We start from the raw sequence: 56,905 nt of genomic DNA, 5'->3' as shown, positions 1-56,905 counted from the left end.
CCGGGTGCCCCATGACCGGATCACACAAGTACAAAGCCTTTGGGTTCACCGCCCTGATCCGCTCGACGCCCGCCAGGATCGCCCGCCCCTGCTCGGCACTGCCCAGGTAGCCGGAAAGCACCGCGTCGCAGTGGCCCAGCTCGCCAATGTTGGAAATACCTTCTACCAACGCGGGAATTTGCGCCGGAGCAAGCACTTCACCCGCCCACTGGCCATACTGTGTGTGATTGGAAAACTGCACGGTATTGAGCGGCCAGACATTGACCCCGATACGCTGCATGGGAAACACCGCGGCGCTGTTGCCGGCGTGGCCGAACACCACGTGGGACTGGATGGCGAGCAGGTGCGGGGTACGTTTCATGCGGGTGATTTCCAAAGCTGTTTCAAAGGATTGTGCGCAGCGCAGTATGAACTCGATTGCCACCTGTACGACAGGCCAGGGACGCAGTTAAGCTGGATCTACCTGTTTGGAGCATATGCAAATGTTGACCCTGGAGAACGTCTTCGTCCTGATGCTGGTAGCCACGGCAGGCGGCTGGTTGTGGCACAACCATGGGTTGCGCGAAAAAGCCCTGGAAAGGGTCAAACAGCACTGCGCCAAGCTCGACCTCGAGCTGCTCGACGATGCCGTCGCACTCAAGCGCATCGGCTTTGTCCGTGATGCCAATGGCCGCAAGCGCCTGGCACGCATCTATGCCTTCGAGTTCACCGTCACTGGCGACCAGCGCCACCCCGGTACCGTGACCCAGTTCGGCGCGCACAGCGTACAGATCGAACTGGCGCCCTACCCGTTCGAAATCAAGACCCCGCCACACACCGACAATGTCATCGAGATGCAGCAGTGGCGCCAGGAGCACAATCGCTGGCGCAACTGATCAACTGACGCGGCAGTCGCTCAACCCCGCTTGCAGCGCGGGTTGCGATTGCGGCTGATCAAAAATCAGCTCGATACGGCTATCCCTTCGCCAGTCACTGGGCTGCCACATGGGCATGTCACCATTGAGCCCATTGAATGATTGCCAGCCCTCCAGGCTGTGGATAACCCCTTTCGCCCGCCGCCAACGCCAACTGCGCAAGAACGCCTGTAGCCGCTGTGGATAAAACTGCTGTGCGGGGTGCCAGCGCCAACCAATGCTCCAACCTCCCTCCCCCTCTTGGGCAAGACAGATCGGCTGGCTGGGGTCTGTCCACAATATTGTGGGGGGCACTCCAAGATTGTCGACAATCCTGTTTTCCTCAAATGGGCTGTCGACAATCTGTGAAGGTGAGCCAACAAGGCTTGATAAAGGCACCTGACCTTGTACGGACCAGAGCATATTCTTGTTGGTAAATTTATTAGTTATCAACACTTTAGATATTTCATCCACAGCCTCTGACTTGTTGAAAATCACGCTTTCACACGCGTCGAAAGCCTGTTGCTGGGCCTCTGGAAGCGGCTCGTTTCGCGCCATGGATTGAGCATCCACAACCATGACCAATGGCTGGATTGTCAGCACTCCAGCCCACGGGGCCTGCTGTAGTTGAGCAATCAGCTGCAATGGGTGACCCAGACCGGAGGGCTCGATGAACAGCCGGTCAGGCCGGGATTTGCGCAGCAACCGGCCCAGTCCCACCTGGAACGGCATACCGTTGACACAACACAGGCAGCCGCCTGCAACCTCGCCAATGGCGATGCCGTCATCGTCACGGCTGAGCAAGGCCGCATCCAGGCCAACCAGGCCGAATTCATTGATCAATACCGCCCAGCGTTCGTTGCCCGGGCGCTGGGCCAGCAGATGGCGGATCAGGGTGGTCTTGCCGGCCCCCAGTGGGCCAGCAATCACATGGGTGGGAATGTTCTGCAGCATGAGATGGCTTCAAGCGGGGGTGATGGCTCACTATGCGCCGTCAGGCTAACCAGTCAAGGCTGAGCAGCAGGCGCCCTTGCTGTCCCGAGGGCGAGCGGTGCACCAGGCCTGCACCTTCGTTGCCCTGCCACTTCTCGCCCTTTAGTACGGCCACTTCACCGACCTGCAGCTTCTGAATGTTATCCACAGGAACTTGCGCTGTGTGTAACTCTCGACGCGGGCTATCCCGCTCTCGCAACCACTCGCTACCCGGCCCTACATAGGTAGTCAGGAGCCGCACCGGCACGTTATCCACATGGAAGCGCGGGCACATGGGCCCGGTCAGTACCTGCAGACGCAAGCCAACCCGCCGCGCGCCAACCAGGCAGGTATAGGCCGCCACCAGCCAAGCCACATCGGCCACGAATGCTGCGTAACCGTGCAAGTCCGCCGCTTCTCGTAGTAATTCAGGCAAGACCGGCACCTGCTGCTCGTCCACATCGATCACGCGCTGGTCAGCCAAGTATTGCCCAAGGCTGACTACCAGCTCGGCAAAATCCTCTAGCTGTGGCGGCAAGCGCCGGCGCCACACCGCCAGGTTCACACCGTCCTGCAGTATGTCGGTCAATACCAGCGGGGTTTCGCCAGACACCTGGAAGATATCCACAGGGTTGCGCGCAGGCATCATGCTGCTGCCTCCTGCTGCCAAGGGCCAAATGGATCGGCCAGGCGCAACCATCCCATGTGCCCCAAAGCCATTTCTTCATCCGTCAACAGGCAAGCATCAAGCGCTGTGGATAACGCTTTGAAGTCGATATTCTGCCCGATGAACACCAGTTCCTGCCGGCAGTCACCGGTCTCGGCGGCCCAGTGTTTCAAGATCTCGGCGGTGTTATCCACATCCTGCGGCCACTGCTCGCGCGGCACGAAACGCCACCAACGGCCCGCCAGGCCGTGGCGCATCATGCCACCTGCCTGGGACCAGCTACCGGCTTCCTGATACTTGCTGGCCAACCAGAAAAAACCCTTCGAACGCAGCAGCCGACCATTACTCCAGGGCATGTGGATAAAGTCGAAAAAGCGTTGTGGATGAAGCGGCCGCCTGGCCTGCCAAGTCGTGGCCGCGATGCCATATTCTTCAGTCTCCGGCACATGCTCGCCGCGCAATTCTTGCAACCAGCCAGGCGCTTGGGCAGCTTGGTCGAAGTCGAACAGCCCAGTATCCAGAATGCGCGCCAGTGGCACTTGGCCCATGACCATGGGCACGATCTGCGCCCGGGCGTTGAGGCTGCGCAAAATAGCCATGAGCTCTTCACGCTCGTGCTGGCTGATCAGGTCGATCTTGCTCAGCAACAGCACATCGGCGAACTCCACCTGCTCGATCAGCAGATCACTGATCGATCGCTCGTCCTCTTCGCCCAAGGTTTCGCCATGGCTGGCCAGGCTGTCTGCCGCCTGGTAATCACGCAAAAAATTCAGCCCATCGACGACAGTGACCATGGTGTCCAGCCGCGCCATGTCGGAAAGGCTGCGGCCCTGCTCGTCGCGAAAGGTGAACGTTTCGGCCACCGGAAGTGGCTCCGAGATACCTGTGGACTCGATGAGCAAGTAATCGAAGCGCCCCTCTTCGGCCAGCCGCGCCACTTCTTCGAGCAGATCTTCACGCAGCGTGCAGCAAATGCAGCCGTTGCTCATCTCGACCAGTTTCTCTTCAGCGCGGTTGAGGCTGACGTTGCGTTGTACCTCGCTGGCGTCGATGTTGATTTCACTCATGTCGTTGACGATGACCGCGACCCGCAGGTTGTCGCGGTTACGCAGCGCATGGTTGAGCAAAGTGCTCTTGCCGGCGCCAAGGAAGCCAGACAGAACGGTGACGGGGAGACGGGTGGACATGGCAAAACCTCTTCAGGCGAGCGCATTCGAAACGATGCATTGCACAATGTTATAAAGTAACAATACAATTTCGCCAAGCCGTTCTCGACGGACGAGTACTCACCGGGGATGAAAAATGAATCTGCCACGCGCCATGCTGCTGTTATTGCTCATCATGCCCACTTCGCTGTTTGCCATGCCAAATAGCAGCAGCTTGGCGGTGTGTACACGCAGCGCGACATTGCTTGCCTGCCAGGATGGCAAGGGCAGTTACTACAGCGTGCGCAGCCAAGGCAGCACTTTCTACCTGCGCGGTTACGACTTCAGCAGCCGGCGCCTGTGGGCACAAACCAACAGCCGCTATGGCACATTCACGTTTTTCACCGGCCTGGCCAGCGATGGCGAAGCCTGGGTGGGTTACAGCCGTCGCGTTGGCTGGACCACCTTGAACCGCGTATCCAGCTCTAGCGGGCAGCGCTTCAACCTGCATTGCAGCTTGATCGGCGGTTGCCACTGATGCCCCTTTTTGTTTGGAAATCCAGATGACCCAGCTAAAACTCCCCGACATCGCTGCACAAACCTTGGCGTACACCTTGCCTCTGGACTGGGTGGGCATGCGCGGAATTGCCTTGCCTGTGCAATTCGAAGGGCGAACCGCAGCTGCCAAAGTGGATGCAGGGGTAAACCTGGTGGATGGCAATTCCCGCGGCATCCACATGTCGCGGCTTTACCTTGCCTTGGAGTCACTGGAGCACCAGCCCCTCACTCCGCTGGCAATCAGGCAGGTACTGGCTGATTTTCTGAGCAGCCATGAAGGGCTTTCTTCAGCAGCCTACCTGCGCCTGCGCTTCGAGCATTTGCTAAAAAGGCCGGCCTTGATCAGCCCATTGGCAGGCTGGAAAAGCTATGCCGTAACGGTCAATGCACGGATAGAAAATGAAATGTTCCACGTGGAACTATCTGTTTCCGTACCCTATTCCTCTACCTGTCCATGCTCGGCTGCGCTTGCACGGCAGCTGATTCAGCAGCAATTCATGGACGACTTCAGCAAAGAGCAGGTTGAAAAATCGGCAATACTGGAGTGGCTTGGTAGCGCCGAAGGTATTGTGGCGACGCCCCACAGCCAACGAAGTACCGCGCAAACCCAGGTACGGCTGCGCAGCAATGAGCAAGTTTTACCCATCACCGAATTGATCGATTGCATTGAGGCAAGCTTGGGGACGGCTGTGCAGACCGCAGTGAAACGGGCGGACGAGCAAGCGTTCGCCTTGGCCAACGGGCAGAACCTGATGTTCTGTGAAGACGCCGCACGACGCCTGCACAAGGCGTTACGGCAATTGGAATGGAGCACGGCTTTCAAGCTGCGCGTGGAACATGCAGAGAGCCTGCATGCCCACGACGCCGTTGCCACCAGCCAATGGCATTGGGACGTCAGCTGCGCGGTTTGACCGTGCCACAGTCATTGCCCAGCCACACCGCACGGGTGTTCATGCTGCCTTGTTGCTGCACACCCGAAGCGTTGAATGTACCACTGACCTGCGTGGTGAATTCCCGGTCACTGAGGAAGGTGGCCTGGCCGGTGCCCTGTGCCTTGGGGCAGCTGAACTGGAACTTCCACACATTACCGGTACGGTCGGTAATCTTCTGGGTGCAGCCTGACTTCGGATCCTGCAGTGGGATGTCGTTGGTTGCCACCTGCTCTGGCGTCAGGCACGAACGCACGCCGTTGCCACCTACCGTCACCCCTTGTTTGGCCAACACCCCTTCCATCATCGCGCGCTGCTCTGGCGGCAGGTTTTTCAACTGACCGAGCATGAACTGCATGTCGGGTAACGGCTTGCCATCGACCTGCATGTTGCTGGTGGTCAGCTCCCACAAACCTGGTTGGAGCACCTGGGCATGCACCAGCGGGCTGCTCACAGCTAGGGCCAACGCCAACAGTGGCAGACGAATCTTCATGGACGATCGCTCCTGGAAAAACCGGCCAAGCGGGCCGGGCTGAACCTTGGACGCCAAATCCACCTTCAGGTTGCAAGGTGGACCGGGAACGTGTTCTGTTAGCTCAAGTGTACTCGGCAAGCAGGATGCATATGGATTACCACAGCCCCTACTTTTTTGGTTACCTACTCGGACTGATTCACCTACTGGGTATCGTCGCCGCACTGCACGCGGTCTTCACGGTGCGTACCGCCCAAGGCGCGATTGCCTGGGCCATGCCGTTGTTCTTCATCCCCTACCTTACCTTGATCCCCTACCTTATTTTTGGCGCGCGCTCGTTCTATGCCTACATCAAGGCCAGGCGCCAGGCCAACCAGGAAATGCACGTGGCCATGGCCAACCTCAACTGGCGGCCTTGGGTGGAGGAAGCCCTGACCGCCCGTGAATCAGAAAGCTACGCAGCCCTGCGGGCCATGCCCAAGCTGGGCCGCATGCCCTGCCTGGCGAACAACCAGGTAAAGTTGCTGATCAACGGAAAAGCCACGTTCGATGCCATTTTCGCCGCCATCGAAAAAGCCCGCGACGTGGTGCTGGTGCAGTTCTTTATTATTCATGACGACACCCTCGGCAAGGCATTGCAGCAGCTGCTGCTGCGCAAGGCTGGCGAAGGTGTGCAGGTATTCGTGCTGTATGACCGCGTCGGCAGCCATGCCTTGCCAGCCAGCTACAGCCAGCGGCTGCGCGAAGGTGGTGTGCAGATCCATGCCTTCGCCACGCGGCGCGGTTGGTTCAACCGCTTCCAGGTGAACTTCCGCAACCATCGCAAGATCGTGGTCGTGGATGGCCTGCTGGGGTTCGTCGGTGGGCACAACGTGGGTGACGAATACCTTGGTGAGCATCCTCAACTTTCCCCCTGGCGCGACACCCATGTGCAGATCAGCGGGCCGGTGCTGGCCTGCCTGCAGGAGTCATTTGCTGAGGACTGGTACTGGGCGACGCGCCAGCTACCGCCACTGATCCTGCCCGACACCTACCCGGAGAACGGCGTGCTGTGCCAGGCCTTGGCCAGCGGCCCTGCTGACCCGCAGGAAACCTGCTCGTTGTTCTTCATCGAAGCGATCCATTCAGCCACCCGGCGGGTGTGGATCACCAGCCCCTATTTCATCCCGGACGAAGCCGTGTTCGCCGCCCTGCGCCTGGCCGTGCTGCGTGGGGTGGATGTTCGCGTGCTGATCCCGTCACGGCCAGACCACCGTATCGTCTATGCCGCTTCCAGCCTGTTCGCCTTTGAAGCGGTTCGCGCAGGTGTGCGCATGTTCCGTTACCAGCCGGGCTTCCTGCATCAGAAGGTGGTGCTGGTGGATGATGACGTCAGTGCGATCGGCAGTGCCAACCTGGACAACCGCTCGTTCCGTCTGAATTTCGAGATCACCCTGCTGACTGTCGACCGCAGTTTCGCCGACCAGGTCGAGCACATGCTGCTCGATGACTTTGAACAGTCGCGAGAAATTACGGCGGAGGACAGCCTTGATACTCATCGACTGCAGCAATTGGGGATGCGAATTGCACGGCTGATTTCGCCGATTCTGTGATGCTCTAGTACTATGAATTTAATTCACCGGTACAGGTCTTCGCGTGTCCAAGGCAGGTCATGATGCCCATCGGCGTATGGCTTCACGGCCAGGATCTGGTGCAAATTGATCCTGCCCTTCTCAAAGGCATAGGCGCACCCGGCCAGGTACAAACGCCAGATGCGCAAGGTCTTCTCGGGCACCAGCGTTGCAGCCTTGTGCAACTGGTTTTCCAGGTTCTCGCTCCAGTGGTGCAAGGTCTTGGCGTAGTGCAGCCGCAGGCTCTCCACATCCACCACCTCCAGCCCTGCTTCACAAATGCTGGCGGTGATCATCGACAAGTGTGGCAGCTCCCCGTTAGGGAATACGTAGCGATCAATGAATTCACCCGCACCTCGGCCCACCGGCCGGCCATCCAGGTGCTTGGCGGTGATGCCATGGTTCATCACCACACCGCCTTCGCGCACGGCACCAAACAAAGTCCGGGCGTACAGCGGCAGGTTGGCATGACCCACATGCTCGAACATACCGACACTCACTACCTTATCGAAACGGCCATCCTGTGGCAGGTCGCGGTAGTCGAGGATCTGCAGATCAACCCTGTCGGCAAGCCCTTCATCCGTTACGCGCTGCCTGGCAAGGCTAAGTTGCTCTTTGCTCAGGGTGATACCGAAAACCTTGGCACCGTATTCACGCGCAGCGAAGCGTGATAACCCGCCCCAACCGCAGCCTACATCCAGCAGGTGCTCGCCAGCTTGCAGGCGCAGCTTGCGGCACAGGTGATCGAACTTGTCTTGCTGAGCTTGCGCCAGGGTGTTGTCGGGTTCGCGAAAGTAACCGCAGGAGTACGCCATATCAGCATCCAGCCATAGCTGATAAAACGCGTTCGACAGGTCGTAGTGGTAGGAAATGGCGTTGGCGTCTGTGTCCTTGTCATGGGCAGTGCGCATAGGCGAGACGTCATCTTCGCCACCGAGTAACGCTTCACTGAGTTCATCACACACGCGGATGACTTCACCGATATCGCCTTCCAACTCCAACTTACCGTCGATAAATGCTTCGCCAAGTTCATCCAGGCTCGGGCGGGTGAAGTGGCTGATGAGTTGTGGGTCCTTGATCACGATCGTGACCTGCGGGCTTGGCCCAAGATCGAACTGGTTGCCATCCCACAGCTTGAGACGCAATGGCAAGTGCAGGCTTTGCAACGCAGGTGGAAGTTGCGCAAGCATCGATGACCCTCCCGTTGGTAGGCTGGCGACCCGCCATATCTTTCGGACGCCCCCCGATCAGGGTAGTTCATTGCCACAGGTTTTCCGCTAAACAAGACCGAGGTCTAGAACCTACGGACATGAAAATAGCGCGAATTGTATACAATCTTCAGGGCGCAGATTACCCTTGTGCCCCTCTCGCGCTTCTACATCCTGGAGTTGAACCCATGAAATCCTATGACGTGGTGATCATCGGCGGTGGCCCTGGCGGCTACAACGCAGCCATCCGCGCTGGCCAGCTGGGCCTGAGCGTTGCCTGCGTGGAAGGCCGCTCGACCTTGGGCGGCACTTGCCTGAACGTGGGCTGCATGCCCTCCAAGGCACTGCTGCATGCGTCCGAGCTGTACGAGGCCGCCAGCGGTGAAGAGTTCGCCCACCTCGGTATCGAAGTTAAACCCACCCTCAACCTCGCCCAGATGATGAAACAGAAGGACGAGAGCGTGACCGGCCTGACCAAGGGCATCGAATACCTGTTCCGTAAGAACAAGGTCGACTGGATCAAGGGTTGGGGCCGCCTGGACGGCGTTGGCAAGGTTGTGGTCAAGGCTGAAGATGGCAGCGAAACAGCGCTGCAAGCCAAGGACGTGGTCATCGCCACCGGCTCCGAGCCCACTCCTCTGCCGGGCGTGACCATCGACAATCAGCGCATCATCGACTCGACCGGCGCGTTGTCCTTGCCCCAAGTACCGAAGCATCTGGTCGTCATCGGTGCCGGCGTGATCGGCCTTGAGCTGGGTTCGGTATGGCGCCGCCTGGGTAGCCAGGTTACCGTCATCGAATACCTCGACCGCATCTGCCCCGGCACGGATGAAGAAACCGCCAGGACGCTGCAGAAAGCGTTGGCCAAGCAAGGGATGGTGTTCAAGCTGGGCAGCAAGGTGACCCAGGCGACTGCCAGCGCCGACGGTGTGAGCCTGACCCTGGAGCCGGCCGCAGGCGGCACCGCAGAAACACTGCAGGCTGACTACGTACTGGTTGCCATCGGCCGCCGCCCGTATACCCAAGGGCTGAACCTTGAAAGCGTGGGCCTGGAAACCGACAAGCGCGGTATGCTCGGCAACGAACACCACCGCACTTCAGTACCAGGCATCTGGGTGATTGGTGACGTCACCTCCGGCCCGATGCTGGCGCACAAGGCCGAAGACGAAGCAGTCGCCTGCATCGAGCGCATTGCCGGCAAGCCACACGAGGTCAACTACAACCTCATCCCTGGCGTGATCTACACCCGCCCGGAGTTGGCCACCGTGGGCAAGACCGAAGAGCAGCTCAAAGCCGAAGGGCGTGCCTACAAAGTCGGCAAGTTCCCCTTCACCGCCAACAGCCGCGCCAAGATCAACCACGAGACCGAAGGCTTCGCCAAAGTCCTCGCCGATGCCGTAACCGATGAGGTACTGGGCGTACACCTGGTGGGCCCAAGTGTCAGCGAGATGATCGGTGAGTTCTGCGTGGCCATGGAGTTTTCGGCCTCGGCGGAAGATATCGCCCTGACCTGCCACCCCCACCCTACCCGCTCCGAAGCCTTGCGCCAGGCAGCAATGAATGTGGACGGCATGGCGATGCAGATCTGACGGTAACCGGTCGCAGCTAAAGGTTATTTGCAAGAAAGAAAAAAGCCCTCCATGTGGAGGGCTTTCAACTGGTCAGTGACGGCCTCTTACTCGACTGTCACCGACTTGGCCAGGTTACGCGGCTGGTCTACGTCGGTGCCCTTGAGCACAGCCACGTAGTACGACAGCAACTGCAGCGGAATGGTGTACAGGATCGGCGCCAGTGCATCGACGATGTGCGGCACCTTGATCACATGGGTGCCTTCACCATTGGTCATGCCAGCGTGCTCGTCAGCGAAAACCACCAACTCGCCACCACGGGCACGCACTTCCTGCAGGTTGGATTTCAGCTTTTCCAGTAGCTCGTTGTTCGGAGCAACGGTCACTACCGGCATGTCGTTGTCCACCAGTGCCAGCGGGCCATGCTTCAGCTCGCCTGCCGGGTAGGCTTCGGCGTGGATGTAGGAAATTTCCTTGAGCTTGAGCGCACCTTCCATCGCCACGGGGTACTGTGCGCCACGACCGAGGAACAGGGTGTGGTGCTTGTCGGCGAACAGCTCGGCGATTTTCTCAACCGTGGCGTCCATGGCCAGGGCTTCGCCCAGGCGGGTCGGCAGGCGACGCAGCTCTTCAACCAGCTCGGCTTCGACACCGGCTTCCAGGGTTCCACGCACCTGGCCCAGGGCCAAGGTCAGCAGCATCAGCGACACCAGCTGGGTGGTGAAAGCTTTGGTCGAGGCTACGCCGATTTCCGGACCGGCCAGGGTCAGCAGGGTCAAGTCCGACTCACGCACCAGCGAGCTGATGCCCACGTTGCAGATTGCCAGGCTACCGAGGAAGCCCAACTCCTTGGCGTTGCGCAGCGCAGCCAGGGTGTCGGCGGTTTCGCCGGACTGCGAGATGGAGACGAACAGGGTATCCGGTTGCACCACGACTTTGCGGTAACGGAATTCGCTGGCCACTTCCACCTGGCACGGAATGCCAGCCAGGCTTTCCAGCCAGTAACGGGCGACCATACCCGCGTGGTAGCTGGTACCACAGGCAACGATCTGCACATTGCGCACCTTGGCGAACAGATCGGCAGCCTGCGGGCCGAAGGCCTGAACCAATACATGGTCATTGCCCAGGCGGCCTTCCAGGGTACGCTGCACCACGCTTGGCTGCTCGTGGATTTCCTTGAGCATGAAGTGGCGATAAGTGCCCTTGTCGGCAGCTTCGGCGCCTTCATGGTACTGCACGGTTTCGCGCTGGACCTTGTTGCCTTGCTGGTCCCAGATGGTGACCTGATCACGGCGAATTTCAGCGATGTCGCCTTCTTCCAGGTACATGAAGCGGTCGGTGACCTGACGCAGCGCCAGTTGGTCGGAGGCCAGGAAGTTTTCGCCCAGGCCCAGGCCGATAACCAGCGGGCTGCCGCTGCGTGCAGCCACCAGGCGGTCAGGCTGCTTGGCGCTGATCAGTGCCAGGCCATAGGCGCCATGCAGGCGCTTCACAGCGGCTTTCAGGGCATCGGCCAGGTCCGGAATGCTCTTCAGGGTGTGGTGAATCAGGTGGACGATAACTTCGGTATCGGTCTGCGAGGAGAACACGTAGCCCAGGCCTTTCAGCTCTTCGCGCAGTTCTTCGTGGTTCTCGATGATGCCGTTGTGTACCACAGCCACTTCATTGCCCGAAAAGTGCGGGTGAGCGTTGCCTTCGGTCGGTGCACCGTGGGTAGCCCAACGGGTGTGGGCGATACCCAGCTGGCCAGCCAGTGGCTCAGCGGCTACAGCAGCTTGCAGCTCGCTGACCTTGCCGATGCGCCGGCGACGCTGCAGTTCACCGCTTTGGGTAAGAACAGCCAGGCCGGCGCTGTCGTAGCCGCGGTACTCAAGACGCTTGAGGCCTTCGATCAGGATGGCTGTGATATTGCGCTCGGCAATGGCACCAACGATTCCACACATGTTTATTGCTCCTGGCTGATCGCGGCGCAGATCAGGTTGATGCCGCGGGCTTGAATGTGTTCGCGTGCCGCTGCGGGCAGGCGCTCATCTGTAATAAGGGTGTGCACGCTGCCCCAAGGCAGCTCTAGGTTGGGGATCTTGCGCCCCACTTTGTCCGACTCGACCATCACGATCACTTCGCGGGTGACCTCGGCCATGACCCGGCTCAACCCAAGCAGCTCGTTGAAGGTGGTGGTGCCCCGGCCAAGGTCGATGCCGTCGGCACCGATGAACAGCTGGTCAAAATCGTAGGAGCGCAGTACCTGCTCCGCCACCTGGCCCTGGAACGATTCGGAATGCGGGTCCCAGGTGCCACCGGTCATCAGCAGCACAGGCTCGTGTTCGAGGTCGCAGATGGCGCGGGCCACGTTCAGCGAATTGGTCATCACCACCAGGCCGGGCTGACGCCCCAGCTCGGGGATCATCGCGGCGGTGGTGCTGCCGCTGTCGATGATGATGCGCGCGTGTTCACGGATCAGCCCTACAGCAGCACGGGCAATGGCTTTCTTGTAGGAAGAAACCGGCTGGGCCGGCTCACCGAGCAGCTCCTGGGGCACAGGCACCGCGCCACCGTAGCGGCGTAACAAAAGGCCGTTGGTTTCCAAGGCGGCGAGGTCTTTGCGAATGGTGACTTCCGAGGTTGAGAAACGCTTGGCCAGTGCGTCCACACTCACCTCCCCCTGCTCTGCGAGAAGAGCCAGGATGTTGTGGCGGCGCTGTGGGGTGTTTCGTTTCGACATGATCGGTTAAGTTTCGATTCGAAAGATAATGATGGCAATCAAAACCTAAGACAGATCATTCGTCAAGTTCTTGCTGACCTGTGGATAGTTTTATCTGTGTTGGAGCGCTCTTGAAGGGGCCGGGAAACTCCCAATAAAAAAGCCGACCTATTCACATAGGTCGGCTTTCGATCAAACAGCTGTGAATAGCTCAGCTCTTCTTGATCTTCTCCGGGCGCTTCCAGCCCGCGATGTTGCGCTGGCGCGCACGGGCCACTGCCAGGTCCCCGGCTTCAACAGCCTGGGTGATGGTCGAACCGGCGGCGGTGGTCGCGCCGGCCTTGATTTCCACAGGCGCCACGAGTGAGTTGTTCGAACCGATGAACACGTCTTCGCCCATCACCGTCTTGAACTTGTTCGCGCCATCGTAATTGCAGGTAATGGTGCCAGCGCCGATGTTGGTGCGCGCACCAATCTCGGCATCGCCCAGGTAGGTCAGGTGACCGGCCTTGGCGCCTTCACCCAGGTGGGCGTTTTTCAGTTCGACAAAGTTACCCACATGGGCCTTGGCGTCCAGCACGCTGCCTGGGCGCAAGCGAGCGAACGGGCCGGCATCGCTGCCCTCGCCCATCACGGCGCCTTCAAGGTGGCTGTTGGCCTTGACCACCGCGCCTTTGCGCAAGGTGGTGTTCTTGATGACGCAGTTAGGGCCGATCTGCACATCGTCCTCGATCACCACCTTGCCTTCGAGAATCACGTTGATGTCGATCAGCACGTCACGACCAACGGTCACCTCACCCCGTACATCAAAGCGTGCCGGGTCACGCAAGGTCACACCCTGGGCCATGAGGCGGCGGCCTTCACGCAGTTGGTAGTGACGCTCCAGCTCGGACAGCTGGCGACGATCGTTGGCGCCCTGCACTTCCATCGGGTCGTGTGGCTGTTCGGTGGCCACGACCAGGCCATCAGCCACCGCCATGGCGATGACGTCGGTCAGGTAATACTCGCCTTGGGCGTTGTTGTTCGACAGGCGGCCCATCCAGTCGGCCAGGCGCGCGGCTGGCAGGGCCAGGATACCGGTGTTGCCTTCCTTTATCGCTTTCTGCGCGTCGTTGGCGTCCTTGTGCTCAACGATGGCGGTCACCTTGCCCTGCTCGTCACGCACGATGCGGCCATAGCCGGTCGGGTCGTCGAGGGTGACAGTGAGCAGGCCCAGCTGCTGGTCATTGGCCTTGGCCAACAGACGCTGCAGGGTCTCCACTTCGATCAACGGTACATCGCCGTACAGCACCAGCACGGTGTCGGCTGTCACGGCCGGCAGCGCCTGGGCTACCGCATGCCCGGTACCCAACTGTTTTTCCTGCATGACGAAGTTCAGGTCGTCAGCGGCCAGGCGCTCACGCACCAGCTCGGCACCGTGGCCAATGACCACGTGAATGCCTTGCGGCTGCAGTTGGCGCGCGCTGTGGATAACATGGCCGAGCATGGAGTTGCCGGCTACCGGGTGCAGCACCTTGGGCAGCGCCGAGCGCATGCGGGTACCTTGGCCGGCGGCGAGAATAACGATATCGAGTGACATTACTGGCTACCAATCCTGGGCGGTCAGTGAAAGACCGGGGGAGAAAATCAGAAAAAGAAAAAGGGTAGCCGAGGCTACCCTTTTACTCAATCGCAACAGAAGTTATCAGCCGTGGCCGATTACTTGCCTTTGCGCATTTGCTGGACGGTACGCAGCTGAGCTGCGGCCTCGGCCAGACGTGCAGCGGCGGCACTGTAGTCGAAGTCCGCGCCTTTGGAAATCAGGGCGTTCTCAGCAGCCTTGAGGGCTTCCTGAGCTTGCGCTTCATCCAGGTCTGCAGCACGTTGCACGGTATCGGCAAGCACCTTGACCATGTTCGGCTGGACCTCGAGGAAACCACCAGAGATGTAGAACACCTCTTGGGCGCCACCCTGCTTGGTCAGCGTGATCGGACCTGGCTTCAGATTGGTGATCAGCGGCGCGTGGCCTGGAGCGATACCAAGATCACCCAGGTTACCGTGCGCAACCACCATCTCGACCAGACCGGAGAAAATTTCTCCTTCCGCGCTGACGATATCGCAATGGACTGTCATAGCCATCTGCTTGCCTCAACCTGATAGCGCCCCTTGCGGGGCGCAGGAATTACAGTTTCTTGGCTTTCTCGATCGCTTCGTCGATGCTGCCGACCATGTAGAACGCTTGTTCTGGCAGGTGGTCGTAGTCACCTTTGAGGATGCCGCTGAAGCCAGCGATGGTGTCTTTCAGGGAAACGTACTTGCCTGGCGAACCGGTGAAGACTTCGGCCACGAAGAACGGCTGCGACAGGAAGCGCTGGATCTTACGAGCGCGGGCTACCAGTTGCTTGTCGGTCTCGGACAGTTCGTCCATACCCAGGATCGCAATGATGTCCTTCAGCTCTTTATAGCGCTGCAGAACATACTGAACGCCACGAGCGGTGTCGTAGTGCTCATTGCCGATCACGTTCGGGTCCAGCTGGCGCGAAGTCGAGTCCAGTGGGTCGACCGCTGGGTAGATACCCAGGGAGGCGATGTCACGGGACAGAACGACGGTGGCGTCCAAGTGGGCGAAGGTGGTCGCTGGCGACGGGTCGGTCAAGTCGTCCGCAGGTACGTATACGGCCTGAACGGAGGTGATCGAACCTTCCTTGGTGGAGGTGATGCGCTCTTGCAGAACGCCCATCTCTTCAGCCAGGGTCGGCTGGTAACCTACTGCCGAAGGCATACGGCCCAGCAGTGCGGATACTTCGGTACCGGCCAGGGTGTAACGATAGATGTTGTCGACGAACAGCAGAACGTCGTTACCTTCGTCACGGAACTTCTCAGCCATGGTCAGGCCGGTCAGCGCTACGCGCAGACGGTTTCCTGGTGGCTCGTTCATCTGACCGTAGACCAGCGCTACTTTGTCGAGAACGTTGGAGTCCTTCATCTCGTGGTAGAAGTCGTTACCCTCACGAGTACGCTCACCCACACCAGCGAACACGGAGTAACCGCTGTGTTCCATGGCGATGTTACGGATCAGTTCCATCATGTTTACGGTCTTGCCGACACCGGCACCACCGAACAGACCAACCTTACCACCCTTGGCGAACGGGCAAACCAGGTCGATAACCTTGATGCCGGTTTCCAGCAGGTCGTTGCCGCCTGCCTGGTCAGCGAACGAAGGCGCTGGCTGGTGGATACCGCGACGCTCTTCTTCACCGATCGGGCCGGCTTCGTCGATCGGGTTGCCCAGTACGTCCATGATGCGGCCCAGGGTGGCCTTACCAACAGGAACGGAAATGGCAGCACCGGTGTCGACGACATCCAGACCGCGCTTCAGGCCTTCGGTCGAGCCCATCGCAATGGTACGAACCACGCCGTCGCCCAGCTGCTGCTGAACTTCCAGAGTGGTTTCCGCGCCTTGTACTTTCAGCGCGTTGTATACACTCGGCACGCCGTCACGTGGGAATTCCACGTCGATGACGGCGCCGATGATTTGAACGATACGTCCGCTACTCATAGCTGGATCCTCTGAATTTTTGAACCGTTAAACCGCGGCAGCGCCGCCGACGATTTCCGAGATCTCCTGGGTGATCGCAGCCTGACGCGCCTTGTTGTAGATCAATTGCAGCTCTTTGATCAAATCACCGGCGTTGTCTGTGGCGTTTTTCATGGCGATCATCCGGGCCGCTTGTTCAGCAGCGTTGTTCTCGACCACCGCCTGGTACACCTGCGACTCCACATAACGCACCATCAAGCCGTCCAGCAGCTCTTTTGCGTCGGGTTCGTACAGGTAATCCCAGTGATGCTTGAGTTCTTGATCCGGGGTTGCCACCAACGGTACCAATTGCTCTACCGTCGGTTGTTGGGTCATGGTGTTGATGAACTTGTTCGAAACCACCGAAAGGCGATCGATACGGCCGTCCAGGTAGGCGTCCAGCATCACTTTGACGGAGCCGATCAAGTCGTTGATCGATGGCTCTTCGCCCAAGTGGCTGATCGCGGCTACAACGTTGCCGCCAAAGATGCGGAAGAAAGTCGCACCCTTGCTGCCGATCACGCACAGGTCGATTTCCACGCCCTGTTCGCGGTTTGCGCTCATGTCCTTGACCAGGGCCTTGAACAGGTTGGTATTCAAGCCACCGCACAGACCACGGTCACTGCTCACCACGATATAACCGGCGCGCTTTACAGGGCGCTCGATCATGAACGGGTGGCGGTATTCCGGGTTGGCGTTGGCCAGATGACCGATCACCTGGCGGATACGCTCCGCGTAAGGACGGCTAGCAGCCATGCGCATTTGTGCCCTGCGCATTTTGCTGACCGCCACTTTCTCCATGGCGCTGGTAATTTTTTGCGTGCTTTTGATGCTCGCAATCTTACTGCGAATCTCTTTTGCGCCTGCCATGTATCACCTATCAGGTTAGCAAGCGGGGGCCAGGGCCCCCGCTGCGGCTTACCAGGTCTGGGTGGCCTTGAACTTCTCGATACCGGCTTTCAGGCCAGCGTCGATTTCGTCGTTGAAGTCACCCTTCACGTTGATCTTCGCCAGCAATTCGGCGTGATCACGGTTGAAGTAGGCGATCAGCGATTGCTCGAAGCTGCCGACCTTGGAGACTTCTACGTCAGTCAGGAAGCCACGCTCAGCGGCGTACAGCGACAGGGCCATGTCCGCGATGGACATCGGCGCGTACTGCTTCTGCTTCATCAGCTCGGTAACGCGCTGACCATGCTCCAGCTGCTTGCGGGTCGCTTCGTCCAGATCGGACGCGAACTGGGCGAATGCAGCCAGTTCACGGTACTGAGCCAGAGCGGTACGAATACCACCGGACAGCTTCTTGATGATCTTGGTCTGAGCGGCACCACCTACGCGGGATACCGAAACACCGGCGTTCACTGCAGGGCGGATGCCCGAGTTGAACATGGCCGATTCCAGGAAGATCTGACCGTCGGTGATGGAAATCACGTTGGTCGGAACGAACGCGGAAACGTCGCCAGCCTGGGTTTCGATGATTGGCAGAGCGGTCAGGGAACCGGTTTTGCCAGTGACAGCACCGTTGGTGAACTTCTCGACGTACTCTTCCGAAACGCGCGATGCACGCTCCAGCAGACGGGAGTGGAGATAGAACACGTCGCCTGGGTACGCTTCACGTCCTGGTGGACGGCGCAGCAGCAGGGAGATCTGACGGTAGGCAACGGCCTGCTTGGACAGGTCATCGTAAACGATCAGTGCGTCTTCACCGCGGTCACGGAAGAACTCGCCCATGGTGCAACCGGCGTATGGCGCCAGGAATTGCAGTGCGGCGGATTCCGAAGCACTGGCAACCACCACGATGGTGTTGGCCAGGGCGCCGTTTTCTTCCAGCTTGCGAACGATGTTGGCAACGGTGGAACGCTTCTGGCCGACAGCAACATAAACGCAGAAAATACCGGAGTCTTTCTGGTTGATGATGGCGTCGATGGCCATGGCGGTCTTGCCGATCTGACGGTCGCCAATGATCAGCTCACGCTGGCCACGGCCGACAGGGATCATGGCGTCGACGGATTTGTAGCCAGTCTGTACAGGCTGGTCTACCGACTTACGCCAGATCACGCCTGGAGCAACTTTCTCGACCGCGTCGGTCTCGGTGTTGCCCAGAGGACCTTTGCCGTCGATCGGGTTGCCCAGTGCGTCAACGACGCGACCCAGCAGTTCCTTACCAACCGGAACTTCCAGGATGCGGCCGGTGCACTTGGCGCTCATGCCTTCGGCGAGGGTGTCATAGGCACCCAGGATCACTGCACCTACGGAGTCTTGCTCCAGGTTCAGGGCCATGCCGTAGACGCCGCCAGGGAACTCGATCATTTCGCCGTACATGACGTCGGCCAGACCGTGGATCCGCACGATACCGTCGGATACCGAAACAACGGTACCTTCGTTACGGGCTTGGGAGCTCACATCGAGGTTGTCGATGCGGCCCTTGATGATTTCACTAATTTCGGAAGGATTGAGTTGCTGCATTGCTCTGCTGCCCCTTCAAACTCAAGATTTCAATGCTTCGGCCAGTTTCGCGATTTTGCCGCGAACAGAGCCATCGATTACCAGGTCACCAGCGCGGATGACGACGCCGCCAATCAGGCTGGCATCCTCCGACGCGTGCAGGCGCACTTCCTGGCCTAACCGTGCACTGAGAACCTTGGCGAGTTTGTCTTGCTGTTCTTGGTTCAACGCGAAGGCACTGGTGACTTCCACGTCCACGGATTTCTCTTGCTCGGCCTTGTACAGGTCGAACAGATTGGCAATCTCCGGCAAAAGCAGGAGACGGTCGTTTTCCGCGGCAACATGAATGAAATTCTGTGCCTGTGCATTGAACTTGTCACCGCACACGTCAATGAACGTGGCGGCCTTTTCTGCGCTCGTCAGTCGCGGGGCCTTGAGCAGGCGCTGCATGGTGTCATCTTGCGACACCGCAGCAGCCAGGCCGAGCATGGCTGACCAATTGGCCAGTTGCTGATGGGCCTGGGCATGCTCAAAGGCAGCCTTAGCGTAAGGTCGGGCCAACGTGGTCAGTTCTGCCATGATCGCCCTCGCTTAAATTTCAGCGGCCAGTTTGTTAACCAGCTCCGCATGCGCGTTTTGATCGATTGTGGCGCCAAGGATCTTTTCAGCACCGCCAACGGCCAGAGCACCCACTTGGGCACGCAGGGCGTCTTTAGCGCTGTTCAGTTCCTGTTCGATCTCGGCCAGAGCCTGAGCCTTCACACGGTCAGCTTCGACGCGGGCCTGTTCACGGGCTTCCTCGACAAGCTGAGCAGCGCGTTTCTTGCTTTGCTCAATGATTTCGGCTGCCTGTGCTTTAGCTTCACGCAGTTGCTGACCCGCTTTCTCTTGGGCCAGCTCCAGGTCGCGAGCTGCGCGGTTGGCAGCGTCCAAGCCGTCGGCAATCTTCTTTTGGCGCTCTTGCAGGGCAGTGATGACCGGAGGCCATACATACTTCATGCAGAAGAGTACAAAAATCAGGAAGGCAACGGATTGGCCAATCAGGGTTGCATTAATATTCACGCCAACACCTCGCTCGGTCTTTGGTTCATCACAGCTATCAACTCGTGGTTAACGAGTGATCAGCCGGCGATTTGACCAACGAACGGATTCGCGAAGGTGAAGAACAGAGCGATACCAACACCGATCATGGTTACGGCGTCGAGCAGACCGGCAACGATGAACATTTTAACCTGCAGCATTGGAACCATTTCTGGCTGGCGAGCAGCGCCTTCCAGGAATTTGCCGCCCAGCAGGCCGAAACCAATGGCGGTACCCAGAGCACCCAGGCCGATCAGCAGAGCAACAGCGATAGCGGTCAGACCAACTACAGTTTCCATCTTTCCTCCCGACTTTTACGTCGTATTGGTTAGGTTTTTAAGTTGAAGCGGTAAAACAAATCGTTTGGTACAGCATGCCCTTGCGGACTTTTTAAGCCCTCCCCCCAAACCGGCGGGAAAGGCTATCAGACACGCCAGGCGGTCTTAATGGTTATCTTCGTGTGCCATCGACAGGTAGACGATGGTCAGCATCATGAAGATGAAAGCTTGCAGGGTGATGATCAGGATGTGGAACACAGCCCACGCCCATTGCAGCACCACACCCAGGCCGCTCAGCCAGAGCAGGCCGGAGCCGAACATTACAGCGATCAGGATGAACACCAGTTCGCCGGCATACATGTTGCCGAACAGACGCAGTGCCAGCGAGATCGGCTTGGCGATCAGGGTGACGAATTCCAGCAGGAAGTTGACCGGAATCAGCAGGATCTGCAGGAAGATGTTCTTGCTGCCGAACGGGTGCAGGGTCAGCTCACCGAGGAAGCCGCCCAGGCCCTTGACCTTGATGCTGTAGAAAATGATCAGGGCGAACACACTGAAGGCCATGGCCAGGGTCGCGTTCGGGTCGGTGGTCGACACGGCGCGGAACGGAATGTGCGGATCACCGGAAATCAGGATGGCCAGCTGAGGAATCCAGTCGACCGGTACCAGGTCGACGGCGTTCATCAGGAATACCCAGACGAAGATGGTCAGCGCCAGTGGTGCAATCACCGGGCTACGGCCGTGGAAGGAGTCCTTCACGCTGCCATGGACGAAGTCGACCATCACTTCCACGAAGTTCTGCAAACCGCCAGGTTGACCGGAAGTTGCCTTCTTGGCCGCCATGCGGAAGATGAACAGGAAGATCAAACCCAGCGCGACGGACCAACCCAGGGTGTCCACGTGGAACGCCCAGAAGCCCATTGCCTTGGCTTCTGCAGCCGAATGGGCGAAGCCCCAGCTGCCGTCTGGTAATTGACCATAGGTCAGGTTCTGCAAGTGGTGCTGGATATAACCCGAAGCGGTTTCTTCTGCCATGGTTGCCTCAAACGCCCTTAAGGTCTCGAAAGTCTTTTATTCATCAGCAGGGGCGCGAACCAGCTGACCCAAAGGGTCAACACGAAGACGCCGAATACTGCCAACGGCGCCAGTGGCTTCACTCCTGCGAAGGTCAGTGCAAAAAGCACTGCCGTCAAAATCATCTTGCCTGCCTCGCCAGCGTAAAACGACTTGACGATGGCTTGTGCCGCCCGAGCCCCGCTGAAGCGAAAAGCCTTCCAGGCGAAATACACATTGGGCAGCCAAGCGATCAAACCTCCGCAAAGGCCTGAATATCCACTGACCACCCCTTTCCACTGCCACAAAACCAATGTTGCCAGCAGCAGTACGACAAATTGAGCCAGCAGTACCGGAAAAACCGCCCAGCGATGGAAAGGCAGGCGGTTTGGCGTGCGGATTTCCATCACAACTGCTCCTCGGAAGTCGACCAACAAGTCAGTTATGACTTGGCATAATTTGTGCCGACAAAATGCGCGCAGAGTATAGGGGTGGATTAACCCCTATTCAACTCTTCGGTAGTGATTTCCGACTGCGCGCTACAACAGGAATTGTTTCAGCGGATGTGAGCAAGCACGCCTTGCAACTCGTCAAGCGAGTTGTAGCGAATAACCAACTGGCCTTTGCCCTTGTTGCCATGACGGATCTGAACGGCCGAGCCCAGGCGCTCTGCGAGCCGCTGTTCAAGGCGTGCGATGTCCGGATCAGGTTTGCTCGGTTCGACCGGATCAGGCTTGTCACTCAGCCACTGACGTACCAGTGCCTCGGTTTGGCGCACGGTGAGGCCACGTGCGACAACATGACGCGCCCCCTCCTCCTGACGGTTTTCGTCCAGGCCGAGCAATGCGCGTGCATGGCCCATCTCCAGGTCACCGTGGGCGAGCATGGTCTTGATCGCGTCAGGCAGGGTAATCAGGCGCAGCAGGTTGGCCACGGTTACCCGCGATTTGCCTACGGCGTCAGCCACCTGTTGCTGGGTGAGCTCGAATTCCTGCTGCAGGCGCTGCAGGGCCATGGCCTCTTCCAGCGGGTTGAGGTCTTCGCGCTGGATGTTCTCGATCAGCGCCATGGCAATGGCGGCTTCATCCGCCACTTCACGGACCATGGCCGGGATCGTGTCCAGGCCGGCCTGCTGGGTGGCACGCCAGCGGCGCTCACCGGCAATGATCTCGTAGCGGTTGTCGCCAATCGGGCGGACCACGATCGGTTGCATCACGCCATGGCTGCGAATCGAGTGCGCAAGCTCTTCCAGCGCCTGGGGGTCCATGTCCCGGCGTGGCTGGTACTTGCCCCGCTGAATCAGCTCGACCGGCAGGTGTTGCAGTTCTTTCTGGTCGATCTTCACAGCCTGCTCTTCGAGCGCGCTGACGGAAGGACCACTGAGCAGTGCATCCAACCCACGTCCGAGACCCCGTTTCTTGACGGCCATACGGATTCCTTAAGTTGTTTGTGCAGTGCGTGATTGACGGCGTTGACGGCGAACCAGTTCCCCAGCCAGGGCCAGATAAGCCAGCGCACCACGCGACTGCTTGTCGTAGGCCAGGGCAGGCATGCCGAAGCTGGGGGCCTCGGCCAGGCGAATGTTTCGCGGAATGACCGTGTCGTACAGCTGCGGGCCGAAGTGCTCCTTCAACTGCGCCGAAACATCGTTGTTCAGGCTCAGGCGCGGGTCGAACATGGTCCGCAGCAGGCCTTCGATCTTCAGCTCCGGATTCAACCGGGCAGCGATGCGCTTGATGTTATCCACAAGGTCGCTGAGACCTTCCAGCGCGTAGTACTCGCACTGCATGGGGATAATCACGCCATCGGAAGCGACCAGAGCGTTCAGGGTGAGCATGGACAGCGACGGTGGGCAGTCGATGAGGATGTAGTCGTAGCTCTCGCGGATGGGCGCCAGAGCGTTGCGCAGGCGGCTCTCCTTGACCTGCATTTCCAGCAGCACCACTTCGGCGGCGGTCAGGTCTCGGTTGGCCGGCAGCAACTGGAAACCACCGTGTTCGGAGTAATGCATGGCCTGGGCCAGGTCGCATTCCCCGATCAGCAGGTCGTAGACCGAGTGCTCGAGCTCGTGTTTGTCCACACCGCTGCCCATGGTGGCGTTGCCCTGCGGATCGAGGTCGATCAGCAGCACACGACGCTTGGTCGCGGCCAGCGAGGCGGCGAGATTGATACAGGTGGTAGTCTTGCCTACACCACCTTTCTGGTTCGCGATTGCGAATACCTTAGCCATTGATGCGCGTGTTCCCAGTCATGCCTTGCGGCGCAGTATCAGCAGATGGCGCTGGCCCTGGCAACCCGGAACGGTCAGGGCCTGTTCGCTTTCCACTGTGAAGTCTGCGGGCAATGCTACCAGTTCATCGGCAGGATGCAGCCCCTTCATTGCAAGCCATTGCGTCCCGGTGTCGCCCAGATGGCGGGTCCAGTTGGTGAAATTCTCCATGCTGCTGAAAGCGCGGGAGATGATTCCGTCGAACGGCTGAGCCGGTTGGAAGGCTTCGACCCGGCTGTGGATAACCTGCAGGTTATCCAGCTTGAGTTCCATTTTCACTTGGGTCAGGAAGCGGGTCTTTTTGCCATTGCTATCCAGCACCGTCACCTGTTTGCGCGGATGAAGGATAGCCAGGGGAATGCCCGGCATGCCACCACCACTGCCAACATCCAGCCAGTTATCGCGCTCGCTGTGGATAAACGACATGACGCTGAGGCTGTCGAGCAGATGGCGGGAAACCATCTCGTCCGGATCACGGACGGCAGTGAGGTTGTAGGCTTTGTTCCATTTGATCAACAGGGCCAGGTAGCCGAGCAGCTTTTCGTGCTGCTCCGGGCTTAGCTCGACACCGAGCTGGCGGGCACCTGTGGACAACTCTTCGGCATGTTGCGGGGTGACCAGGGAACTCAAGCGCTTTGCTCCAATTCGCGGCCAGCGCCGCGTTTTTTCAAGTAAATCAGCAACAGGGAAATGGCTGCCGGGGTCACGCCCGGGATGCGAGAAGCCTGGCCCAACGTTTGCGGACGGGTCTGACCCAGCTTGCCCTGGATCTCCTTGGACAGCCCGGAAATCGTCGAGTAGTCGATATCCACAGGCAGCTGGGTATCTTCACTGGCGCGCAGTCGTGCGATTTCATCCTGCTGGCGGTCGATGTAACCGGCGTATTTGGTCCGGATCTCGACCTGCTCGGCTACCTGTGGATCGATCGCTTCACCGCCGGTCGCCTCAATCAGGCCGGCATAGTCGATTTCCGGGCGGGCCAACAGGTTAAGCAGGCTGTATTCGTGGCTGAGCGGAGTGCCGAACTTATCCACAACCGCCTGGCCTTGCTCGGTATTCGGGCGAACCCAGGTGGACTTGAGGCGCTGTTCCTCTCGTTCGATACCGTCGCGCTTGGTGCAGAAAGCAGCCCAGCGCTCGTCGTCGATCAAGCCGAGTTCGCGGCCTTTTTCGGTCAAGCGCAGGTCTGCGTTGTCTTCGCGCAGGATCAAGCGGTACTCGGCACGCGAAGTGAACATGCGGTACGGCTCCTGGGTACCCAGGGTGATCAGGTCGTCGACCAGTACCCCGATGTACGCCTCATCGCGACGCGGGCACCAGCTTTCGCGGCCTTGCGCACGCAGTGCAGCGTTGGTACCCGCCAACAAGCCTTGTGCACCGGCCTCTTCGTAACCGGTGGTGCCGTTGATCTGCCCGGCGAAGAACAGGCCGCCGATCACTTTGGTCTCGAGGCTGTACTTGAGGTCACGCGGGTCGAAGTAGTCGTACTCGATGGCGTAGCCCGGGCGCACGATGTGAGCGTTTTCCATGCCGCGGATCGAGCGCACCAGTTCCAGCTGCACGTCGAACGGCAGGGAAGTGGAAATACCGTTGGGATACAGCTCGTGGGTGGTCAGGCCTTCCGGCTCGATGAACACCTGGTGGCTTTCCTTGTCGGCAAAGCGGTGGATCTTGTCTTCGATGGACGGGCAGTAACGTGGGCCGACACCTTCGATCACGCCCGAGTACATCGGCGAACGGTCGAGGTTCGAGGCAATGATCTCGTGGGTGCGCGCATTGGTGTGGGTAATCCAGCAGCTCACCTGGCGTGGGTGCATCTGGGCATTGCCCATGAACGACATCACCGGGATTGGCGTATCGCCTGGCTGCTCGGTCATGACCGAGAAATCCACCGAGCGACCATCGATGCGCGGCGGTGTACCGGTTTTCAGGCGACCGACGCGCAGCGGCAGTTCACGCATGCGGTGGGCCAGGGCAATCGAAGGTGGATCACCGGCACGACCACCGGAATGGTTTTGCAAACCAATGTGGATAAGCCCGCCGAGGAAAGTACCGGTGGTCAATACCACCGATTCGGCGAAGAAACGCAGACCCATCTGCGTCACCACGCCTTTGACCTGGTCCTGCTCGACGATCAGGTCGTCGCAGGACTGCTGGAATATCCACAGGTTCGGCTGGTTCTCCAGGATTTCACGCACCACTGCCTTGTAGATGGCGCGGTCGGCCTGGGCACGGGTGGCACGTACGGCCGGGCCCTTGCGGTTGTTCAAAACGCGGAACTGGATGCCGCTCTTGTCAGTGGCCAGCGCCATGGCGCCGCCGAGGGCATCGATCTCTTTGACCAGATGGCTTTTGCCAATACCGCCGATGGCGGGGTTGCAGCTCATGTGACCGAGGGTTTCCACGTTATGGGTCAGCAGCAGGGTTTTCACACCCATGCGTGCAGACGCAAGCGCAGCCTCGGTACCGGCATGGCCGCCGCCGATGACGATCACTTCAAAACGGGAAGGGAAATCCACCACGCACCTCGTGCCTGTTTTTGCGAATAGAGAAGGTAAGCCGACAAGTATAGGGACTTCACCCCCTTTAAAGAAACCGTCTGAACAAATTTTGACCAGTCTGTGGATGAGTGGCAGACAACAGAAATCAACAAGAAGAAATTTATAAAAGCTTTGTTTTTATGTTTATTCTTATGCACAACGATATCTGTGGATAAAGCCTTACAGGCCACAAATTACGTCGTGTAGAGAGAAATTAAACCCTGTGGTTGGAGTGCCATGAGGCCTCTGGATAACACCTTTTAGCCTGTGGATTAAATGGCTATTTACCCACAGGCGGATTTTTCCTCAGAAAAAAAGACTGGTTATCAACCGAGCTGAAGGCGGGTTTTCCACAGGGCTCCTGATCGTAAATACGTGCTTGTGGATGAAAAAATTTTTGAAATAGCGCCCAGACGTGGACAAAGTGGGAGCGGCTCGCCTGACTGCGGTCATCTCCTGCAACGAATTTCAGGCAAAAAAAAGCCGCTCCCGAAGGAGCGGCGTGCCGCGTTGCCTGGCTGTGGATTACTTGCCGATGCAGAAGCTGGAGAAAATCCGCCCCAGCAGGTCATCCGAGCTGAACGCGCCGGTGATTTCTCCCAGCGCATGCTGTGCCTGGCGCAAGTCCTCAGCCAGCAGCTCTCCTGCACCCGCCAACGTCAGTTGGGCACGGCCGTGCTCCAGGTGCTCGCTGGCCTGGCGCAAGCCATCCAGATGGCGCCGGCGGGCGCTGAAGCCACTCTCGGCAGTCTGTTCGTAACCCATGCAGGCCTTCAGATGGTCGCGCAGCAGTTGCAGCCCTGTGTCGTCGCCCTTGGCGCTGAGGGTGATGGTCACATGCCCGTCATCGCACTGTTCCAACCCTACCCGCTCACCACTCAGGTCAGCTTTGTTGCGAATCAGCGTGACCTTCGCCGGGTCAGGCCGCTGATCGAGAAACTCCGGCCACAAGGCGAACGGGTCGCTGGCCTCGGGTGCGGTGGAGTCGACCACCAGCAACACGCGATCGGCCTCGCCAATGGCCTTCAGCGCGCGTTCTACGCCGATTTTTTCCACATGATCGTCGGTATCACGCAAACCGGCGGTATCGACCACATGCAGCGGCATACCGTCGATGTGGATATGTTCACGCAGGATGTCCCGGGTAGTACCGGCGATATCAGTGACGATGGCTGCTTCCCGTCCGGCCAACTGGTTCAGCAGGCTCGACTTGCCGGCGTTTGGTCGGCCGGCGATGACCACGGTCATACCGTCACGTAGCAGGGCGCCCTGGCCGGCCTCACGCTGTACGGTGGATAACTCGCCACGCACGGCATCGAGCATCGACAGCACGTGGCCATCGGCAAGAAAGTCGATCTCCTCCTCCGGGAAGTCGATCGCTGCCTCGACGTAGATACGCAGGGCAATCAACGCCTCGGTCAGGCTGTGCACACGCTTGGAGAATTCCCCTTGCAGCGAGCGCAGGGCGTTGCGCGCTGCCTGGCTGGAGCTGGCCTCGATCAGGTCGGCAATGGCTTCGGCCTGGGCCAGGTCGAGCTTGTCGTTGAGGAAGGCGCGTTCGCTGAACTCGCCAGGGCGGGCCAGCCGACAGCCAACTTGTACACAGCGCTGCAGCAGCATATCCAGAACCACCGGGCCACCGTGGCCCTGCAACTCGAGCACATCTTCGCCGGTGAACGAATTCGGCCCTGGGAAGAACAGCGCAATCCCTTCGTCCAGCACCAGCCCTTCATCATCGCGGAACGGGCCGTAATGGGCATGACGAGGGGTCAGGGTACGGCCGGTGATCAATTGCCCGGCCTTGCCAGCCAAGGGGCCGGACAACCTGACAATACCCACACCGCCACGGCCTTGCGCGGTAGCGATGGCGGCGATGGTTTCACGCACAGTGTTCATGCTCGAAAGCCTCTACGACAAAAACGACAGATAGCAAAAACGCCCCACTAGGGGGCGTTTTTTATTCACAGGCTAGCGTACTAGCCCGTCAAGCAGCAGCTTTTTTGGTGGCTGCTTCGATACGGCGGGTGATGTACCACTGCTGCGAAATAGACAGGCAGTTGTTCACAACCCAGTACAGCACCAGACCAGCCGGGAACCACAGGAAGAAGAAGGTGAAGATGATCGGCATCATTTTCATCACCTTGGCCTGCATCGGATCCGGCGGCGTCGGGTTCAGACGCTGCTGGATGAACATGGTAGCGCCCATGATGATCGGCAGGATGAAGAACGGATCCTTGATCGACAGGTCGGTAATCCACAGCATCCATGGGGCCTGGCGCATTTCCACGCTTTCCAGCAGCACCCAGTACAGGGCCAGGAATACCGGCATCTGCACCAGGATCGGCAGGCAGCCGCCCAGCGGGTTGATCTTCTCTTTCTTGTACAGCTCCATCATCGCCTGGGACATCTTCTGGCGATCGTCACCGAAGCGTTCCTTCAGTGCGGCGAGCTTGGGCGCAACAGCGCGCATGCGCGCCATCGAGCGGTAGCTGGCAGCCGACAGCGGGAAGAACAGGCCTTTGATCAGCATGGTCAGCACGATGATCGACCAGCCCCAGTTACCCAGCAGGCTGTGGATATGTTGCAGCAGCCAGAAGATCGGCTGGGCAATGAACCACAGGAAGCCGTAGTCGACGGTCAGTTCCAGGCCTGGGGACAACTCTTTCAGCTTGGACTGGATTTTCGGGCCGGCGTACAGCATGGCGCTGGTTTCGACCTTGCCACCTGCAGGTACGCTGAGCGCAGGGCCGGTATAGCCGATGATGTAGTTGCCCTGGCTGTCCTTGCGGGTCTGGACAACGTTGTTGTCCGACTTGGCCGGAATCCAGGCAGTCACGAAGTAGTGCTGCAGCCAGGCAACCCAGCCGCCGGACACATTTTCTTTCAAACTACCTTTGTCGATGTCCTTCATCGAGACCTTTTTGTAAGGCTCGGAAGCTGTCCACAGGGCTGCGCCCAGGTAGGTTGCAGTGCCGGTTGCAGTGCTCGAAGACGGATCGCCGCTGGCGTCACGCTTGAGCTGGGCAAACATGTTGCCGCTCCAGGCCTGATCGCTCTGGTTGTCGATCAGGTAGCTGACACTCAGGTCGTACTCACCGCGCTTGAAGCTGAAGCGCTTGATGTAGTTGACACCGTTGTCGCTGAATTTCAGATCGACCACCAGTTGTTCCTGGCCGTCGGCCAGCTGGAAGCTTTTCTGTTCGGCGGCATACAGCGGCCGGCCGCTGGCGCGGGCATCCGGGCCATTGGCACCGGTCAGGCCGCTTTGTGCCAGGTAAACACGCTCACCACCATTGTCGAACAACTGGAATGGAATGTTCGGGTGGTCTTGACGGCGTGGGTACTTCGGCAGGTTCAACTGGACGATGTCACCACCGACCGGATCGATAGCCAGTTCCAGAACGTCGGTCTTGACTCGGATCAGGTCCTTGCTGAGTGCGACCGGTGCCAGTTCGGCAGGGCTCGATTCGGCGTTGGCGCTCGGTACATCGGCGCTGGCGCCGTTGTTACCGGCCGGCACGCCATCGGGCAAGCCCGGAGCAACAGTGCTGGCAGCAGTATTCTGAGTCGGCAGGGCAGCCTGGCCGTAGTCATCGTTCCACTTCAGGACCATGACGTAGGACACGACTGCCAGCGCGGCGATCAGGATCGTGCGTTTAATATCCATGATTACTCGGCTATCGAAGAAGTTCGGGAGGAAGGAGCGGGCGGGACGGGGTCGAAACCGCCGTCATTCCACGGATGACAACGCCCCAGGCGACGAACGGCCAGCCACCCACCACGCCAGATGCCATGGTTTTCGATGGCTTCATAAGCGTAACAGGAGCAACTGGGGAAAAAACGACAGTGATTGGCCATCAGAGGACTAATGGCGTAACGGTAAAACTGGATCGGAACGAGTGCCAGTTTACGCATCTTGGCTGTCTACCCCTGCGGAATTGGCGGTGACTGCTGGAGTTGGCCGGCTGCGCGCCAGGCGTTTCCAGAGTTTGCCAAAGTGTTGGTGCAATTCCGGGTTTTCTACATCCCCCAATCCCTTGCGCGCGACGATCACGATGTCCAACCCGGCAAGCGATTGCTGGTGCAGACGAAAGGAATCGCGCATCAAGCGCTTGAGGCGGTTGCGTTGAACGGCGAGCTTGACGCTCTTCTTGCCGATCACCAGGCCGAGACGTGGGTGATCGAGACCGTTCTCGCGAGCAAGGATCAGCAGGTTTTTCCCTGGAACCTTGCCGGTTGGGGAGTCGAAGACCGCTTTGAAGTGTCGGGGTGTAAGCAGTCGCTTTTCCCGACTGAAGTCCTGACTCACCACCTGTGCCGAAAAATCAAATGGCCAGACGCTTACGGCCTTTGGCACGACGACGCGACAGAACAGCACGGCCGTTCTTGGTAGCCATACGGGCACGGAAACCGTGGGTGCGGGCGCGCTTGATGGTGCTTGGTTGGAAAGTACGTTTCATGGCGTGTTACCTGGTTTGTCGACGACGGGCCGGGATGGCCCCCTTTTTAAGAGACCGGCGATTCTAGAGAAAGCAAGCCCATAGGTCAATTTCCAACCAGCGTTTCCCTATAGGCCGTGTGATGGACGGTGCCTGTTCGCTCATCCTCGAGGGGTGCTTGATCGAACACACGAATCAGGGACAACATGAAAAAAAAGAAGAGACATATAAAAAGCTTTTCTGAAGAACTTATAAATATTAGGTGGATAACCTTCTGTGGATAACCTCGTGTAGGCTAGAAAACACGTGCTGTACAGAGTTTTACAACTGTGTTCTTAACCGGTGCTGCGCTTGTATTCATCGTGGTCGAAACCTGTGGATTAAAAAGCTGCTTATCCACAGTCGAGTTATCAACAGATCAGCACCCAGGGTTGTGCATAGCCCTCATGGCCGCTTATCCACAGGGCTTATTCACAGCGTGTAAAAGCCGTTTTGGTCGATAAATGGCTGTTTTGTCATGGTTCCTAACGTGTCCACATGTGGATAACTGAACGCTCGACCGGTACAATGGCGGTTTGTTTTTGCCTCATCCGGCTTTCAAACTCAGGGGATATCCGTGTCAGTGGAACTTTGGCAGCAGTGCGTGGAGCTTCTGCGCGATGAACTGCCTGCCCAGCAATTCAACACCTGGATCCGTCCGCTACAGGTCGAAGCCGAAGGCGACGAGTTGCGCGTCTATGCGCCTAACCGTTTCGTTCTCGATTGGGTCAATGAAAAGTACCTGGGCCGCTTGCTTGAGCTGCTGGGCGAAAACGGCAGCGGCATTGCGCCTGCCCTTTCCTTATTAATAGGCAGCCGCCGCAGCTCGGCGGCAAGGGCTGCGCCTAACGCGCCGGTCAGCGCCGCCGTGGCCGCTTCGCTGGCGCAAAGCCAGGCACAAAAACCGCTGCCGGTAACGGCAGCGGTCGAACACGTGGCTGTAACGGCCTCGGAGCCTGTGCTGGTCAATGAACCGGCTGAGCCGTCCTCGCGTGACAGATTCGATGCCATGGCCGAGCCCGTTTCACCGCCAGCCGGCAATGCCCGGACCGAACAGCGCACCGTACAGGTTGAAGGTGCGCTCAAGCACACCAGCTACCTGAACCGCACGTTCACCTTCGACACCTTCGTTGAAGGTAAGTCGAACCAGTTGGCGCGCGCCGCAGCCTGGCAGGTGGCTGATAATCCCAAGCATGGCTATAACCCGCTGTTCCTGTATGGCGGCGTTGGCCTGGGTAAAACCCACCTTATGCATGCTGTGGGTAACCACCTGCTGAGGAAAAACCCGAATGCCAAGGTCGTGTACCTGCACTCGGAGCGCTTTGTTGCAGACATGGTCAAGGCGCTGCAGCTCAACGCCATCAACGAATTCAAGCGCTTCTACCGTTCGGTGGATGCGTTGCTGATCGACGATATCCAGTTCTTTGCCCGCAAAGAGCGCTCACAGGAAGAGTTTTTCCATACCTTCAACGCCCTGCTTGAGGGCGGCCAGCAGGTAATCCTTACCTCTGACCGTTATCCCAAGGAGATCGAAGGCCTGGAAGAGCGCCTGAAGTCGCGCTTCGGTTGGGGGCTGACGGTGGCTGTCGAGCCACCAGAACTGGAGACCCGTGTAGCGATCCTGATGAAGAAGGCCGACCAGGCCAAGGTAGAGCTGCCGCATGATGCAGCCTTCTTCATTGCCCAGCGTATTCGCTCCAACGTACGTGAGCTTGAAGGTGCACTGAAGCGGGTGATCGCCCATTCGCACTTCATGGGCCGCGATATCACCATCGAGTTGATCCGTGAGTCGCTGAAAGACCTGCTGGCGCTGCAAGATAAACTGGTCAGTGTGGATAACATTCAGCGAACCGTTGCCGAGTACTACAAGATCAAGATCTCTGATCTGTTGTCCAAGCGCCGCTCGCGTTCTGTTGCGCGCCCACGTCAGGTGGCCATGGCCCTGTCCAAGGAGCTGACCAACCACAGCCTGCCGGAGATAGGCGACATGTTCGGTGGTCGCGACCACACGACCGTGCTGCACGCCTGCCGCAAGATCAATGAATTGAAGGAATCCGATGCGGACATCCGCGAGGACTACAAGAACCTGCTGCGCACGCTGACGACCTGATGGCCGTCTGCGCAGCTAATTGAAGGCAAGGGACTAGACCATGCATTTCACCATTCAACGCGAAGCCCTGTTGAAACCCCTGCAACTGGTCGCCGGTGTCGTAGAGCGCCGTCAGACCTTGCCGGTCCTGTCCAACGTATTGCTGGTCGTGCAAGGCCAGCAACTGTCGTTGACCGGTACCGACCTGGAAGTCGAACTGGTAGGCCGCGTACAACTGGATGAGCCGGCCGAGCCTGGCGAAATCACTGTGCCGGCGCGCAAGCTGATGGACATTTGTAAAAGCCTGCCTAACGACGCGCTGATCGACATCAAGGTCGACGAGCAGAAACTGTTGGTAAAGGCCGGCCGCAGCCGTTTCACCCTGTCGACCCTGCCTGCCAATGACTTCCCGACTGTGGAAGAAGGCCCGGGCTCGCTGACCTGTAACCTGGAACAGAGCAAGCTGCGCCGTCTGATCGAACGCACCAGCTTCGCCATGGCCCAGCAGGATGTGCGTTACTACCTCAATGGCATGCTGCTGGAGGTTTCCCGTAACACCCTGCGCGCAGTATCCACTGACGGCCACCGTCTGGCGCTGTGTTCCATGACTGCGCCGATCGAGCAGGAGGACCGCCATCAAGTCATCGTGCCACGCAAAGGCATTCTTGAGCTGGCGCGTCTGTTGACCGACCCGGAAGGCATGGTCAGCATCGTCCTGGGCCAGCACCACATTCGCGCCACTACCGGTGAATTCACCTTCACCTCCAAGCTGGTGGACGGCAAGTTCCCGGACTACGAGCGTGTACTGCCAAAGGGCGGCGACAAGCTGGTCGTCGGCGACCGTCAGGCGCTGCGTGAGGCCTTCAGCCGTACTGCGATTCTTTCCAACGAAAAGTACCGTGGTATTCGCCTGCAACTGGCCGCTGGCCAATTGAAGATCCAGGCCAACAACCCCGAACAGGAAGAAGCTGAAGAAGAGATCAGTGTGGACTACGAAGGTAGTTCGCTGGAGATTGGCTTCAACGTCAGCTACCTGCTGGACGTGTTGGGCGTGATGACTACCGAGCAAGTTCGTCTGATTCTGTCCGATTCCAACAGCAGTGCGCTGCTGCAGGAAGCTGGCAATGACGATTCTTCCTACGTTGTCATGCCGATGCGCCTGTAACCAGTAGCAGGCGCAATGTCCCTTCGACGGATCATGGTCACCGCGGTGCGCAACTTGCACCCGGTGACTATCTCGCCCTCCCCCCGTATCAATATCCTCTACGGCGCCAACGGCAGTGGCAAGACCAGTGTGCTTGAGGCCGTGCATTTGCTCGGCTTGGCGCGCTCATTCCGCAGCACCCGGCTGAACCCGGTCATCCAGTACGAACAGCCTGCCTGCACTGTGTTTGGCGAAGTGCAGTTGGCCGAAGGTAGTACCAGCAACTTGGGTGTGTCCCGTGAGCGGCAGGGAGAATTCACCATACGCATTGATGGGCAGAACGCACGCAGCGCTGCCCAGCTGGCGGAATTATTACCGCTGCAGCTCATCAACCCAGACAGTTTCCGGCTGCTGGAAGGTGCCCCGAAAATACGCCGTCAGTTCCTGGATTGGGGGGTGTTCCACGTGGAACCTCGTTTTCTGCCAGCCTGGCAACGGCTGCAGAAGGCGCTGCGGCAGCGAAACTCATGGTTGCGGCATGGTACACTTGACGCAGCTTCGCAAGCCGCCTGGGACCGGGAATTGTGCCTGGCCAGCGCGGAAATAGATGAATACCGTCGCAACTACATCAAGGCCTTGAAGCCTGTCTTCGAGCGAACCCTGAGCGAACTGGTCGAGCTGGACGGGTTGACCCTGAGCTATTACCGAGGCTGGGACAAGGACCGGGAACTGCAAGAAGTACTCGCATCCTCTCTCCTTCGCGATCAGCAGATGGGCCATACCCAGGCCGGTCCGCAGCGTGCTGATCTGCGTCTTCGTCTGGCTGCCAACAATGCGGCCGACATCCTGTCGCGTGGTCAGCAAAAGCTGGTGGTGTGCGCGTTGCGCATTGCCCAAGGCCACCTCGTTAGCCAGGCTCGCCGCGGTCACTGTATTTATCTCGTGGATGACTTGCCGTCCGAACTGGATGACAAGCACCGCCGCGCGCTATGCCGCTTGCTAGAAGAATTACGCTGCCAGGTGTTCATCACCTGTGTAGATCACGAATTACTGAGGGAAGGCTGGCAGACGGAAACGCCAGTTGCTTTGTTCCACGTGGAACAAGGCCGTATCACCCAGACCCACGACCATCGGGAGTGAAGGCATGAGCGAAAATCAAACGTACGACTCTTCCAGCATCAAAGTGCTGAAAGGTCTGGATGCCGTACGCAAGCGTCCCGGCATGTACATTGGCGACACCGATGATGGTAGCGGCCTGCACCACATGGTCTTCGAGGTGGTCGACAACTCGATCGACGAAGCCCTCGCCGGTCACTGCGATGACATCACTGTCATCATCCACACGGACGAATCCATCAGTGTGCGCGATAACGGTCGCGGCATTCCGGTCGACGTGCATAAAGAAGAAGGCGTTTCCGCAGCTGAGGTCATCATGACCGTACTGCACGCCGGCGGTAAGTTCGACGATAACTCCTACAAGGTATCCGGCGGCTTGCACGGCGTAGGTGTTTCTGTTGTGAACGCGCTGTCCGAGAAGCTGGTGCTGACCGTTCGCCGTAGTGGCAAGATCTGGGAACAGACCTACGTTCATGGCGTACCACAAGCGCCGATGGCGGTCGTTGGTGAAAGTGAAACCACCGGTACCCATATCCACTTCAAACCGTCGGCGGAAACCTTCAAGAATATTCATTTCAGCTGGGACATCCTGGCCAAACGTATCCGCGAGTTGTCGTTCCTAAACTCGGGCGTTGGCATTCTGCTGAAGGATGAGCGCAGCGGTAAGGAAGAGTTCTTCAAGTATGAAGGTGGCCTGCGGGCATTTGTCGAGTACCTGAATACCAACAAGACGCCAGTCAACTCCCAGGTGTTCCACTTCAACGTTCAGCGTGACGATGGCGTCGGTGTGGAAGTCGCTCTGCAGTGGAACGACAGCTTCAACGAAAACCTGCTGTGCTTCACCAACAACATTCCTCAGCGCGACGGCGGTACTCACCTGGTGGGTTTCCGTTCTTCGCTGACCCGCAGCCTGAACAGCTACATCGAACAGGAAGGCCTGGCCAAGAAGAACAAGGTGGCGACCACGGGTGACGACGCCCGTGAAGGCCTGACCGCGATTATCTCGGTTAAGGTACCGGACCCCAAGTTCAGCTCGCAGACCAAAGACAAGCTGGTCTCCTCGGAGGTGAAAACCGCCGTGGAACAGGAGATGAACAAGTACTTCTCCGACTTCCTGCTGGAGAATCCGAACGAGGCCAAGGCCGTCGTTGGCAAGATGATCGACGCCGCGCGTGCCCGTGAAGCGGCACGCAAAGCCCGTGAGATGACCCGCCGCAAAGGTGCGCTGGATATCGCCGGGCTGCCAGGCAAACTGGCGGACTGCCAGGAGAAGGACCCTGCCCTTTCCGAACTGTACCTGGTGGAGGGTGACTCCGCAGGTGGTTCGGCCAAGCAAGGCCGTAACCGTCGTACCCAGGCAATCTTGCCGCTGAAGGGTAAAATTCTCAACGTCGAGAAAGCACGCTTTGACAAGATGATCTCGTCCCAGGAAGTGGGCACGCTGATCACTGCGCTTGGCTGCGGTATTGGCCGCGAAGAGTACAACATCGACAAGCTGCGCTATCACAACATCATCATCATGACCGATGCTGACGTCGACGGTTCGCACATCCGTACCCTGCTGCTGACCTTCTTCTTCCGTCAATTGCCGGAGCTGGTCGAGCGCGGCTACATCTACATCGCCCAGCCGCCACTGTACAAGGTGAAAAAAGGTAAGCAGGAGCAGTACATCAAGGACGACGAGGCCATGGAAGAATACATGACCCAATCGGCCCTTGAAGACGCAAGCCTGCACCTGGACGAGTCGGCGCCAGCAGTTTCGGGTGTGCAGCTGGAAGCGCTGGTAAACGAATTCCGTGGTGTCATGAAGACGCTCAAACGCCTGTCGCGTTTGTACCCGCAAGAGCTGACCGAGCACTTCATCTACCTGCCTGAGGTGACCTTGGAGCAGTTGGGTGACCACGCAGTGATGCAAGCCTGGCTGGCCCAGTTCCAGGCGCGTCTGAACAACAGCCAGAAGTCTGGCCTGGCTTACAACGCCAGCCTGCGTGAAGACAAAGAGCGCAACGTATGGCTGCCGGAAGTGGAAATCACCTCCCACGGCCTGGCCAGCTACGTCACGTTCAACCGCGACTTCTTCGGCAGCAATGACTACCGGACGGTGGTCAACGTTGGTGCCAAGCTGTCGAGCCTGTTGGGTGAAGGTGCTTACGTACAGCGTGGTGAGCGCCGTAAGGCAATCGTCGAGTTCAAGGAAGGCCTGGACTGGCTGATGAACGAGACCACCAAGCGTCACACCATCCAGCGATACAAAGGGCTGGGTGAGATGAACCCGGACCAGCTGTGGGAAACCACCATGGACCCGACCGTCCGCCGTATGCTCAAGGTCACCATCGAGGATGCGATCGCTGCTGACCAGATCTTCAACACCCTGATGGGTGATGCAGTTGAGCCACGTCGTGAGTTCATCGAAAGCAACGCGCTGTCGGTATCGAACCTGGACTTCTGATCAGGTGTAGGTTCACAGAAAAGCTGCACGCTTTCACAAATAGATGACCGGGCGGGCCCAAATCCGTCGGTCACCATCAAGCCCGCATTAGCGGGCTTTTTTTTGCTTCCAATTCCTGTGGGCACCCTGCCCCCCAACGCCTGGTCTGAGGCTGGCCGCCTGCGTATGGATTGTGGAAGTGAAGATCAGGCCGAAGGGCTCGGCGGATGAATCTGGAAGGGAGTAGCGAACCCAGCAAGTCTTTAATAATGCGGTGAAATCTAAAAAGCAGTTAATTAAATCTGCTTGTATTAATTTAATACGGATAACAGGAAACTGTAAGAAACACGAAACTGGCAAATTGGATTAAATGTAGATTTCAATAGAGTGTTGGAATAAGATCTATGACCGCATTTTTTAGATTGCAGATTGGATGTCTACGCCAATCAGACAGTTGAAGCAAAAACCTAAGATCAAATCGAAACTGCTGGTGCGGTGACAAGCGTCTTGCTTAGAAAGAAAGAGATCAAGGCGATCTCTGAAAATTCGGATTAGTCATTAAATCCAGACTATTCCAGCAGAAAGTGGAGGCCAAAATGTAGAAAAACGCGACCAAAACCGAGAGGTTCTGACCGCGCTTAGCGAAGCGGACTTGCGACGTGAGAAACCGCAATGTCTGCTTTTTCGAAGCCCCTGTCAATCCTCTCCCATCTTTTCGACCTTAGCGAGGCCACTCGACGGCACAGTGTTGCCTGTCGAAAGGCCTCCCTTAGCCTGCCCTGCGCCTCTGCTTTTTTGGCGCAGAGGCGGCGCTTGTTTCGAGATTTTTGGAGGTGTTTCATGACGGTGAGAAAGGTAGTCACACGTCGGTCTAACCACTACCGCGGGTATTTTCCATCGCTAAAAAATCAAAAGCCTGTGCCCTGGGAATCTCAGCTGGAGGGTGCTTTTTTTCGGCTTCTTGAGCTGTCGCCTGCGGTCATCAGCTACGTCGTTCAGCCTAGTGAGGAGCGTGTTCCCTCAGCTCAGGGGTATTTCAAATACTACCCCGACGTACGAGTTTTCCTCTCAGATGGGCGGGACTGGTGGTTTGAGGTGAAGCCGGAAGAACGCCTAAACATAGCCAGAGTCAGAGATCGGCTGGAAACAGCTGAACGCCATTTCATATCTACCGGCCGTAACTTTTCGGTAGTCACTGACAAGCTGATTGAAGAAGAGCCCCTTGCTAGCAACCTTCGTCGATTGATGTCTCACCGGCGAGGTCCAGTGCTTTCGGGTGAGAAGCTTGAGGAGGTGCTCACTGTCCTTAATGACCAGGTCCCCAAGAATGTTTCCGATCTTTTGTTGGCTGTAGGTGAGAGGCCGGGTTGGCGTCTTCTTGGGTTGGGTATTGTGGGTATCGAACTCAATAAGCCTCTCGACACTGACTCCCCGATCTTCCTACAGGGAGGGCACCGTCATGCAGACCTTTTCCCTTAAGGTGAAATTGGTCGTCATTGTGCGTGGCGTCCTGATGGTCCTTGAGAAGAGGCTCATCGACCGGAGATTGCTCTTTTTCGATGAGCTCGGCGAACCCACGAAGCTGTCCGAGAAAGAGTTTTATCAGGGCTATGAAAGGCGTGAGATTGAGGTCACTGCTGATCAGCCTTACCTCGGGAGGGTTCCGTATGTCCGGAACATCCCTCCAGATATTTCGTGTTTCCCAAAAAAGCACGGAGATGAGGCATTGCGTCGACGCAAGTATCTGAATGCCCTTACTGGGCGTGGCCAACACAAGCTGCCGAGTGAAGAAGATATGTTCGAAGAGCTCAGGAAAATCGCCAAGAAAATTGGAGATGCTTGTGCACCCTCGATATCAACCATTCGCCGATGGGCGTCAAAATACATAAGTGACAATGTCATAAAGCTCATCCCTCAGCATGCCCTTAAGGGGCGAGCTCCCTCGATACAAGGAGAGCTGGAGGCGATACTCGGGGATGTGATCGCAGAGCATTACCTTAAGCCGACGCTTCCTACTGCCAGCAAGGTCATAGCTGAGTTCCAAGATCGAGTGAAGCAGAAAAACCTGTCTCGATTGCCTTCCGATCAGCTAAAGATGCCATGTGGAATGACCGTCCGAAGGTACCTCGCACGGCTGGATCCATACCTGGTTGATGAGGCCAGGTTAGGGAAACACGCCGCCAAGCAAAAACACCGTACGGCCATAGGTATGCTGCGCGTTCATGAGATCTTGGAGCGGTGGGAGATTGATCACACTCAACTAGACGTACAGCTGGTGGATGAAACCACGGGACTCTGTATCGGACGCCCCTACCTGACGATTGTCATGGACCGATTCTCCCGGATGGTGATGGGCTATCTGCTTCACCTCTCGGCGCCGAACACAGAGACCGTTCTTCGGGTCATTGAGCGCGCTATTCGTCCCAAAGCCGAGCTGCTCACGCGCTTTCCTAAGGTGCGGAATGAATGGTGGGCCCGAGGCTTACCGACACGGATCGTTCCGGACAACGCAGCTGAATTTCACGCTGGTGATCTCATCATGGGGTTCAACGAACTGGGTATTGAGATTATGTACCCCGCTTCCAGGGCTCCTCAGAAGAAAGGTGCGGTAGAACGTTTTTTCAGTACCCAGAACCTGGGGCTGATTCATAACCTACCTGGGACCACCTTCTCGAATATTCAACAACGTGGTGACTACGACTCAGAGAAGAATGCTTGCTTCACTCTGCCCCAACTGGAAGCGGTGCTGGTGAAATGGATCGTGGATGGTTATCACCAAACGCCGCACCGGGGACTAGCGATGCTGACTCCTGCCCAGGTCTGGGCGACCAGCGAGGCGAATCACGTCATCTCACTCCCCGTCGACCTAGATTCGTTGGAATGCATCTTGGCCAAGCGCAGCTCGGTGAAGGTTCACCATTACGGAGTCGAGATTGGAAAGTTGTTCTATCACTCCACGGAGCTCGCGGAACTGCGTATGCGTCTGGCAGAGGGTGAGAAGGTTAACGTTCGTTATCGCGATGAGGCCGGACACGTTTGGGTGCACGATCGCTTCAGAAACTTGTTCTTTCAAGTACCAGCTAAAGACGAGCGCATGGTTGGCAAGAGCCGGGAGCTGTGGAGGGTTGCAGAAAAAGCACTGCGGGAGAAATACGGTGAGCAACCCAGCTTCGAAGCTACTCACCAGTGCTATCAGGAAATCATGGAGGATGTCGAAGAGGCTCGCCTTTCGCAGAAGCTCAGGCAGAGACGCGAAGCTGCCCGAGCCAAAATTGATAAAGAAGGTCGCAAGAGCGAGATCGGGCCTCCTCCTAAAGTACTCGGCGAAATGGAATGGGGCGACGATTCCATTGATCACATACCACCCGCTGCTGCTTTCAAAGTTTCGGTTCGTTCGCCTGCAGGGAGTAACAAACCATGAATGTCTCTGAGTCGCCAAAACTCACCTTCTCGCTACGACACAGGTTTATCCACAGCTCCCAGGCGGTACGAGCGTTGACCCGTCTCAGCGAGGTTCACGCCGATAGTCGGCGTGCCGGGACCAGTAACGGTTTACTGATTCAGGGCCCTAGTGGCGTAGGCAAAAGCACTCTGATCATGGAATACATCCGGTCATTAGAGGATGCCGGCAGCATTGATTCAGAAAAACGGACTGTTTTGTTTGTAGAGATACCTTCGTCGCCCACCAAGAAGAGTCTCGCGGCAGCGATGCTGGCAGCGCTTAAGGATCCATTCGCAACAGCGCGGGGACATTCTGGCGAGGTTAAATTTGCCCGTGTGGTCCTGCTCTTGAAGAATCTCGGTGTGGAGGTGGTAGCGCTCGATGAGGTACAGCATCTGGTCGACTATCACCGACACGGCGCTTATGAGACAGCAGACTGGATCAAGAGCTTGATGAACGATACGAGCATCACGTTCGTTTTGCTTGGTCTGAAGCGTACTGAGCGTTTACTTAAAGCGAACGAGCAACTGCGCCGCAGGTTTTCGGCCACGGTGGATTATGACCGCTTCACCTTGACCGGCAAATCCTCAGTCCAGTTCGTGATGCTTCTTGGGGCGATTCAGGGCGAACTGCCTGTTCCTACGGTGAGTTTCATTGAGCCAACAATGATCAAACGCTTTCACCTGGCCTCCTATGGCTTGATTGATTACCTCATCAAGGTCGTGGATCGAGCCGTCTGGCTGGTCATAAGCCGTGGCTTAGCAGGAATTGAGCTACCCGTGCTCGCTGAGGCGTTCGAGGATGAGGTTTGGAGCAGAGCCACAGAGGAACGTAACCCCTTCAGTGCGAGTTTCAATTTCCAGCCACTGATTGGGATGGACGAGCCGTTCGCGGAAGTTGAAGAGTACTAGTGCTAATGACGAGGGCTGGGTGTAGCCCGGCCCTACTCCTCTGATCTTTATGTCTTCAATTTCATGGATGTGTAGGAATGTTTGGTCTTCTAATTAACCCTCGACCTCATCACGACGAAAGCCTCTCAGGCTATTTGCAACGGCTCGCCTGGGCTAACGGGCTCACCAGTACCGACGCGCTCAGGGCTTTCAAGCAGGCGGATGACTCTGACGTTAAAGAGTGGATCCGCCATTGTGGTACACTGCGGAGTTGGCATGAGGCGGCAGTGGAGCTTCGCTCACCCATAACCAGGCCTTTTAAGATTTGGTCGGTGCGCAGTGTCAGGTTCTGCGCGCAGTGCCTGGCTGAGGGAGGCTACTGGAAGGAAACTTGGGAAATCACTTTGGTCACCTCGTGTACTTCCCACCGAACGGAACTCTTAAACTGCTGCCCACATTGCAGTTCGAAAACCTGTCATAACTCGATGCTCGATAACAGATGCAAAGCATGCGGGTTTTCGCTTGCTAGCCCTGGCGCTGAGGAATGCACACGGTTAGCTAGCGAACCGTGCCAGTGGCTGTCCTCGGCGCTGGAGAATGCGTTCTACTCACCGCCCTTGCCGAATGCTGGCGGACTTTCAGGACTACCCTTCAACGATCTGCATGAGCTCGCGGCGCGTTTAGCTGTTCGGCGCACGCGAGCTCAAACCTTGATGCAACTGAAGGTGCCAGAAATTTCCTTAGTGGGCGTCTCAAGGACGTTGGCAGATGCAGCAGCCAGGATTCTCATGGATTGGCCAATCGCATTCAGGCAGTTGCTCGGCGACCTCAAGCACGCTCACTCCAGTTCCGGAGAGTGGAAAGTGACAAGCGCTTTTGGTCCCATCTATCGAGATATCCATCATAGTTTGAGTGCCGCTTGCTTCAGCTTCGTCCGCGACGAATTTGAGTCTTATCTGCTGGAAGAATGGTCGGCACCGTTGTCGAATCGAAATCGGTACCTCAGCCACCAGACGGTCGAAAATCATCTGTGGGTACCCCTTCAAACCGCGGCTAAGGCGATGGGTTTATCGAGAGCCGCAGTGGTGACTCTCTGCCAGCGCGGGCTCATTGATCACCGAGAGGAAAAGAGAGGTTCGCGGTTACTGAGGGTGGTCCACCTTGGACAGCTTCAAGAGGTGTCTTATCACAGACATGCGGCGGTCACGTTGAGCGGGGCTTCTAAGATCCTCGGTCTCAGCATGACGCGCGTCCGCCAACTCCTTTCGGCCGGCCTTCTAGAATTCTTTGGCGAGCGCCAGGTGGGTCGCAGCCCATGGTTTGTGTCTAGAGATTCGCTTGATGAGTTGATGCCGGGTGATGTCGACCTGGTAACTGAATCGGGGCTGTTAACGATCAATTTCACTGCCAAGCATTATCTACCCGCAGGCGGAGGTCTCGTTGAATTGCTTCAGGCAATCAAATCCGGCGCCCTACAGGCTTATCGTAGCGATGAGGATGAGTCAGTGGCCTTGGGTCAGTTGTTAGTGAGGTCAACTGATCTCGCACTCTGGATGCAGGAGCGTTTCCGAGAAAGCGATTTTGACTTCTCCGGATTATCGGTTTCCCAAGCAGCAGCGATACTGGGGGTCAAGGAGGAAGTCGCCTACGCGTGTGTCCGCTTGGGGCTGCTTAAAAGTAATCCTGCGAAAATTGGCCGTTGCACCCAGCACCGAGTTACTCCGAAGGCGATTGAAACGTTCAGACAGAAGTACATCCTTGGCCCTGAGATTGCTGCTTACTTGGGGATGTCACCGAGAGACTCACTCAGGCATCTATGGGACATTCGGTTCAGGCCCATTGCCGGCCCGACAATGGTGAATGCTTCCTGCCGACAATACGTATGGTCCCGAAGCAAGAAATTGGCCGACTACCTTGTGTGGAGGACCGCTCACGGCAGTGACGCACATGATGCACATGCGTCTGTCCAGGCCTAATAGCTCGGGCTCTGAAAAGGGTGTCGATGGATCTATGTGGGTAATCCTCAAGTCCCAGTCTGGGACTTGAGCATATTTTCGCAGGGTGGTGGTGGCACGGCCTTGAGAGCTATTTAATAGGTGTCCACTTCTGAAATGGACCTCCAAATGCACAATGCCTTCGTCACAATTTCAAAGAACACCCTCGCGCGTATTCTCAGCGGTGTGGTGCTCCTGTGGATAAACCAAGCGCTACCGAATGCTACTGATCATGCCGTGCCCACTGCGGCAGCGCCTGCCGCTGAGATAAGCACAAACCTGGAGCTCTCTGTGAAGCTCTCCATAAAAATGCATTGACGCTAGAACGATCAGCCGCTGAATTCGATGCGCAAAAAAAGCCCGGTAAGCTGACGCTTACCGGGCTTCTTGTTACATCAGTGAGGCTTGGAAGGTACGTCTTCATCCCCAAGGTCGAGCGTACCTTGCTCACCGGCCCCTTCAGGTGGCTTAGCCTTCCGAACTTCATCTACCTCAAAGCAGAACGCGGTTTTACCAACCTCGTGTGCAAAAAGGCGTTTGCCGTTGCGGAGGGTAATGAAGGGTCTGCAAATCATGGTCATACGGGATCTCCTAATGAGAGAACCCGGAGATACCTGCGGCATCTGCAAATGCCGCTAGTCAAGCAGGTGTTGTAAAGAGATAAAGATGTACGTAGAATCTCTTTCCGAGTGTGGAAACCTGACCTCCGGGTTTGTTTTCTAATTGTGCTTTGGAGTTCTGCAAAAACATCCAGTGCACGGTTCAAATGGCCTGCCAATGCTGCAAACATTGGTGGGCTTTTTTGTCGAAAGAAATAACTATCGGCAATTATAAGTATCTCGTCATATCATTCTGGTGTCAACCCCTCCCCCTATTTTTTCCTTTGATTTTCAGGCTCTTGGCCGAAAAAATGAGGAGTTGTGGCTCAATCGTCAAGAATTGGCTGTTCCGGGGCGCTTCTCAGGCTCACATAGTCAGCCTGCCAGCGTGTCAGATTGAGCGATTGACTGTATGTCAGCGCTTCATCAGAAATCACATCGATTTCAATGAGCTCAATCCACTTCCAAGTCTTGTCTTCCCCGGTTCTGCACCGGCTCTGGAAAAGCTCCTCGATAGCTTTTACTGCAGCTTGAGCTGCCTCTTCAGCAATCTCAGGGTCTTCGTCAGTCTTGTAGAGAACCAGGACCGAGAGCTCGTAGAGATCATCTGATCCGTCTCTGGTCCTCTCCATTCCCTGATCAACGTCGAAGAATACGGCCGGGATGTGGTTGCCGGAGTCTTTGAAGAGTTTGGCGAGGCGCTCAGCTACCTTGGTGTCTCTCAGGCGACGATCAAATTCGTCTGGAAATGAAGAGCGGCGATACCTTGCAGCCAGCCAGCGCTGGAAGATGCTTCGCTCCTGTCCGCTCATCAAAAAGGTGCGAGCCGGCTCATAGGAGATAAAGGCTTTGGAGGGATCCTGATGTTCCTTGGGGATCCGAACCCGTTTGCTCGCATCGAACTCACAGAGGAGGTGCTGATCTGTTCCAGTCAGCTCCAGGTGCAGCCGCCTGGCGGTTTTACAGTGTGTGTAATTGCCATCAAGCTTCTCAGCCAGGATTCTGCCTAAGATCAGCTCCACTTCCGGCTCGCCTGCAGATGCCTGTGCAAGGTCACAGTCGTGTGTAGCAACAACGGCAATGACTTTTTCCTGGCCATCGCCGTCGATGATGATGCCGAGCTGGGCGAGTGTTTCGCTATCGACAATGTATCCTTGTCGCCACGGGGTAGATCGACTCCAGCTCACCATCAACTGCTACCTCATGCTCTGTCTTTCAAATGCGGCGAGCCGACCGACGCGAGGTCTACGGCGGCCCGATTTCGGCTCTTCAGTCTCGAATCCATGGCTGCGCGCTGTGCGCCTTCCTTTTCAGCCATGGCGATGAGTTTTCCAGCAGCCTCTACACCTGACATGCCGCCGGCAACGGCTTCAAATAGAGATCTACCGCCTGGAAGCTTCCGCTTAGCGTTCATTTGTCCTGCGAGCGGGTGGGCCACGATACGATCGGCGGCTGCGGCCAGTTCGTAGAGCAGAGCTTCGTTGCCCTCTGAGATGTGCTCACCGGCTTGCCAGTTGTAGATAGCCTGCCTCGAAACTCCGAAGATCGATGCCAATTCAGTCACCGCTGGTTTCAAAGTGGTGCGCACATAAGACAACGCTTCTGCAGCTGTCCTCGGAGCAACTGCGGATTCAAGCTTGGCGTTGCCTTGAATTGATGCTCTGAATTCCCTGCTTTCTCGGCTCTCACGAGGCTGAGGTTGCGGTGCCAAGGTGCCAATGCACAAAGCGAAGGCAACGGTCAGTCCATAGCCCCAAGCTAACGCAGTGCTTCCTGTGGAGCTCTTGGCTTTCTCGCGTTCAGCTTCGAGATGCCGACTAGCGACATTGAAGGATCGGTCTGCCAGCCCCGGGCTTGGGGATGGTGCATACATCGTGTTCATAGGTTAACTCCATGCTGTCCGTGCGTGGTCCGTCACGGTCGCGTTAAAGAACAACTTAACGAGGTCGTGAAGGTGTTGGAACCTATCTCTAATTTCAGCCGAATCGTATTTTCGGCGCTCAGAAAAACTGGCGTCGACGTCGACGGTTGCATGCTGTCCATTGAGCTCGCTGAAGCGATGACCAATCTTGAGCGGGGCGGGCAATAGATCTGGTGGGAAGCGCAGCTCGCTGTTCTGGACAATCACCCGCGACACCACCTGCCCAATGTTAGGAATGGTGGCCGACGACTCGGCAAACGAGTGGTTATACGTCAGCGGCTGTCCTTCGAACTGGTATACCTGCCCCAGGTCTAGTGAGGCAGGAGTACCCCACACCTCACGAGCAAGATACTGCTGCAAGGTCTCCCCTTCTGCAGGTACAACCGCATCAAGGTATCTCAGGCCTAAGCGCTCAAAATAAGCCAGGCCATCGACTGCTTCCTCCAAGATCTTCAGGCCTCGTTCCAGCTCGGCATAGAATTCTGGAAAGGTCTCGTATTCGGTGCAGCGGAACGATAGCGCACTCGGTTCCAGCAGAAAGCCTTGGGTGCCTTCGAGATTGGAGAACGTATAGCTTTCGATCTGCTGAACGCCCGGCTTGAAAGGTTGCGTGTCATCACCACCAGTAACTGCGCCAAAAGAGAACTGCATCTGCTGGGCGCTGTTGAAATCAGGGTAACCAGCCTTTCGCATGCGCTCCTGGATCGCCGGAAGGTAGGACTTCAGCGACAGCAGGGTGTTGTGACGCACCTGGCCGATGGTGAAGTAGACCGGGGCGTTTGCGTATTTCGTTCCCATCTCGATTACTCAGCTTGACACTTTGATTGACAGTTTACAGGTAGGTTTACACACTGGCAAACGACTGGTGGGCTGCGAAATGCGGTTCGAGCTCATGTTGTCTGCTGATGGGAGTATGGATTCGGCTGATGCCCACGGAAATCGCCATCTGGCTACAGTCAGCACAGGGAGTGACCGTTCGTCTCTTTCATTTTCGACCGTGAAGGGAGCGTCAGAGCGGAAAGGTGCTTCTACCAGCGGTTCAAAGGGTCAGATTCACGGCATCTGCCACCCGGATAAAAAGCGCCGTTGTAGCTGCAGACGGCTTAGAAAAGAAGGCTCAGGTAGCACCTATGATTTGTGTTGATTGTGTAAAACCGGCTCCACTGAAAAAGCTGTTTGACTCGTCCGAGGCTGAAGCCAACTGCAGGTACTGCAGCCGTCATGGGCAAGTCATCGAGTCACAGCGGTTGTTCGACTACGTGTATGAACGCGTCGCAGAGAACGTCGCTACCAAGGATGACCTATCCCACTACGAGCTCGGCCTGCTGTACGAGTGTGGATCGGACTTCATCAACGTCTCAGATATCGGTGTCGTTCTGTCGGAGTGGTTTGATCTTGGTGAAGAGCCCTACTTTGACGATCTGTGTGATGGTGTTCCGAGTGAATTCAACATTGATGATCAAGCCAACGAAACGCATTTCTATAGCGATGACGGTACATTGGAGCAGAATTTTTACGAGGAACGCTGGAAGGCGTTCGTGAACGATGTTCACTACAAACACCGCTATTTCAATACGGGGGCTGGCGAGTTTCTCGACTCCGTCTTTTCACTGCTGGTGACCGAAAGCGGCGAGCTCAAACCTGCAGTGATTCGCACCATTGCTGAGGGGCAGTTCCTTTACCGGGCACGTCTTGCCCGGGACCAGGAGCAGGCAGAGAAAATTATTGGTGATCCAGCCGGAGAATTTGGCCCCACGCCTAAGAGCCTTGCTAGCAGTCAGCGTATGACCCCGAACGGAATTTCTGCACTGTACTGCGCGTTTGAGCGGGAAACCTGCCTCAGCGAAATCCGCTCTATCACTGGCGACCACGTGGTCAGCGCTGCCCTGACCCCTATTAGCGTACTGAAGCTGTTGGACCTCACCGTACTGGATCGAGCTGAGCCTCCAGAGCTTACGATGTTGGATGAGGGATACCGCGACTCGCTGCATCGGAAGGCTTTCCTTGGCTCTTTGGTCAAGAAGATGTCTCGCCCTAAAGCACGAAACGACGAGTTGAGCTATCTGTCCACGCAGGTTGTTTTCGAATACCTCCGGTTGCGTTTTGGTAAGTACGTGGATGGACTGGTGTTCCCCTCTGTCCAAACGGGCGAGGTAGGGACAAACGTGGTTCTTTTCCCCGAATCCAGCCTACTTTCCTATGTGCCTCCGGAGAATCCTGACCCAGCAGACGGTCCTGTCGGGAGGGAAACGCTTGCTCACAACCCATTTGGACCATCGGCTAGGCTCGTCGTCGTTGCTAAATCCTTCCGGTTCCACAAGGTTACTGCGATCGAAACGAAGGCCAAGGAATACGACCACATCTATGGATTGTTTATGAGCGAGTTGAATCGCAAGCGGCTCGGACCAATTTTCGATTGAAATCGAGGGCGGAAGGCGCTGGCTTCTGCCACATAAATATTCGTATGCGAGGCTGAACTGTAAGCCCCCGAAAGGGGGCGTTACAGCTATTGACCCAGTACCTGGGTGAGGAGGATGGTCTAAATTTTCTTTGCTGACGCCTCTGGCTATTGATTCTTGGCGACCGCGCATGCGTCGCCGGTATCGAACTCAACCCATGGTGCTACAGCTATCAAAGCGCCGACCACGATGAACGTGAGAATTGTCAGAAATGACAAGCCGCTCGCTACAGTAGTGGCGACCAGGTAGCCAAAGACTTCTCGGAAGCCAAGCTCACCAGTCATGTCCCAAGCGAAAAGAATCAAGCTGATAGTGGAGTGGGCGCACAGCACTGATCCAATCAGGAGTGAAATCCCCACAGCGCTTACAGCCAGTCTTGCCTTTGCATCCATTGTCTCGGTCCTGCATCGGGAGTCATGCGACATAGCACTTAGGCATCAAAGCACAACGAAGATGTCGCCGCGACCCAAAACCGTGCGTCCTTTTTCGCTGTGCTTTTCGGACCGAGCCCCGAGGTTATGACTTTTCACGCTTCACTGCTGTCTGCACTGAATGAAACGCCTTTTCTACGCTACCTAATGAGCAGAGAGCTCAAAAAGGTATATCGAAATCATGCCGCCAAGATGCGTGAGACGTCTGATCATGCTGGGGACGTGCCAGCCAGGGGGGCGGTGGCCCTCCTGGAATGACTTTTGCCTCGTCCAGCACAATGGCGAACTCTATGACGCCTTGCTTGGCGAGTAGGCCGAGGAGCGTTTCAAAAGTCTTGAAGACCCGATCACCGCCTCGTTGCCGCTGCAGGATATGCACCCCGTCAGGTGTTGAAATCTCCAACACGAAGTAGCCGCCAGCTATTCGCCTGACGTAAGGAACCGCTTCGGAAGCTCTCAGCCTCTCCCCCAGATCTTGCTCAATGAAACCCACCATACGGCACCTTTCAATTCGACGATTTTGATTCATTTTAGCACTTTTGAAGGCGGTTTTTTGCAGGTAAGGCGTGCTGAAATTAACTAATAAGAAATTGCTCAAGGCCTTGAATCACAAGGGCTTGCTTGAGATTTTTCAATAATGGATCATCTAGATGCTGTTGGGGGAAGGATGTGAAATGGATTCTGCACTGGTTTCGGAGCCCTCCATCATGGATTCATTCAGCACCATTTTTTCGGCCGCACTCACAGCGGATCCCCTTAACTTGGCACTTTGTGCAGTGATCACCCTTTCGGTGGCAGTCGTCGCCGTCGTATGGAAACGGAGCTGATATATGAAGACTCAAGTCAAGGCTGACTTTGCTCGGCTCCCCATCAAGTGGATTCAAAGCGGTGGTGTCGCCGTCTTTGATAGCCGATTGGGAGATGGTGAACGCTGTCAGCTGGAGCAAAACAAGAGCCTTGGCGCCCTCAGGCTCTTCATCAGCTTGTGCATGATTGCGGACTACTACACGGGGCAGGTGAAAACGACATACCCAAAATTGATTGCTCTATCCGGGTTGTCGAGGCCGATCGTTGCTCGATCACTCAAACGCCTGGTAGAAGCGGGGCTGCTTGAGAAATATGACAAGCCTCTATGCGAAGGGACGATTTTGCAGATGGCAGGCTGGGAGGAGCGCTTTCATGGGAAGCTGCCCAAATCTAGGCTTTACGATGGAAGCAAGACTCAGCTACTGGTGCTGCACCAGTTCGAGTTCAGCGCGCTGAGCCTGTATGCGTTGAAGGTTTTCCTGGTCATCTGTGCGTTCAGAAGCAAAGACAATTTCAACATCGCCACCATCAACTACTCAACCATCTCAAGGTTGGCTGGCGTGCCTATGCATCAGATCCCGGGCTCGTTGAATCGCCTGTATCACTTGGAGCTGATTTCGTACAAACAAGCTGATTACTACGAACCTGGGAACACGGAACAGGATCGGACCAATCGTTATTTGGTCCGAGGGCTTGGCGATAGATGGCCAGCGTTTAACCCTGAGAGGCTAGCTGGAAAGCCTACAAAGGCGAGCAAAGCAAAGGTTGCGGCCGCTAACGAATTCGTCGCGATTAGAGGCTGATCATGTCCTCTACCCGGTATCGTCACCACAGGACCATTCAGGCTGAGCTTGCTGTCGGCGGACTGTCCACGCGAGGCAGGGGTAAGTACCATCTGGGAGGCTTGATTTAGAGAGGCCCAACGGCAATGAACGAGTACAAGCTCCACGCCCAAGACACGGGCGGTAAACCCATCGACAAGGATGCATTCGAGTTAGATACCCTCCGAAGGGCACCTTGGTATCAACCAAGGAGTGGCGACAAGCTCGCGCAATTCGCGGTTTGCCCTCGGTGCGACAATCCAATTCAGCTGATGGGGCTATACCAGTTACCGCCCAACGTTAAGAATCCGTTTGGGAGGCACACTACGTCCGGTATCCATGGGATTGGTCCGATTGATACCGAGGCCCGTGACAACTGCCCTTATTTCAATCCACGCCAGCACGAGAAAACGGACCGTAAAGCAAGGTTTGATGGGGTTCCGCGGAAAATTGTCCACCTCTTGATTGAGCAATTTGACCGCGTCGTTTACATCCTAGAGAAGCAAACCCAAGTGGTGCTTTCCAAGAAGGCTTTGGGCGGCATGCTGGAGCGTTATAAGGCTGAACAGGGGTATCTCTACACTGGCGCGACATTACGCAATGTTCCCTGGATTTTTGCCTACATGTCGGACGCGACTCCCCTTTTTGCCCAGAGGGTGAGCAAGAATCTTGAGCTGGCCAACGCTATCAAGACCCATGTACCAGAGGCGGCGATCAACGAGGACGGGCGATTGTTCCCAAGCGCATCTGCAGGGACCAGGGGCGGCTATCTCGACCTTGAGATGAGCTTTATCAAGCACCGAATCATCCGGGGTAGTGAGACATCAGGCTTGAGCGAGAGCATGAGATTAGTGCTGTCGCAAAAGCGAAGGAGTGGCCCAGTCGAAATCTATCGGCAAGAAATCCAGTTCGACCCGGATGGATTCGAGCGCCTCATCAATACGCCGGCCGATCGGGCGGTCCGAAATATGGCGAGGGTAGAGCTTGCCAGGGAGGTCCTGGGAGATCTGTTAAGGCGGTAAGCCCATGGAGCATGACGTCGATGTAAGCCACTTTTTTTCACTGTAAACCACGTTGGTTAACAGTGAAAAAAGTGGTTTACAAGGGGCCTAGCGCATCGCACAGATTTGAGAGTGCTTGGACTAATCGACAGAGCAATTCAGGGTTGATCCGCGCAGGCCAGGCAGCGGACCTAGTCATCGGCGGATAAATTCTGGCAGAAGAATAGCTGCTTGAGAGCACAAAAACTAACCCCCATGTACGCAGTGCAGATCATGAAAATCTGCGGGGCGCGCGGGGGCTATTCTTGTGTGGAATCTTAGCCGATCCTACAGTCTGGAGGTGCAGACTCAGGCCGTGGTGGTACCGACCTGTAATGAAAAATAACCGCTGGCCAGACGGCTATGGTTGACCTGACCCGAGGCGCTACGGATGGCCGTTTCGCCACCGCCACGCTTCTGGTCGGTGAGTCTGATCTCGGCTGTTACCGCACGCATAACTGGGCCGTTCTCCCTAGCTTTGTACCGACCGCCGCTTTCAGTTGCAGCGCGGTAGCGAGCTTCAGCCTGCTGTAGTCTCTCCGTGCTTCTCATGCTTCGATGTGTGTTGGTGCGAACGGTGCAATGCACGGGTTCGCCAGTCGTGCTCAAGAAATTCCTTCTTCAGTGCTAAACGAGCTAGAGCGGAGAGCGTACATCATTCCTTTTCACCAAACTTTATCTCGTGCTCCTTCAGGTACCGTTCGATGATCACGGCATCTTCCGCCCGGCGCTTCAAAATAAACTGAAACTCTTCAGGCATTGGAACTTCAGTATCTGGTGACTCCGGCTTCGTTCTAGACGTATATAGCAGCAGCCTGCGCTCTTGCGTCAGACGAAGTATCTCATCCAGCCAATAATCATCTTCATACCGTACGCAAAGATCCAGAAAGGGAACCAAATATGGGATGGCAATATTACTGATGTCTTGAATCTTTTCACGTGTGTGTGGATCAATTGACCTGAACCCCATCACCACCGGCATTTCTTTCTCTTTCCAGATAAGAGTCTCTACACGTCCGACGCGACGCAACTCCATGGATAGCTTCGCAACCTCTATGTGGGCCTTGCATACTGCGCTGAATTTGCTACGTAGATCGGTGACCTTGTCGACGTCATCCATGGACCAAGAGAACACTGGTGGGCCGACATTCACCACGGCGTCTGGAGCCATGATTTCGTCGGCTTTCGAGCCATTTCCGAATTCGATTCGCAGTGTCTTACGACCTTGATTGACCACGAACGCCTCATGCAGGGCGTGACAGCAATATAACTCGATCCGCAGTTGGCATTTATTCACCCTTGCAATGAAAAACGGCAGCTCCAGAGCAAAGAGCCATTCAATTTCTTCGTTTTTGTACTCGATTGAGTCAACGGAACTCGACTTAATTTGGACGTAGAAGCTGTTCGTTGCTTTGAACCGGCGGTTATCAAAGTCTTCGAGTAGTGTAGCGACCACATCCACGCCTACATCTTCTGTACGTGGAACAGGTGCTACCAGCGCAAGGTTTTGCAGAAGTAATGTTCCCAGTTGCTCGGCTAAGTCGCCGGAGCGCAGGTTTTTTCCTTTGAATGCTGGCATTTCTTTTCCCTGATTTGTCAAATTAGAAAAGTTGAGCACTATCAATATGTCAAAACGGTTGAGATCTGGGCCTATCGTCTATTTTCGAGCGATGAAGCTCGCCGCGATTGAATGGCAAGCCTCGATGTTGAGGTGCCGGATACTCACTCTTTCCCATTCAGTGATCGATAGCTTTTCGACAGCCGATAGGCCTTACATTGTTTGATTGAGCCAAAACGGCCAGGCAAAGGGCCGGTACGTTCATTCGCATTTACTTTTCTGCAGAGCCTGTTTTTTATCATCTTCATTATAGAATAATTTTTTCTGTGATCGGTGCCTATTTATAAGATGCCACACGTCACGTGATACCCCAAAGGTACCCCAATGGTGCCTTTTTGGTAAGCTGTACTGGGGGACGCAGCGATCGCTTTTCTCAGCACGTAAGAGGAATGTGTGGATGCGCCCAATTGAAAAGGTAAATTGGACGCATCGACTTTTTTAAGGGCTTAGGAAGGGCTGCCTTCGAATCACTGCCAGCCAGTGGAGTTAATGTCGAATTTTTTTGTCGCTCGACATGCTATCGAGGTGGTACGAGCTAGCAGCTGATGTCAAAAATTCAGCTTGCTGACGCAGCTCTTCCAAACGCTCTGCTGAGGCCGTGGCTTGAGCCTCGGCATACCGCCGCTGCGCCGCGGTTGCTGCTTCCCACAATTCAAGCTGCTTTTGGATTGTCTCTGGGTCAAGCTTGTTCATTGGGGGAGCTTCCGCAAATGGCTTCGTTTGGACATTGTAGAACGATTGGTTAATGACTGTGCTTTGATCGACGTTGATCAGAGGAACGCTGAAGCGTGGAAGCGCCATCAGAAGGATAAGCAGATTTCGGAACTTTGTCGCAGTCCAATAAGGCTGGGTGGTTTTCGAAGCTGATTTCTTTGTGTAGGTGGTCATTGGTAGGATTCTCTTTGCATATTGTATGGCCTGTTTTGGCGGCCAATGACAAAGCGACGCTTTGCAAAGATTATTTACAGTTTTGAAAGTCGGTGGTTTTAAGCGTGCCAACGGACCTTTTAGGAACACAGTTCAACCACCGAATCGTTCTTTCTGAATCCTTGAGATGGGTTTAAATAAATAACTTTTTCGTTCGGGCTTCAGGTTAACTCGGGAATTAAATGCCTTGTTCTACTTAATATGTTCTCTCACGCCCAGAGTGAATCATGCAGCCTGGATTGGGTTAAAAACCATTTCGTAAAATCGCCGCTAACTAATCGAATGCGCTCAAAGTATTCACGATGTCATTTCCAAGGCATAAAAAAGGCTCCTCACGGGAGCCTCTTCTTTGAGCCATATTCACAGCGGATTCAATCAGCCTGAACAACGCTCATAGCGCGAACTTGAAGAATAGCGAACGCTTTTGCTAACGGGCATTTTTCGAGGGAGAACGGTCGGTATTTCTCAGCTTTCTAGTGAAACGTTCCCTTCGATGCGCCGGCCCGCCGTTTCTAAAATAAAAAGCAGCTCCTGCGAGCTGCTTTATGTGTTACTCCCCCTTTTTATGCCTATGGGGCTTCAGGTCCGGGTGATCCTTTTGCTTTTCAGGCGTGACACGCTGCCTTTTGTCCGGAGTACCATCTTCGTTCGTTCGTTCGTTTTGGGCCTGGCTTGATGCTCATACGAGATTCCCTTTATGGCTTGGGTCGTTGGGTACTGCAATGTAGTTAGCCCAGCTTCTTAAAACTGTCAAATCAGTACGGCTCAGGAGCCCTGGCAGCCCTGTGAATCTAGCCCTCCGGCATTAAAGTCAAGAGTAGGTGCTACCGGTCACTGGCTGCACGCGGCAGAAGAATTCGCAGCGGGGCGATACATGGCTGGAGGTTCATCATCCCCACCGTCATGTGGAATATGTTGTTGTGGCTTAGCGGCGAGCTTGCCTCTCCCTCTACTTGCATCCGCTCATCTAGTGGATTGTCTTGCCAAAACTCTGCGATTCTGGTGTCATTGGCGTGTCAGGCTTTGCATGGTGGCCGTGCAAGCAAATCAAGCCTGACTTCTACTCATGATTGAACCTGATTCGACGTCCAGCTTCGCGTCTAACGGCCCTACAAGCGCAGCTAACCCCAACGTCGATGATTAGGGGATAGTCATGTCTGCAAAAAAACTGCTCCAACCTCTTGCTGCTCAGCTGCACGCATCGTTCTCCGCTTCTGGTCGCCTATACGATCACCGGGTCATCCACCAGCTCCTCCACGCTGCCATCGGCTCCGTTGCTCCTGAAGTCGCGTCCAAAGACAACCTGCCCATCGAGGTCTGCCGTGACAATGACACTCGGCAGTACAACCTCTACGCGACGATTGAGCGGGCGAAAAAGTGCTTGGGGCTGACCGATCTGCAAGCGCTCGGTGTCGCTGAAGAAGTCATCGAGGTGCTACGAGCGGCGAAGATCGGAGTGAACCAGGTTCGCTTGCTCCTCGATCCGTCCTTCACCTCGAAGATTCGAAAGAAGGCCTTCAACGCGCTCTGCAAGAATCTGGATCTGAACGAGTCCGGCGATAGATTCGCCCCAAAGACGGCCACGCTGGCCATCGCCGCCGGTATGGCGCCGCCTCCCAAGATGTCCTGGAAGGATCGCTTCGCATTGGCTGCGGGCTTCCCTATGCGTGGGGAAAGCGAGCTCGTCAGTATGGTGACTCGAAGTGAGTGCTATCTGTGGGTATTCCCACCGAGTGACTACCCAGCTACCGGTCAAGCGACGCACGACCGCTTTTTCGGTGACCAGAGACATCCAAGCGCAGAGATGGGTATGGGGTTTAGCATCATCGATTCCGGGTGGGCACGCCCCAAGTACCCGGAGCTCTACAAGCAGTCGGTAGAGACCTTTACCCAGTATTCGCTTTCTGCCCCGATGTGGTCTTGGCGTGCACAAGGGAACACCTGGCGACTGGGGAATATCCTTCGCTCCAGCATCCTCGACGGTGCTCCCTGGAGTGATGAACCCCTGAACGACGTGCTGCCGGAGGGACTGAAGTCACTGCCGCGGATCCACGGATGCGCCACCTGCCGAACGCTGTTCATCGAGAAACACAGCGCCCATCCGGATGTACCCACTCAGTGCCTGTGCGGAGAGTCGAGCACGAGCGGCGACAAAGAAACACCTACTCTCAATAGCTGATTTTTCTTCGGTGGCGGGGCCATCCCCCCCTTTAGGGATCGGCTATGGGAACGGGATTTCGCTTACCCCAAACCTGAAGGCTTCGCCATCAAACCAAGCGAAATGAGCTCAACGCTCGCGGAGTTAACAATGGGAACAACAACCAAGAAACAAGAAACAATGGCGCTTATCAGCACGCTCGCTGAAATAGCGTACGACGACGGGTTTGCCGATGGGCTTGATGTCGGAAAGCAAGTTGGCTTTGTCGCCGGCGTCTTGAGCCTTAAAAGCGCCCTGTCCAGTGGAGTGCGGCATGGATCGCCTGAGTGCGGCAAGGCTCTGGAAAGCCTCAAGCGTATCGGGATCGACGGGTGATTAAAGTGGACGGGTTGTGCGCTGTGCGCACGGCCCGTACTTCTAATGAGCTGAAATAGCGCTGCCCAGTGGCGAAAACCGCATTGCTATAGCGGCCTTCGTGGAGTTTGGTGTCTACGGATACGGTTTTGTCATTCTGAATCTCCGGTGTCACCACTGTGAGGCCGGTCACCGCCATGCATCAGATCTTGATTGACACGCGTGCCGCCTTGGATAGCCTTGCAATT

General features: G+C 56.7%; 55 protein-coding genes (1 of these 55 running past the window's edge). 19 read left to right on the top strand and 36 right to left on the bottom strand.

Features of this window, described 5'->3' with window-relative positions:
* On the bottom strand, positions 1 to 361 hold the 5' portion of the coding sequence (gene pdxY / locus P0Y58_02410) for a pyridoxal kinase PdxY (GenBank protein ID WEK31061.1). Its footprint begins 512 nt before the window's first position; the window shows 361 of its 873 coding nt (coding positions 1-361); the start codon lies at positions 359 to 361; its stop codon lies off the left edge, out of view.
* Between the two features lie 121 nt (positions 362 to 482).
* Between pdxY and P0Y58_02405 the strand changes: the two genes are divergently transcribed.
* Entirely contained in the window at positions 483 to 875 is a 393-nt protein-coding gene (locus tag P0Y58_02405; GenBank protein ID WEK31060.1) for a DUF3301 domain-containing protein, read from the top strand.
* On the opposite strand, the gene P0Y58_02400 is transcribed toward P0Y58_02405, so the two are convergent.
* The 3 genes from P0Y58_02400 to zigA are packed head-to-tail and all read right to left on the bottom strand — an operon-like array spanning position 876 to position 3,719.
* Positions 876 to 1,847, bottom strand: coding sequence for a CobW family GTP-binding protein (locus tag P0Y58_02400; protein WEK31059.1), 972 nt, complete (start codon positions 1,845 to 1,847; stop codon positions 876 to 878).
* A 40-nt stretch (positions 1,848 to 1,887) separates the two neighbouring features.
* Positions 1,888 to 2,514 carry a DUF1826 domain-containing protein gene (locus P0Y58_02395; GenBank protein WEK31058.1) on the bottom strand — a complete coding sequence of 209 codons (627 nt, stop codon included), beginning with the start codon at positions 2,512 to 2,514 and terminating at the stop codon, positions 1,888 to 1,890.
* On the bottom strand, positions 2,511 to 3,719 hold the full coding sequence (gene zigA / locus P0Y58_02390) for a zinc metallochaperone GTPase ZigA (protein ID WEK31057.1): 1,209 nt from the start codon (positions 3,717 to 3,719) through the stop codon (positions 2,511 to 2,513). The genes P0Y58_02395 and zigA overlap by 4 nt, the downstream gene beginning before the upstream one ends.
* A gap of 115 nt (positions 3,720 to 3,834) precedes the next feature.
* On the opposite strand from zigA, the gene P0Y58_02385 reads away from it, so the two are divergent.
* Together P0Y58_02385 and folE2 are read left to right on the top strand one after the other, a co-directional pair.
* Positions 3,835 to 4,215: a glutamine synthetase gene (locus P0Y58_02385; GenBank protein ID WEK31056.1), complete on the top strand. Its 381-nt coding sequence runs from the start codon at positions 3,835 to 3,837 to the stop codon at positions 4,213 to 4,215.
* Between the two features lie 25 nt (positions 4,216 to 4,240).
* A complete protein-coding gene (gene folE2 / locus P0Y58_02380) occupies positions 4,241 to 5,146 on the top strand; it encodes a GTP cyclohydrolase FolE2 (GenBank protein ID WEK31055.1) in 906 nt (301 codons plus the stop codon).
* Here folE2 and P0Y58_02375 read toward each other — a convergent pair.
* Positions 5,130 to 5,657, bottom strand: coding sequence for a DUF3617 domain-containing protein (locus P0Y58_02375; protein ID WEK31054.1), 528 nt, complete (start codon positions 5,655 to 5,657; stop codon positions 5,130 to 5,132). The two genes, folE2 and P0Y58_02375, sit on opposite strands and share 17 nt — an antisense overlap.
* Before the next feature lie 131 nt (positions 5,658 to 5,788).
* On the opposite strand from P0Y58_02375, the gene cls reads away from it, so the two are divergent.
* Positions 5,789 to 7,228, top strand: a complete 1,440-nt coding sequence (gene cls, locus P0Y58_02370; protein ID WEK31053.1) for a cardiolipin synthase — start codon at positions 5,789 to 5,791, stop codon at positions 7,226 to 7,228.
* A gap of 23 nt (positions 7,229 to 7,251) precedes the next feature.
* On the opposite strand, the gene cfaB is transcribed toward cls, so the two are convergent.
* Positions 7,252 to 8,436 (bottom strand): C17 cyclopropane fatty acid synthase CfaB, encoded by a 1,185-nt coding sequence (gene cfaB / locus P0Y58_02365; GenBank protein ID WEK31052.1) that lies wholly within the window; start codon positions 8,434 to 8,436, stop codon positions 7,252 to 7,254.
* Between the two features lie 206 nt (positions 8,437 to 8,642).
* Between cfaB and lpdA the strand changes: the two genes are divergently transcribed.
* A complete protein-coding gene (gene lpdA / locus P0Y58_02360; protein WEK31051.1) occupies positions 8,643 to 10,043 on the top strand; it encodes a dihydrolipoyl dehydrogenase in 1,401 nt (466 codons plus the stop codon).
* 86 nt (positions 10,044 to 10,129) lie between these two features.
* Here the strand turns inward: lpdA and glmS are convergent, their stop codons facing one another.
* From glmS to rpmH, 21 genes are all read right to left on the bottom strand, one after another.
* On the bottom strand, positions 10,130 to 11,965 hold the full coding sequence (glmS, locus tag P0Y58_02355) for a glutamine--fructose-6-phosphate transaminase (isomerizing) (protein ID WEK31050.1): 1,836 nt from the start codon (positions 11,963 to 11,965) through the stop codon (positions 10,130 to 10,132).
* 2 nt (positions 11,966 to 11,967) lie between these two features.
* Entirely contained in the window at positions 11,968 to 12,747 is a 780-nt protein-coding gene (locus tag P0Y58_02350; GenBank protein ID WEK33259.1) for a DeoR family transcriptional regulator, read from the bottom strand.
* Positions 12,748 to 12,934: 187 nt separating this feature from the next.
* Positions 12,935 to 14,302, bottom strand: coding sequence for a bifunctional UDP-N-acetylglucosamine diphosphorylase/glucosamine-1-phosphate N-acetyltransferase GlmU (gene glmU / locus P0Y58_02345; protein ID WEK31049.1), 1,368 nt, complete (start codon positions 14,300 to 14,302; stop codon positions 12,935 to 12,937).
* A gap of 119 nt (positions 14,303 to 14,421) precedes the next feature.
* Complete coding sequence (locus P0Y58_02340; GenBank protein ID WEK31048.1) at positions 14,422 to 14,841, bottom strand: F0F1 ATP synthase subunit epsilon; 420 nt, start codon at positions 14,839 to 14,841, stop codon at positions 14,422 to 14,424.
* 43 nt (positions 14,842 to 14,884) lie between these two features.
* Positions 14,885 to 16,261: a F0F1 ATP synthase subunit beta gene (gene atpD / locus P0Y58_02335; GenBank protein ID WEK31047.1), complete on the bottom strand. Its 1,377-nt coding sequence runs from the start codon at positions 16,259 to 16,261 to the stop codon at positions 14,885 to 14,887.
* A 27-nt stretch (positions 16,262 to 16,288) separates the two neighbouring features.
* Positions 16,289 to 17,149 (bottom strand): F0F1 ATP synthase subunit gamma, encoded by an 861-nt coding sequence (gene atpG, locus P0Y58_02330; GenBank protein ID WEK31046.1) that lies wholly within the window; start codon positions 17,147 to 17,149, stop codon positions 16,289 to 16,291.
* 48 nt (positions 17,150 to 17,197) lie between these two features.
* Positions 17,198 to 18,742: a F0F1 ATP synthase subunit alpha gene (gene atpA / locus P0Y58_02325; protein WEK31045.1), complete on the bottom strand. Its 1,545-nt coding sequence runs from the start codon at positions 18,740 to 18,742 to the stop codon at positions 17,198 to 17,200.
* Positions 18,743 to 18,763: 21 nt separating this feature from the next.
* Entirely contained in the window at positions 18,764 to 19,300 is a 537-nt protein-coding gene (locus tag P0Y58_02320) for a F0F1 ATP synthase subunit delta (GenBank protein ID WEK31044.1), read from the bottom strand.
* A gap of 12 nt (positions 19,301 to 19,312) precedes the next feature.
* Entirely contained in the window at positions 19,313 to 19,783 is a 471-nt protein-coding gene (locus tag P0Y58_02315; GenBank protein WEK31043.1) for a F0F1 ATP synthase subunit B, read from the bottom strand.
* A gap of 59 nt (positions 19,784 to 19,842) precedes the next feature.
* A complete protein-coding gene (gene atpE, locus P0Y58_02310) occupies positions 19,843 to 20,100 on the bottom strand; it encodes a F0F1 ATP synthase subunit C (protein WEK31042.1) in 258 nt (85 codons plus the stop codon).
* A gap of 144 nt (positions 20,101 to 20,244) precedes the next feature.
* Positions 20,245 to 21,114 carry a F0F1 ATP synthase subunit A gene (atpB, locus tag P0Y58_02305; GenBank protein WEK31041.1) on the bottom strand — a complete coding sequence of 290 codons (870 nt, stop codon included), beginning with the start codon at positions 21,112 to 21,114 and terminating at the stop codon, positions 20,245 to 20,247.
* A 17-nt stretch (positions 21,115 to 21,131) separates the two neighbouring features.
* On the bottom strand, positions 21,132 to 21,539 hold the full coding sequence (locus tag P0Y58_02300) for a F0F1 ATP synthase subunit I (protein WEK31040.1): 408 nt from the start codon (positions 21,537 to 21,539) through the stop codon (positions 21,132 to 21,134).
* Between the two features lie 149 nt (positions 21,540 to 21,688).
* A complete protein-coding gene (locus tag P0Y58_02295) occupies positions 21,689 to 22,561 on the bottom strand; it encodes a ParB/RepB/Spo0J family partition protein (protein ID WEK31039.1) in 873 nt (290 codons plus the stop codon).
* 9 nt (positions 22,562 to 22,570) lie between these two features.
* Positions 22,571 to 23,362 carry a ParA family protein gene (locus P0Y58_02290; GenBank protein WEK31038.1) on the bottom strand — a complete coding sequence of 264 codons (792 nt, stop codon included), beginning with the start codon at positions 23,360 to 23,362 and terminating at the stop codon, positions 22,571 to 22,573.
* An 18-nt stretch (positions 23,363 to 23,380) separates the two neighbouring features.
* Positions 23,381 to 24,031 (bottom strand): 16S rRNA (guanine(527)-N(7))-methyltransferase RsmG, encoded by a 651-nt coding sequence (gene rsmG / locus P0Y58_02285; GenBank protein WEK31037.1) that lies wholly within the window; start codon positions 24,029 to 24,031, stop codon positions 23,381 to 23,383.
* Positions 24,028 to 25,920, bottom strand: a complete 1,893-nt coding sequence (gene mnmG / locus P0Y58_02280) for a tRNA uridine-5-carboxymethylaminomethyl(34) synthesis enzyme MnmG (GenBank protein ID WEK31036.1) — start codon at positions 25,918 to 25,920, stop codon at positions 24,028 to 24,030. The genes rsmG and mnmG overlap by 4 nt, the downstream gene beginning before the upstream one ends.
* Before the next feature lie 546 nt (positions 25,921 to 26,466).
* Positions 26,467 to 27,837, bottom strand: coding sequence for a tRNA uridine-5-carboxymethylaminomethyl(34) synthesis GTPase MnmE (mnmE, locus tag P0Y58_02275; GenBank protein ID WEK31035.1), 1,371 nt, complete (start codon positions 27,835 to 27,837; stop codon positions 26,467 to 26,469).
* 88 nt (positions 27,838 to 27,925) lie between these two features.
* A complete protein-coding gene (gene yidC, locus P0Y58_02270; protein WEK31034.1) occupies positions 27,926 to 29,608 on the bottom strand; it encodes a membrane protein insertase YidC in 1,683 nt (560 codons plus the stop codon).
* 2 nt (positions 29,609 to 29,610) lie between these two features.
* Positions 29,611 to 29,856, bottom strand: a complete 246-nt coding sequence (yidD, locus tag P0Y58_02265) for a membrane protein insertion efficiency factor YidD (protein ID WEK31033.1) — start codon at positions 29,854 to 29,856, stop codon at positions 29,611 to 29,613.
* Complete coding sequence (gene rnpA / locus P0Y58_02260; protein ID WEK33258.1) at positions 29,849 to 30,253, bottom strand: ribonuclease P protein component; 405 nt, start codon at positions 30,251 to 30,253, stop codon at positions 29,849 to 29,851. Before rnpA ends, yidD begins: the two co-directional genes overlap by 8 nt.
* A 13-nt stretch (positions 30,254 to 30,266) precedes the next feature.
* On the bottom strand, positions 30,267 to 30,401 hold the full coding sequence (gene rpmH, locus P0Y58_02255; GenBank protein WEK31032.1) for a 50S ribosomal protein L34: 135 nt from the start codon (positions 30,399 to 30,401) through the stop codon (positions 30,267 to 30,269).
* Positions 30,402 to 30,996: 595 nt separating this feature from the next.
* Between rpmH and dnaA the strand changes: the two genes are divergently transcribed.
* The 9 genes from dnaA (at position 30,997) to P0Y58_02210 (ending at position 43,840) form a co-directional block, all read left to right on the top strand.
* Positions 30,997 to 32,529, top strand: a complete 1,533-nt coding sequence (dnaA, locus tag P0Y58_02250) for a chromosomal replication initiator protein DnaA (GenBank protein ID WEK31031.1) — start codon at positions 30,997 to 30,999, stop codon at positions 32,527 to 32,529.
* A 40-nt stretch (positions 32,530 to 32,569) separates the two neighbouring features.
* Positions 32,570 to 33,673 (top strand): DNA polymerase III subunit beta, encoded by a 1,104-nt coding sequence (gene dnaN / locus P0Y58_02245; protein ID WEK31030.1) that lies wholly within the window; start codon positions 32,570 to 32,572, stop codon positions 33,671 to 33,673.
* Between the two features lie 15 nt (positions 33,674 to 33,688).
* Entirely contained in the window at positions 33,689 to 34,792 is a 1,104-nt protein-coding gene (gene recF, locus P0Y58_02240) for a DNA replication/repair protein RecF (GenBank protein ID WEK31029.1), read from the top strand.
* Positions 34,793 to 34,796: 4 nt separating this feature from the next.
* A complete protein-coding gene (gene gyrB / locus P0Y58_02235) occupies positions 34,797 to 37,217 on the top strand; it encodes a DNA topoisomerase (ATP-hydrolyzing) subunit B (protein ID WEK31028.1) in 2,421 nt (806 codons plus the stop codon).
* An 819-nt stretch (positions 37,218 to 38,036) separates the two neighbouring features.
* On the top strand, positions 38,037 to 38,675 hold the full coding sequence (locus P0Y58_02230) for a transposase (protein WEK31027.1): 639 nt from the start codon (positions 38,037 to 38,039) through the stop codon (positions 38,673 to 38,675).
* The gene (locus P0Y58_02225; protein WEK31026.1) at positions 38,656 to 40,617 is read left to right on the top strand and encodes a DDE-type integrase/transposase/recombinase; all 1,962 of its coding nucleotides are present in this window, start codon (positions 38,656 to 38,658) and stop codon (positions 40,615 to 40,617) included. Before P0Y58_02230 ends, P0Y58_02225 begins: the two co-directional genes overlap by 20 nt.
* Complete coding sequence (locus P0Y58_02220) at positions 40,614 to 41,549, top strand: TniB family NTP-binding protein (protein WEK31025.1); 936 nt, start codon at positions 40,614 to 40,616, stop codon at positions 41,547 to 41,549. Before P0Y58_02225 ends, P0Y58_02220 begins: the two co-directional genes overlap by 4 nt.
* A gap of 689 nt (positions 41,550 to 42,238) precedes the next feature.
* The gene (locus P0Y58_02215; protein WEK31024.1) at positions 42,239 to 43,504 is read left to right on the top strand and encodes a helix-turn-helix domain-containing protein; all 1,266 of its coding nucleotides are present in this window, start codon (positions 42,239 to 42,241) and stop codon (positions 43,502 to 43,504) included.
* Positions 43,505 to 43,651: 147 nt separating this feature from the next.
* Positions 43,652 to 43,840, top strand: coding sequence for a hypothetical protein (locus P0Y58_02210; protein WEK31023.1), 189 nt, complete (start codon positions 43,652 to 43,654; stop codon positions 43,838 to 43,840).
* 77 nt (positions 43,841 to 43,917) lie between these two features.
* Here P0Y58_02210 and P0Y58_02205 read toward each other — a convergent pair whose 3' ends face one another.
* The 4 genes from P0Y58_02205 to P0Y58_02190 form a co-directional block, all read right to left on the bottom strand.
* Positions 43,918 to 44,103 carry a hypothetical protein gene (locus P0Y58_02205; GenBank protein ID WEK31022.1) on the bottom strand — a complete coding sequence of 62 codons (186 nt, stop codon included), beginning with the start codon at positions 44,101 to 44,103 and terminating at the stop codon, positions 43,918 to 43,920.
* Between the two features lie 344 nt (positions 44,104 to 44,447).
* The gene (locus P0Y58_02200) at positions 44,448 to 45,311 is read right to left on the bottom strand and encodes a hypothetical protein (protein ID WEK31021.1); all 864 of its coding nucleotides are present in this window, start codon (positions 45,309 to 45,311) and stop codon (positions 44,448 to 44,450) included.
* An 11-nt stretch (positions 45,312 to 45,322) separates the two neighbouring features.
* Positions 45,323 to 46,003: a Cro/Cl family transcriptional regulator gene (locus P0Y58_02195; GenBank protein WEK31020.1), complete on the bottom strand. Its 681-nt coding sequence runs from the start codon at positions 46,001 to 46,003 to the stop codon at positions 45,323 to 45,325.
* A 3-nt stretch (positions 46,004 to 46,006) separates the two neighbouring features.
* Positions 46,007 to 46,840: a TIGR04255 family protein gene (locus tag P0Y58_02190; protein WEK31019.1), complete on the bottom strand. Its 834-nt coding sequence runs from the start codon at positions 46,838 to 46,840 to the stop codon at positions 46,007 to 46,009.
* A gap of 332 nt (positions 46,841 to 47,172) precedes the next feature.
* Between P0Y58_02190 and P0Y58_02185 the strand changes: the two genes are divergently transcribed.
* Positions 47,173 to 48,462: an RES family NAD+ phosphorylase gene (locus P0Y58_02185; protein ID WEK31018.1), complete on the top strand. Its 1,290-nt coding sequence runs from the start codon at positions 47,173 to 47,175 to the stop codon at positions 48,460 to 48,462.
* A 146-nt stretch (positions 48,463 to 48,608) separates the two neighbouring features.
* Here the strand turns inward: P0Y58_02185 and P0Y58_02180 are convergent, their stop codons facing one another.
* Together P0Y58_02180 and P0Y58_02175 are read right to left on the bottom strand one after the other, a co-directional pair.
* Entirely contained in the window at positions 48,609 to 48,893 is a 285-nt protein-coding gene (locus P0Y58_02180; GenBank protein ID WEK31017.1) for a hypothetical protein, read from the bottom strand.
* A gap of 199 nt (positions 48,894 to 49,092) precedes the next feature.
* Entirely contained in the window at positions 49,093 to 49,530 is a 438-nt protein-coding gene (locus P0Y58_02175) for a hypothetical protein (GenBank protein WEK31016.1), read from the bottom strand.
* 232 nt (positions 49,531 to 49,762) lie between these two features.
* Between P0Y58_02175 and P0Y58_02170 the strand changes: the two genes are divergently transcribed.
* Positions 49,763 to 50,542 carry a hypothetical protein gene (locus P0Y58_02170; protein WEK31015.1) on the top strand — a complete coding sequence of 260 codons (780 nt, stop codon included), beginning with the start codon at positions 49,763 to 49,765 and terminating at the stop codon, positions 50,540 to 50,542.
* 125 nt (positions 50,543 to 50,667) lie between these two features.
* On the top strand, positions 50,668 to 51,582 hold the full coding sequence (locus tag P0Y58_02165) for a hypothetical protein (protein ID WEK31014.1): 915 nt from the start codon (positions 50,668 to 50,670) through the stop codon (positions 51,580 to 51,582).
* A 327-nt stretch (positions 51,583 to 51,909) separates the two neighbouring features.
* Here the strand turns inward: P0Y58_02165 and P0Y58_02160 are convergent, their stop codons facing one another.
* The 3 genes from P0Y58_02160 to P0Y58_02150 all read right to left on the bottom strand — a co-directional run bounded on the left by P0Y58_02160 (position 51,910) and on the right by P0Y58_02150 (position 54,106).
* Positions 51,910 to 52,056 (bottom strand): hypothetical protein, encoded by a 147-nt coding sequence (locus P0Y58_02160; protein WEK31013.1) that lies wholly within the window; start codon positions 52,054 to 52,056, stop codon positions 51,910 to 51,912.
* A 199-nt stretch (positions 52,057 to 52,255) separates the two neighbouring features.
* Entirely contained in the window at positions 52,256 to 53,179 is a 924-nt protein-coding gene (locus P0Y58_02155; GenBank protein WEK31012.1) for a hypothetical protein, read from the bottom strand.
* Between the two features lie 525 nt (positions 53,180 to 53,704).
* Positions 53,705 to 54,106: a hypothetical protein gene (locus P0Y58_02150; GenBank protein ID WEK31011.1), complete on the bottom strand. Its 402-nt coding sequence runs from the start codon at positions 54,104 to 54,106 to the stop codon at positions 53,705 to 53,707.
* 1,192 nt (positions 54,107 to 55,298) lie between these two features.
* Between P0Y58_02150 and P0Y58_02145 the strand changes: the two genes are divergently transcribed.
* Both P0Y58_02145 and P0Y58_02140 read left to right on the top strand, forming a co-directional pair.
* A complete protein-coding gene (locus tag P0Y58_02145; GenBank protein ID WEK31010.1) occupies positions 55,299 to 56,324 on the top strand; it encodes a hypothetical protein in 1,026 nt (341 codons plus the stop codon).
* A gap of 129 nt (positions 56,325 to 56,453) precedes the next feature.
* Positions 56,454 to 56,678 carry a hypothetical protein gene (locus P0Y58_02140; GenBank protein WEK31009.1) on the top strand — a complete coding sequence of 75 codons (225 nt, stop codon included), beginning with the start codon at positions 56,454 to 56,456 and terminating at the stop codon, positions 56,676 to 56,678.
* The last annotated feature ends 227 nt before the right edge of the window (positions 56,679 to 56,905 follow it).

This window comes from Candidatus Pseudomonas phytovorans, from assembly GCA_029202525.1.
GTDB lineage: Bacteria > Pseudomonadota > Gammaproteobacteria > Pseudomonadales > Pseudomonadaceae > Aquipseudomonas > Aquipseudomonas phytovorans.
Note: the sequence above shows the minus strand (reverse complement) of the source record. Positions and strands in the feature narration are given on the sequence as shown.

Excerpts from the sequence above, each read along its gene's own strand:
- yidC (WEK31034.1), bottom strand. The coding sequence starts at position 29,608 with ATGGATATTAAACGCACGATCCTGATCGCCGCGCTGGCAGTCGTGTCC.
- P0Y58_02195 (WEK31020.1), bottom strand. The coding sequence starts at position 46,003 with ATGAACACGATGTATGCACCATCCCCAAGCCCGGGGCTGGCAGACCGA.
- lpdA (WEK31051.1), top strand. The coding sequence starts at position 8,643 with ATGAAATCCTATGACGTGGTGATCATCGGCGGTGGCCCTGGCGGCTAC.
- gyrB (WEK31028.1), top strand. The coding sequence starts at position 34,797 with ATGAGCGAAAATCAAACGTACGACTCTTCCAGCATCAAAGTGCTGAAA.
- glmS (WEK31050.1), bottom strand. The coding sequence starts at position 11,965 with ATGTGTGGAATCGTTGGTGCCATTGCCGAGCGCAATATCACAGCCATC.
- P0Y58_02165 (WEK31014.1), top strand. The coding sequence starts at position 50,668 with ATGAACGAGTACAAGCTCCACGCCCAAGACACGGGCGGTAAACCCATC.
- P0Y58_02375 (WEK31054.1), bottom strand. The coding sequence starts at position 5,657 with ATGAAGATTCGTCTGCCACTGTTGGCGTTGGCCCTAGCTGTGAGCAGC.
- P0Y58_02180 (WEK31017.1), bottom strand. The coding sequence starts at position 48,893 with ATGGATGCAAAGGCAAGACTGGCTGTAAGCGCTGTGGGGATTTCACTC.
- folE2 (WEK31055.1), top strand. The coding sequence starts at position 4,241 with ATGACCCAGCTAAAACTCCCCGACATCGCTGCACAAACCTTGGCGTAC.
- P0Y58_02320 (WEK31044.1), bottom strand. The coding sequence starts at position 19,300 with ATGGCAGAACTGACCACGTTGGCCCGACCTTACGCTAAGGCTGCCTTT.
- atpB (WEK31041.1), bottom strand. The coding sequence starts at position 21,114 with ATGGCAGAAGAAACCGCTTCGGGTTATATCCAGCACCACTTGCAGAAC.
- mnmE (WEK31035.1), bottom strand. The coding sequence starts at position 27,837 with ATGAACACTGTGCGTGAAACCATCGCCGCCATCGCTACCGCGCAAGGC.
- P0Y58_02145 (WEK31010.1), top strand. The coding sequence starts at position 55,299 with ATGTCTGCAAAAAAACTGCTCCAACCTCTTGCTGCTCAGCTGCACGCA.
- P0Y58_02210 (WEK31023.1), top strand. The coding sequence starts at position 43,652 with ATGCACAATGCCTTCGTCACAATTTCAAAGAACACCCTCGCGCGTATT.
- P0Y58_02140 (WEK31009.1), top strand. The coding sequence starts at position 56,454 with ATGGGAACAACAACCAAGAAACAAGAAACAATGGCGCTTATCAGCACG.
- P0Y58_02170 (WEK31015.1), top strand. The coding sequence starts at position 49,763 with ATGAAGACTCAAGTCAAGGCTGACTTTGCTCGGCTCCCCATCAAGTGG.
- P0Y58_02385 (WEK31056.1), top strand. The coding sequence starts at position 3,835 with ATGAATCTGCCACGCGCCATGCTGCTGTTATTGCTCATCATGCCCACT.
- P0Y58_02205 (WEK31022.1), bottom strand. The coding sequence starts at position 44,103 with ATGACCATGATTTGCAGACCCTTCATTACCCTCCGCAACGGCAAACGC.
- P0Y58_02155 (WEK31012.1), bottom strand. The coding sequence starts at position 53,179 with ATGCCAGCATTCAAAGGAAAAAACCTGCGCTCCGGCGACTTAGCCGAG.
- atpG (WEK31046.1), bottom strand. The coding sequence starts at position 17,149 with ATGGCAGGCGCAAAAGAGATTCGCAGTAAGATTGCGAGCATCAAAAGC.
- P0Y58_02225 (WEK31026.1), top strand. The coding sequence starts at position 38,656 with ATGCAGACCTTTTCCCTTAAGGTGAAATTGGTCGTCATTGTGCGTGGC.
- P0Y58_02295 (WEK31039.1), bottom strand. The coding sequence starts at position 22,561 with ATGGCCGTCAAGAAACGGGGTCTCGGACGTGGGTTGGATGCACTGCTC.
- glmU (WEK31049.1), bottom strand. The coding sequence starts at position 14,302 with ATGTCACTCGATATCGTTATTCTCGCCGCCGGCCAAGGTACCCGCATG.
- cls (WEK31053.1), top strand. The coding sequence starts at position 5,789 with ATGGATTACCACAGCCCCTACTTTTTTGGTTACCTACTCGGACTGATT.
- P0Y58_02340 (WEK31048.1), bottom strand. The coding sequence starts at position 14,841 with ATGGCTATGACAGTCCATTGCGATATCGTCAGCGCGGAAGGAGAAATT.
- P0Y58_02300 (WEK31040.1), bottom strand. The coding sequence starts at position 21,539 with ATGGAAATCCGCACGCCAAACCGCCTGCCTTTCCATCGCTGGGCGGTT.
- P0Y58_02230 (WEK31027.1), top strand. The coding sequence starts at position 38,037 with ATGACGGTGAGAAAGGTAGTCACACGTCGGTCTAACCACTACCGCGGG.
- atpD (WEK31047.1), bottom strand. The coding sequence starts at position 16,261 with ATGAGTAGCGGACGTATCGTTCAAATCATCGGCGCCGTCATCGACGTG.
- recF (WEK31029.1), top strand. The coding sequence starts at position 33,689 with ATGTCCCTTCGACGGATCATGGTCACCGCGGTGCGCAACTTGCACCCG.
- zigA (WEK31057.1), bottom strand. The coding sequence starts at position 3,719 with ATGTCCACCCGTCTCCCCGTCACCGTTCTGTCTGGCTTCCTTGGCGCC.
- P0Y58_02190 (WEK31019.1), bottom strand. The coding sequence starts at position 46,840 with ATGGGAACGAAATACGCAAACGCCCCGGTCTACTTCACCATCGGCCAG.
- cfaB (WEK31052.1), bottom strand. The coding sequence starts at position 8,436 with ATGCTTGCGCAACTTCCACCTGCGTTGCAAAGCCTGCACTTGCCATTG.
- rpmH (WEK31032.1), bottom strand. The coding sequence starts at position 30,401 with ATGAAACGTACTTTCCAACCAAGCACCATCAAGCGCGCCCGCACCCAC.
- dnaN (WEK31030.1), top strand. The coding sequence starts at position 32,570 with ATGCATTTCACCATTCAACGCGAAGCCCTGTTGAAACCCCTGCAACTG.
- P0Y58_02400 (WEK31059.1), bottom strand. The coding sequence starts at position 1,847 with ATGCTGCAGAACATTCCCACCCATGTGATTGCTGGCCCACTGGGGGCC.
- P0Y58_02160 (WEK31013.1), bottom strand. The coding sequence starts at position 52,056 with ATGCGTGCGGTAACAGCCGAGATCAGACTCACCGACCAGAAGCGTGGC.
- atpE (WEK31042.1), bottom strand. The coding sequence starts at position 20,100 with ATGGAAACTGTAGTTGGTCTGACCGCTATCGCTGTTGCTCTGCTGATC.
- P0Y58_02200 (WEK31021.1), bottom strand. The coding sequence starts at position 45,311 with ATGGTGAGCTGGAGTCGATCTACCCCGTGGCGACAAGGATACATTGTC.
- P0Y58_02395 (WEK31058.1), bottom strand. The coding sequence starts at position 2,514 with ATGATGCCTGCGCGCAACCCTGTGGATATCTTCCAGGTGTCTGGCGAA.
- P0Y58_02185 (WEK31018.1), top strand. The coding sequence starts at position 47,173 with ATGATTTGTGTTGATTGTGTAAAACCGGCTCCACTGAAAAAGCTGTTT.
- atpA (WEK31045.1), bottom strand. The coding sequence starts at position 18,742 with ATGCAGCAACTCAATCCTTCCGAAATTAGTGAAATCATCAAGGGCCGC.
- P0Y58_02150 (WEK31011.1), bottom strand. The coding sequence starts at position 54,106 with ATGACCACCTACACAAAGAAATCAGCTTCGAAAACCACCCAGCCTTAT.
- P0Y58_02220 (WEK31025.1), top strand. The coding sequence starts at position 40,614 with ATGAATGTCTCTGAGTCGCCAAAACTCACCTTCTCGCTACGACACAGG.
- P0Y58_02405 (WEK31060.1), top strand. The coding sequence starts at position 483 with ATGTTGACCCTGGAGAACGTCTTCGTCCTGATGCTGGTAGCCACGGCA.
- yidD (WEK31033.1), bottom strand. The coding sequence starts at position 29,856 with ATGCGTAAACTGGCACTCGTTCCGATCCAGTTTTACCGTTACGCCATT.
- P0Y58_02290 (WEK31038.1), bottom strand. The coding sequence starts at position 23,362 with ATGGCTAAGGTATTCGCAATCGCGAACCAGAAAGGTGGTGTAGGCAAG.